Origin of the sequence: Phenylobacterium sp., assembly GCF_031984885.1 — a bacterium.
Classification (GTDB): Bacteria; Pseudomonadota; Alphaproteobacteria; order Caulobacterales; family Caulobacteraceae; genus Phenylobacterium.
On sequence record NZ_DAMABV010000011.1, the window covers coordinates 1 to 55,263 of the forward strand.

56 protein-coding genes (1 of these 56 only partly in view) are annotated in these 55,263 nt (G+C 70.4%); 39 read left to right on the forward strand and 17 right to left on the reverse strand.

All coding sequences use genetic code 11. The features are described 5' to 3' along the window. Positions 1–89 precede the first annotated feature (89 nt). The 4 genes from RTL41_RS15615 to RTL41_RS15630 are packed head-to-tail and all read left to right on the forward strand — an operon-like array spanning position 90 to position 5,209. Entirely contained in the window at positions 90–884 is a 795-nt protein-coding gene (locus RTL41_RS15615; RefSeq protein ID WP_312165985.1) for an acyl-CoA thioesterase domain-containing protein, read from the forward strand. A 35-nt stretch (positions 885–919) separates the two neighbouring features. Further along, positions 920–1,600, forward strand: a complete 681-nt coding sequence (locus RTL41_RS15620; RefSeq protein ID WP_312165986.1) for an ABC transporter ATP-binding protein — start codon at positions 920–922, stop codon at positions 1,598–1,600. 25 nt (positions 1,601–1,625) lie between these two features. Beyond that, the gene (locus tag RTL41_RS15625) at positions 1,626–4,139 is read left to right on the forward strand and encodes an ABC transporter permease (RefSeq protein WP_312165987.1); all 2,514 of its coding nucleotides are present in this window, start codon (positions 1,626–1,628) and stop codon (positions 4,137–4,139) included. Then, a complete protein-coding gene (locus RTL41_RS15630) occupies positions 4,139–5,209 on the forward strand; it encodes a carotenoid 1,2-hydratase (protein WP_312165988.1) in 1,071 nt (356 codons plus the stop codon). Before RTL41_RS15625 ends, RTL41_RS15630 begins: the two co-directional genes overlap by 1 nt. Here the strand turns inward: RTL41_RS15630 and RTL41_RS15635 are convergent. Further along, positions 5,206–6,282, reverse strand: a complete 1,077-nt coding sequence (locus RTL41_RS15635) for a zinc-binding dehydrogenase (protein WP_312165989.1) — start codon at positions 6,280–6,282, stop codon at positions 5,206–5,208. The genes RTL41_RS15630 and RTL41_RS15635 overlap by 4 nt on opposite strands. Before the next feature lie 93 nt (positions 6,283–6,375). Here RTL41_RS15635 and fabD point away from each other — a divergent pair, with 93 nt between their 5' ends. The 6 genes from fabD to RTL41_RS15665 all read left to right on the forward strand — a co-directional run bounded on the left by fabD (position 6,376) and on the right by RTL41_RS15665 (position 12,155). After that, positions 6,376–7,320, forward strand: coding sequence for an ACP S-malonyltransferase (gene fabD / locus RTL41_RS15640; protein WP_312165990.1), 945 nt, complete (start codon positions 6,376–6,378; stop codon positions 7,318–7,320). Position 7,321: 1 nt separating this feature from the next. Further along, positions 7,322–8,062 (forward strand): 3-oxoacyl-[acyl-carrier-protein] reductase, encoded by a 741-nt coding sequence (fabG, locus tag RTL41_RS15645; RefSeq protein WP_312165991.1) that lies wholly within the window; start codon positions 7,322–7,324, stop codon positions 8,060–8,062. A gap of 140 nt (positions 8,063–8,202) precedes the next feature. Beyond that, entirely contained in the window at positions 8,203–8,442 is a 240-nt protein-coding gene (locus tag RTL41_RS15650) for an acyl carrier protein (protein ID WP_056019455.1), read from the forward strand. Positions 8,443–8,525: 83 nt separating this feature from the next. After that, positions 8,526–9,809 carry a beta-ketoacyl-ACP synthase II gene (gene fabF / locus RTL41_RS15655; RefSeq protein ID WP_312165993.1) on the forward strand — a complete coding sequence of 428 codons (1,284 nt, stop codon included), beginning with the start codon at positions 8,526–8,528 and terminating at the stop codon, positions 9,807–9,809. Beyond that, complete coding sequence (gene mltG / locus RTL41_RS15660; protein WP_409418343.1) at positions 9,806–10,894, forward strand: endolytic transglycosylase MltG; 1,089 nt, start codon at positions 9,806–9,808, stop codon at positions 10,892–10,894. Before fabF ends, mltG begins: the two co-directional genes overlap by 4 nt. A 187-nt stretch (positions 10,895–11,081) precedes the next feature. Then, the gene (locus RTL41_RS15665; RefSeq protein ID WP_312165994.1) at positions 11,082–12,155 is read left to right on the forward strand and encodes a DUF2853 family protein; all 1,074 of its coding nucleotides are present in this window, start codon (positions 11,082–11,084) and stop codon (positions 12,153–12,155) included. Between the two features lie 34 nt (positions 12,156–12,189). Here RTL41_RS15665 and RTL41_RS15670 read toward each other — a convergent pair whose 3' ends face one another. After that, positions 12,190–12,603: a hypothetical protein gene (locus RTL41_RS15670; RefSeq protein ID WP_312165996.1), complete on the reverse strand. Its 414-nt coding sequence runs from the start codon at positions 12,601–12,603 to the stop codon at positions 12,190–12,192. A 221-nt stretch (positions 12,604–12,824) separates the two neighbouring features. On the opposite strand from RTL41_RS15670, the gene RTL41_RS15675 reads away from it, so the two are divergent. The 3 genes from RTL41_RS15675 (at position 12,825) to RTL41_RS15685 (ending at position 15,287) form a co-directional block, all read left to right on the forward strand. After that, positions 12,825–13,706 (forward strand): YicC/YloC family endoribonuclease, encoded by an 882-nt coding sequence (locus RTL41_RS15675; RefSeq protein WP_312165997.1) that lies wholly within the window; start codon positions 12,825–12,827, stop codon positions 13,704–13,706. A gap of 73 nt (positions 13,707–13,779) precedes the next feature. Further along, positions 13,780–14,436, forward strand: coding sequence for a guanylate kinase (gene gmk / locus RTL41_RS15680; RefSeq protein ID WP_312165998.1), 657 nt, complete (start codon positions 13,780–13,782; stop codon positions 14,434–14,436). Between the two features lie 542 nt (positions 14,437–14,978). Further along, on the forward strand, positions 14,979–15,287 hold the full coding sequence (locus tag RTL41_RS15685; protein ID WP_312166000.1) for a hypothetical protein: 309 nt from the start codon (positions 14,979–14,981) through the stop codon (positions 15,285–15,287). Positions 15,288–15,392: 105 nt separating this feature from the next. Here RTL41_RS15685 and RTL41_RS15690 read toward each other — a convergent pair whose 3' ends face one another. Continuing rightward, positions 15,393–15,728 (reverse strand): hypothetical protein, encoded by a 336-nt coding sequence (locus RTL41_RS15690; protein ID WP_312166001.1) that lies wholly within the window; start codon positions 15,726–15,728, stop codon positions 15,393–15,395. Positions 15,729–15,993: 265 nt separating this feature from the next. Here RTL41_RS15690 and RTL41_RS15695 point away from each other — a divergent pair, with 265 nt between their 5' ends. After that, positions 15,994–16,644 carry a hypothetical protein gene (locus RTL41_RS15695; RefSeq protein WP_312166002.1) on the forward strand — a complete coding sequence of 217 codons (651 nt, stop codon included), beginning with the start codon at positions 15,994–15,996 and terminating at the stop codon, positions 16,642–16,644. Position 16,645: 1 nt separating this feature from the next. Here RTL41_RS15695 and pncB read toward each other — a convergent pair whose 3' ends face one another. Beyond that, positions 16,646–17,950 (reverse strand): nicotinate phosphoribosyltransferase, encoded by a 1,305-nt coding sequence (pncB, locus tag RTL41_RS15700; RefSeq protein ID WP_312166003.1) that lies wholly within the window; start codon positions 17,948–17,950, stop codon positions 16,646–16,648. A gap of 47 nt (positions 17,951–17,997) precedes the next feature. On the opposite strand from pncB, the gene RTL41_RS15705 reads away from it, so the two are divergent. Then, positions 17,998–18,444: an SRPBCC domain-containing protein gene (locus RTL41_RS15705; RefSeq protein WP_312166005.1), complete on the forward strand. Its 447-nt coding sequence runs from the start codon at positions 17,998–18,000 to the stop codon at positions 18,442–18,444. A 43-nt stretch (positions 18,445–18,487) separates the two neighbouring features. Next, a complete protein-coding gene (locus tag RTL41_RS15710) occupies positions 18,488–18,853 on the forward strand; it encodes a YbaN family protein (protein WP_312166007.1) in 366 nt (121 codons plus the stop codon). A 1-nt stretch (position 18,854) separates the two neighbouring features. Here the strand turns inward: RTL41_RS15710 and RTL41_RS15715 are convergent, their stop codons facing one another. Both RTL41_RS15715 and RTL41_RS15720 read right to left on the reverse strand, forming a co-directional pair. Beyond that, positions 18,855–19,370, reverse strand: a complete 516-nt coding sequence (locus tag RTL41_RS15715) for a CinA family protein (RefSeq protein ID WP_312166008.1) — start codon at positions 19,368–19,370, stop codon at positions 18,855–18,857. A gap of 3 nt (positions 19,371–19,373) precedes the next feature. Beyond that, positions 19,374–19,502, reverse strand: coding sequence for a hypothetical protein (locus tag RTL41_RS15720; protein WP_312166009.1), 129 nt, complete (start codon positions 19,500–19,502; stop codon positions 19,374–19,376). Between the two features lie 117 nt (positions 19,503–19,619). Here RTL41_RS15720 and RTL41_RS15725 point away from each other — a divergent pair, with 117 nt between their 5' ends. From RTL41_RS15725 to RTL41_RS15750, 6 genes are all read left to right on the forward strand, one after another. Further along, positions 19,620–19,802, forward strand: a complete 183-nt coding sequence (locus tag RTL41_RS15725; protein WP_183769845.1) for a DUF3606 domain-containing protein — start codon at positions 19,620–19,622, stop codon at positions 19,800–19,802. A 7-nt stretch (positions 19,803–19,809) separates the two neighbouring features. Beyond that, positions 19,810–20,577: a sulfite exporter TauE/SafE family protein gene (locus RTL41_RS15730; protein ID WP_312166093.1), complete on the forward strand. Its 768-nt coding sequence runs from the start codon at positions 19,810–19,812 to the stop codon at positions 20,575–20,577. 60 nt (positions 20,578–20,637) lie between these two features. Continuing rightward, complete coding sequence (locus RTL41_RS15735; RefSeq protein WP_312166010.1) at positions 20,638–21,099, forward strand: hypothetical protein; 462 nt, start codon at positions 20,638–20,640, stop codon at positions 21,097–21,099. Between the two features lie 201 nt (positions 21,100–21,300). Beyond that, on the forward strand, positions 21,301–22,122 hold the full coding sequence (locus RTL41_RS15740; protein WP_312166012.1) for an alpha/beta hydrolase: 822 nt from the start codon (positions 21,301–21,303) through the stop codon (positions 22,120–22,122). Positions 22,123–22,220: 98 nt separating this feature from the next. Further along, positions 22,221–23,141 (forward strand): hypothetical protein, encoded by a 921-nt coding sequence (locus tag RTL41_RS15745; RefSeq protein ID WP_312166013.1) that lies wholly within the window; start codon positions 22,221–22,223, stop codon positions 23,139–23,141. Between the two features lie 18 nt (positions 23,142–23,159). Beyond that, positions 23,160–23,948 carry an SDR family oxidoreductase gene (locus tag RTL41_RS15750; protein ID WP_312166014.1) on the forward strand — a complete coding sequence of 263 codons (789 nt, stop codon included), beginning with the start codon at positions 23,160–23,162 and terminating at the stop codon, positions 23,946–23,948. Here RTL41_RS15750 and rsmA read toward each other — a convergent pair. Next, complete coding sequence (gene rsmA / locus RTL41_RS15755; protein WP_312166015.1) at positions 23,945–24,769, reverse strand: 16S rRNA (adenine(1518)-N(6)/adenine(1519)-N(6))-dimethyltransferase RsmA; 825 nt, start codon at positions 24,767–24,769, stop codon at positions 23,945–23,947. The two genes, RTL41_RS15750 and rsmA, sit on opposite strands and share 4 nt — an antisense overlap. Before the next feature lie 134 nt (positions 24,770–24,903). Here rsmA and RTL41_RS15760 point away from each other — a divergent pair, with 134 nt between their 5' ends. From RTL41_RS15760 to mtnN, 3 genes are read left to right on the forward strand one after another with little or no spacing between them, the layout of a single operon-like run. Then, the gene (locus RTL41_RS15760; protein ID WP_312166016.1) at positions 24,904–25,941 is read left to right on the forward strand and encodes a flagellar hook-length control protein FliK; all 1,038 of its coding nucleotides are present in this window, start codon (positions 24,904–24,906) and stop codon (positions 25,939–25,941) included. Then, the gene (locus RTL41_RS15765) at positions 25,938–26,210 is read left to right on the forward strand and encodes an EscU/YscU/HrcU family type III secretion system export apparatus switch protein (RefSeq protein WP_312166017.1); all 273 of its coding nucleotides are present in this window, start codon (positions 25,938–25,940) and stop codon (positions 26,208–26,210) included. Before RTL41_RS15760 ends, RTL41_RS15765 begins: the two co-directional genes overlap by 4 nt. A gap of 20 nt (positions 26,211–26,230) precedes the next feature. Then, on the forward strand, positions 26,231–26,956 hold the full coding sequence (gene mtnN, locus RTL41_RS15770) for a 5'-methylthioadenosine/S-adenosylhomocysteine nucleosidase (RefSeq protein ID WP_312166018.1): 726 nt from the start codon (positions 26,231–26,233) through the stop codon (positions 26,954–26,956). Here the strand turns inward: mtnN and greA are convergent. The 8 genes from greA to lptF all read right to left on the reverse strand — a co-directional run bounded on the left by greA (position 26,953) and on the right by lptF (position 36,984). Beyond that, entirely contained in the window at positions 26,953–27,432 is a 480-nt protein-coding gene (gene greA / locus RTL41_RS15775; RefSeq protein WP_312166019.1) for a transcription elongation factor GreA, read from the reverse strand. The genes mtnN and greA overlap by 4 nt on opposite strands. 12 nt (positions 27,433–27,444) lie before the next feature. Beyond that, positions 27,445–28,059 (reverse strand): class I SAM-dependent methyltransferase, encoded by a 615-nt coding sequence (locus RTL41_RS15780; RefSeq protein ID WP_312166020.1) that lies wholly within the window; start codon positions 28,057–28,059, stop codon positions 27,445–27,447. Further along, positions 28,059–29,882: a DUF885 family protein gene (locus RTL41_RS15785; protein WP_312166022.1), complete on the reverse strand. Its 1,824-nt coding sequence runs from the start codon at positions 29,880–29,882 to the stop codon at positions 28,059–28,061. The genes RTL41_RS15780 and RTL41_RS15785 overlap by 1 nt, the downstream gene beginning before the upstream one ends. A 76-nt stretch (positions 29,883–29,958) precedes the next feature. Beyond that, positions 29,959–30,969 (reverse strand): 4-hydroxythreonine-4-phosphate dehydrogenase PdxA, encoded by a 1,011-nt coding sequence (gene pdxA / locus RTL41_RS15790; protein ID WP_312166094.1) that lies wholly within the window; start codon positions 30,967–30,969, stop codon positions 29,959–29,961. Next, positions 30,969–32,312, reverse strand: coding sequence for a peptidylprolyl isomerase (locus tag RTL41_RS15795; protein WP_312166023.1), 1,344 nt, complete (start codon positions 32,310–32,312; stop codon positions 30,969–30,971). Before RTL41_RS15795 ends, pdxA begins: the two co-directional genes overlap by 1 nt. Before the next feature lie 58 nt (positions 32,313–32,370). Continuing rightward, positions 32,371–34,683: an LPS-assembly protein LptD gene (locus RTL41_RS15800; RefSeq protein WP_312166024.1), complete on the reverse strand. Its 2,313-nt coding sequence runs from the start codon at positions 34,681–34,683 to the stop codon at positions 32,371–32,373. A 55-nt stretch (positions 34,684–34,738) separates the two neighbouring features. Continuing rightward, positions 34,739–35,842, reverse strand: coding sequence for an LptF/LptG family permease (locus RTL41_RS15805; RefSeq protein WP_312166025.1), 1,104 nt, complete (start codon positions 35,840–35,842; stop codon positions 34,739–34,741). Further along, a complete protein-coding gene (gene lptF, locus RTL41_RS15810) occupies positions 35,839–36,984 on the reverse strand; it encodes an LPS export ABC transporter permease LptF (RefSeq protein WP_312166026.1) in 1,146 nt (381 codons plus the stop codon). The genes RTL41_RS15805 and lptF overlap by 4 nt, the downstream gene beginning before the upstream one ends. A 154-nt stretch (positions 36,985–37,138) precedes the next feature. Here lptF and RTL41_RS15815 point away from each other — a divergent pair, with 154 nt between their 5' ends. From RTL41_RS15815 to RTL41_RS15880, 14 genes are all read left to right on the forward strand, one after another. Beyond that, positions 37,139–38,614, forward strand: coding sequence for a leucyl aminopeptidase (locus RTL41_RS15815; RefSeq protein ID WP_312166027.1), 1,476 nt, complete (start codon positions 37,139–37,141; stop codon positions 38,612–38,614). 165 nt (positions 38,615–38,779) lie between these two features. Next, the gene (locus RTL41_RS15820; RefSeq protein ID WP_312166028.1) at positions 38,780–39,484 is read left to right on the forward strand and encodes a hypothetical protein; all 705 of its coding nucleotides are present in this window, start codon (positions 38,780–38,782) and stop codon (positions 39,482–39,484) included. Next, a complete protein-coding gene (locus RTL41_RS15825) occupies positions 39,481–39,939 on the forward strand; it encodes a DNA polymerase III subunit chi (RefSeq protein ID WP_312166029.1) in 459 nt (152 codons plus the stop codon). The genes RTL41_RS15820 and RTL41_RS15825 overlap by 4 nt, the downstream gene beginning before the upstream one ends. Then, positions 39,936–40,265 carry a peptidase inhibitor I78 gene (locus RTL41_RS15830; RefSeq protein WP_312166030.1) on the forward strand — a complete coding sequence of 110 codons (330 nt, stop codon included), beginning with the start codon at positions 39,936–39,938 and terminating at the stop codon, positions 40,263–40,265. Before RTL41_RS15825 ends, RTL41_RS15830 begins: the two co-directional genes overlap by 4 nt. Before the next feature lie 16 nt (positions 40,266–40,281). Further along, positions 40,282–40,857, forward strand: coding sequence for an NTP transferase domain-containing protein (locus RTL41_RS15835; protein WP_312166031.1), 576 nt, complete (start codon positions 40,282–40,284; stop codon positions 40,855–40,857). An 87-nt stretch (positions 40,858–40,944) separates the two neighbouring features. Then, positions 40,945–41,523: an ANTAR domain-containing protein gene (locus tag RTL41_RS15840; RefSeq protein ID WP_312166032.1), complete on the forward strand. Its 579-nt coding sequence runs from the start codon at positions 40,945–40,947 to the stop codon at positions 41,521–41,523. After that, positions 41,520–42,497, forward strand: coding sequence for a CmpA/NrtA family ABC transporter substrate-binding protein (locus tag RTL41_RS15845; RefSeq protein WP_312166034.1), 978 nt, complete (start codon positions 41,520–41,522; stop codon positions 42,495–42,497). The genes RTL41_RS15840 and RTL41_RS15845 overlap by 4 nt, the downstream gene beginning before the upstream one ends. Positions 42,498–42,718: 221 nt before the next feature. Beyond that, complete coding sequence (locus tag RTL41_RS15850) at positions 42,719–43,936, forward strand: nitrate/nitrite transporter (RefSeq protein WP_312166035.1); 1,218 nt, start codon at positions 42,719–42,721, stop codon at positions 43,934–43,936. Between the two features lie 13 nt (positions 43,937–43,949). After that, complete coding sequence (gene nirB, locus RTL41_RS15855) at positions 43,950–46,406, forward strand: nitrite reductase large subunit NirB (RefSeq protein WP_312166036.1); 2,457 nt, start codon at positions 43,950–43,952, stop codon at positions 46,404–46,406. After that, positions 46,403–46,741, forward strand: a complete 339-nt coding sequence (nirD, locus tag RTL41_RS15860; protein WP_312166037.1) for a nitrite reductase small subunit NirD — start codon at positions 46,403–46,405, stop codon at positions 46,739–46,741. The genes nirB and nirD overlap by 4 nt, the downstream gene beginning before the upstream one ends. Before the next feature lie 4 nt (positions 46,742–46,745). Then, a complete protein-coding gene (locus RTL41_RS15865) occupies positions 46,746–49,400 on the forward strand; it encodes a molybdopterin-dependent oxidoreductase (protein WP_312166038.1) in 2,655 nt (884 codons plus the stop codon). Beyond that, positions 49,390–50,157: a uroporphyrinogen-III C-methyltransferase gene (cobA, locus tag RTL41_RS15870; RefSeq protein WP_312166039.1), complete on the forward strand. Its 768-nt coding sequence runs from the start codon at positions 49,390–49,392 to the stop codon at positions 50,155–50,157. The genes RTL41_RS15865 and cobA overlap by 11 nt, the downstream gene beginning before the upstream one ends. Positions 50,158–50,224: 67 nt before the next feature. Further along, positions 50,225–51,193, forward strand: coding sequence for a magnesium/cobalt transporter CorA (gene corA, locus RTL41_RS15875; RefSeq protein ID WP_312166040.1), 969 nt, complete (start codon positions 50,225–50,227; stop codon positions 51,191–51,193). 2 nt (positions 51,194–51,195) lie between these two features. Then, the gene (locus RTL41_RS15880) at positions 51,196–51,858 is read left to right on the forward strand and encodes an alpha/beta family hydrolase (RefSeq protein ID WP_312166042.1); all 663 of its coding nucleotides are present in this window, start codon (positions 51,196–51,198) and stop codon (positions 51,856–51,858) included. Here the strand turns inward: RTL41_RS15880 and RTL41_RS15885 are convergent. Further along, the gene (locus tag RTL41_RS15885; protein WP_312166043.1) at positions 51,855–53,720 is read right to left on the reverse strand and encodes a sulfatase-like hydrolase/transferase; all 1,866 of its coding nucleotides are present in this window, start codon (positions 53,718–53,720) and stop codon (positions 51,855–51,857) included. The genes RTL41_RS15880 and RTL41_RS15885 overlap by 4 nt on opposite strands. Positions 53,721–53,774: 54 nt before the next feature. Then, positions 53,775–55,263: the 3' portion of a sulfatase gene (locus tag RTL41_RS15890; RefSeq protein WP_312166044.1), read on the reverse strand. It continues 53 nt past the right edge of the window; 1,489 of the gene's 1,542 nt are visible here — the last part of the coding sequence; its start codon lies off the right edge, out of view; its stop codon occupies positions 53,775–53,777.

Consider the following 55,263-nt stretch of genomic DNA (forward strand, 5'->3'; position numbering starts at 1 on the left):
CGTCCTCCTCGGATCAACCCGCATCTGGCTCCAGGCTTATGAGTCCACGCCCTAGGCCGTGCAAAGGGAATCCGTCATGGTCCCGCGCCATGACGAACGAACCCTTTTTCAAACGGGACGGTCAATACTTCGTCCCAACTCCCGCCGGCCGCGGTCCCTGGAACCCTCAATCGCTCCACGGACGGGTCATCATTGGTCTTCTCGGCTTTGTGCTTGAGCAGAAGCACGGCGACGCGGACTTCATCCCTGCGCGCCTGACGGTCGACATGTACCGCCTGCCGGGCTTTGACCCGATCGAGGTGACGACCACGGTCGTCCGCGAGGGCGGCCGCATCCGCGTGGTCGACGCCGAGTTCATTTCGGGCGGCGTCAGCATGGCGCGGGCCTCCTGCCAGTTCCTCAAGCGCACCGAGAACTCGGAAGGCAATGTCTGGAAGCCAGGCACGTGGAACGTGCCGTCGCCGACCGATATCCCCGAACCGGAGAACCGCGGCGGCATGGGCGGCATGTGGGCCTCGCGTCCGATCAGCGGCGGCTTCGCCACGGCCGAGCAGCGCCGCACCTGGATGAGCGAGGTGCGCGACATCGTCGAGGGCGAGGCGTTGACGCCGTTCCAGCGTGTGGCCGTGGCCTGCGATTTCGTCAGCCCGCTGACCCATGTCGGCGACCATGGCCTGGGCTACATCAACTCGGACGTGACGCTCTATCTGCACAAGCTGCCGGACACCGAGTGGGTCGGCTTCGAGAGCATCTATCACGGCGCCGACGACGGCGTGGCGGTGGGCGACGCCCGGGTCTATGACGAGAGCGGCCCGATCGGCGTCGCGTCCTGCACGGCCCTGGCCCAGCGCCGTCTGGCGCCGCCTTCGCCGAAACCGTCCTAGCTTCGTCAGGGCGCGGTTCAGGCTAGGATGAGCCGATGACCGCGCCCGTTTTGCAGATTTCGGACCTCGCCAAGTCGGTTCCCGGCGGCCGCATCCTGTTTGCGGGATTGAATCTGCGCCTGGCGCCCGGCGAGTTCGTCGCCATCATGGGGGAGTCGGGTGTCGGGAAGTCGACCCTGCTCAACCTGATCGCCGGTCTGGACCGGGCCGACGACGGCGCCATCGCCATCGACGGCGTCGATCTGTCCGGCCTGGACGATGACGCCAGGACCCTGCTGCGCCGCGACCGGGTGGGGTTCGTCTTCCAGGCCTTCCACATCCTGCCGCACCTGACGCTCGGCCAGAACGTCGCCCTGCCCATGGTGCTGCAGGGCGCCAGGGGCGACGAGGCCCTGGCGCGGGCGCAGGACATGCTCGAAGCGGTCGGCCTTGGGGGGAGGGCCGGCGACTATCCGCGCCAGCTCTCGGGCGGCGAGATGCAGCGCGTGGCCATCGCGCGGGCGCTGATCCACCGGCCGCGCCTGCTGCTGGCCGACGAGCCGACCGGCAATCTTGATCCGGAGACCGCCAGGCGGGTGCTGGAGGTGTTCGCCGGCGAGGTTCGGCGCTCCGGCGCGGCCGTGGTGCTGGTGACCCACTCGGAGGTCGCGGCCGCCGCCGCCGACCGGACCCTGATCCTTGGGCGGGACGGCCTTGTCGAACGCATCCCAGCCTAGGCGGCGAGGGCTCGCGGCCCGCTGGATGATCCTGGGCGAATGGCGCGCGCATCCGATGCGGGTGCTGACCGCCGCGGCCGCCATCGCCATCGGCGTGGCGCTGGGCCTGGCGGTGCATCTGGTCAACGCCTCGGCGCTCAGCGAATTCTCCAAGGCGGTGAGCGCGGTGAACGGGGATGCGGAGCTGCAGGTCCGCTCCACGACCTCGTTCGGCTTCGACGAGGCGCTGTACCCCCGGCTCGCGCGGCTGCCGGGCGTCGCCGCCGTCAGCCCGGTAGTGGAGCTGGAGGCCGGAACCGACCGCACGGGGGAAACGGTGACGGTTCTGGGCCTGGACGTCCTGCGCGCCGCGGTCGTGACGCCCAGCCTGATCGGGCGGCCGCTGTCGGCCGACGGCGAGGCTCGGGGCCCGACCATGGACGCCGCCTTCGATGAGCAGGCCGTGTTCCTGTCGCCGGCGGCGCTGGCGGGGCGAATGGTCGGCCAGGAGATCGAGCTGACGGCCGGCGGGCGCAAGGCGCAGTTCAAGATCGCCGGCGTGCTGCCGGGCGCGGGCGAAGAGCGCCGGCTGGCGGTGCTGGACATCGCCTCGGCCCAGTGGCGGCTGGGCCGGATCGGACGGCTCCAGCGCCTGGACCTGAAGCTGGACAAGGGCGCGGACGTCCAGCGGGTGGCCGCGGCCCTGGCCGGCCAGTTGCCGGCCGACGCGCAACTGGTCAGCCGCGAGAGCGAGGCGCGACGGAGCGACAGCCTGAGCCGGGCCTACCGGGTCAATCTCGACATGCTGGCCCTGATGGCGCTGCTGACCGGCGGGTTCCTGGTCTATTCGGCGCAGTCGCTGTCGGTGGCGCGGCGCAGGCCGCAGTTCGCGCTGCTGCGGGTGCTGGGCGTGCGCCGCCGCGCGCTGCTGGCGCAGGTTCTGGCGGAGGGGATCTGCGTCGGGCTGGCGGGAGGCGTCGTCGGGATCGCCCTGGGCTTTGGCCTGGCTGACGTGGCCTTGCGGGTGCTCGGCGGCGATCTGGGCGGCGGCTATTTCGGCGAGGCGAGGCCGCAGTTGGTGCTGACGCCCGGCCCGGCGCTGGTGTTCCTGGCCCTGGGCCTGATGACGGCGATCGTCGGCAGCCTGGCGCCGGCGCGCGAAGCGGCCAGGGCGCAGCCGGCCGTGGCGCTGAAGAACGCCGGCGACGCCGTCGACCCGCGGGTGACGCCGCCGATCTGGCCCTCGCTCGTCCTGCTGGCGGCCGGCGGGCTGGCGGCCTTCGCTCCGGCCGTGCGAGGCGTGCCTCTGTTCGGCTACGCCGCGATGGCGCTGCTGCTGGCGGGGGGCGTGGCGGCGATGCCCCGGCTGGCGCGAGTGCTGCTGGCCGGGCTGCAGCGTCGCCCGCTCGGCCATGTGGCGGCCGACCTGGCGGTGAAGCGGCTTTGGGGCGCGCCTTCGCAGGCCGCCGTGGCGCTGTGCGGCGTGGTCGCCAGCACCAGCCTGATGGTGGCGATGGCGGTGATGGTGTCGAGCTTCCGCGGCTCGGTCGAGGACTGGCTGACCCAGGTGCTGCCGGCCGACCTCTATGTCCGCATCGAGGCGGTGGGCACGGGCGGCGGGTTCGACCCGGCCGAGCAGGCGAGGCTGGCGGCCACCCCCGGCGTCGCGCACATCGCCTTCATGCGCACGACGATGCTGCGGATGAGCGCCGATGCGCCGCCGCTGGCCCTGATCGCGCGCCCGGAAGGCGGCCTCGATCAGGGGGGCCCGCCGATGATCGGTCGCACCGCGCCCGCGCCGGCGGGCGCGATCCCGGTCTATGTGTCGGAACCCGCGGCCTGGCTCTACGGGTGGAAGGCGGGGCAGGAGATCGCGCTGCCGATCAGCGGCGCCGACCGACCGTTCTTCGTGACCGGCGTCTGGCGGGATTACGCGCGCCAGCACGGCGCGGTGACCCTGGAGAGCCACGACTATACGGCCCTGACCGGCGATCGTTCGCGTAGCGAGGCCTCGGTGACCCTGGCGCCCGGCGCGGACCGCGAGCAGGTCGCCCGGGCGCTCGAAGCCAATGTCCCGGCCAGGCTGGCCGGGCGGGTGACGGTGGCCGAGCCGCGGGCCATCCGGGACATGGCTCTGCGGCTGTTCGACCGCAGCTTCGCGGTGACCTACGGCCTGGAGGCGATCGCCATCGTCGTCGGGCTGGCCGGCGTGGCGGCGACGATCTCGGCCCAGACCCTGGCGCGGACCAAGGAGTTCGGGATGTTGCGGCATCTGGGCGTCACGAAGGGGCAGATCGTGGGCATGCTGGCCGCCGAGGGCGCGCTGCTGGGCGCGGTCGGCGGGCTGGCCGGGATCGGCCTTGGGCTGGTGATGAGCCAGGTGCTGATCCATGTGGTCAATCCGCAGTCGTTCCACTGGACGATGGAGACCAGGCCGCCCTGGGGACTGCTGGCCAGCGTCGGCGCGGCGCTGGTCGCCTCGGCGGCGGGCACGGCGTTGCTGGCGGGCCGGCGCGCGGTCTCGTCGGACGCCGTGCGCGCCGTGCGGGAGGACTGGTGATGCGTTGGTTGCTGGCGCTGCTGACCCTGCTGGCCGTGTGCGTGGCGCCGGTCGTGGCGCAGACCCCGGCCTATCCCGAGGTTCGCCCCGGCGTGGCGCTGAGGTTCCCGGCCGATCATGGGGCGCACCCGGCCTTCCGGACCGAGTGGTGGTACGTCACCGGCTGGCTGAAGACGCCCGAGGGCGAGGAGCTGGGTTTCCAGGTGACCTTCTTCCGCTCGCGCCAGCCGGTGGATGAGGCCAATCCCAGCGCCTTTGCGCCCAAGCAGATCCTGTTCGCCCATGCGGCCCTGTCGGACCCGGCGGTCGGCAAGCTGCTGCACGGCCAGCGGATCGCGCGGGCCGGGTTCGGGCTGGCCGAGGCGGCGACGGGCGACGCCGACCTGATCATCGACGACTGGCGTCTGCGGCGCGAGCCCGACGGACGGTTCGTGACCAAGGCGGCGGGAGAGGGCTTCGTGCTCGACCTGGCCTTTGCGCCGACCCAGCCGGTGCTGCTGCAGGGCGAGGGCGGGTTCAGCCGCAAGGGGCCGCTGCCGAGCCAGGCCAGCCACTACTACAGCCTGCCGCAACTGAAGGTGACGGGATCGGTGTTGCGGAACGGCAAGGCGGTGAAGGTCGCCGGCACGGCCTGGCTGGACCGCGAATGGTCGTCGACCCTGCTGGACCCCGCCGCGGTCGGCTGGGACTGGGTCGGGCTGAACCTGGACGACGGCGGCGCGCTGATGGCCTTCCAGGTCCGCGATGCGGCGGGAAAGGCGTTGTGGGCCGGCGGCTCGCTGCGCGGGCGCGACGGTGCGGTGACCAGGTTCGCGCCGGCGCAGGTGACGTTCTCGACCCTGCGCAACTGGCGCTCGCCGCGGACCCAGGCGCTCTATCCGGTCGAGCGGCAAGTCACCGTGCGCACGCCCCAGGGCGAGCGGCGATGGACCCTGCGGCCGCTGTTCGACGATCAGGAGCTGGACAGCCGCGCCTCCGGCGGCCCCGTCTACTGGGAAGGGGCCGTGCGCACGCAGGGCGGGCGCGGCTATCTGGAGCTGACCGGCTATGTCAGCCCGATGAAGCTTTAGGGCTGGACCAGGATCTTCACGTGGGCCTCGGGATCGCCGAGGTCCTTGAAGGCCTGGGCGACGCCGTCGAGCCCGACCGTGCCGGTGACGACGTTGTTGACGTCGATCCTGCCCTCGGCGATGTCGTGCAGGGTCGCGGCGAACTCCTCGGGCGTGTAGCCGAACACGAAGGTCAGCTCGATCTCCTTGGTGATGGCGATGGCCGGCTCGATGCGGTCGCTCTCCATGCAGACCCCGGCGACGACGATCTGGGCGCCGGCCGGAGAGGCCTCGATCAGGCTCTGCAGCACGCCGGGCGAGCCGACGCATTCGAAGACGACAGGACGACCGAAGCTGCCGCCCATCATCCGCACCATGTTCTGGGCGGCGCGGGCGGTGGGGACGCCGAAGCCTTCCCAGCGGGCGTGAGGGCTCTCGACCGCCGGGTCGATGACGACGTCCGCGCCCAGCATCTCGGCGGCGGCGCGGCGGCGCGGCGAGAAGTCGGCGGCGATGACCGGGCCATGGCCGCGCGCCTTCAGGCCGGCGATGACGGCCAGGCCGACCGGGCCGCAGCCGACCACCAGGGCGACGCTATTGGGATCGAGGCGGGCCTTGGCGACGGCGTGCGCGCCGACGGCGAACGGCTCGGTCAGCGCCGCCTTGTCGGTCGGCAGGCCGTTCGGCACTTCCAGCAGCAGGGCCTCGGAGAGGATCATCCGCTCGGCGAATCCGCCGGGCAGGTTGTTCGAGAAGCCGAGCATCTCGACCCCGCCGGCCGGGGTGAGGGTGGCCGGAATCGAGACGACCCGGGCGCCCGCCTTGAGTGCGCCGGTCGTGCCGGGGCCGTGCTCCAGGATCTCGGCGCAGAACTCGTGGCCGAACACCGTGTCGGCGGTCGGATCGAAGCCATCGCCCATGCCGCCGGCGCGGCGGGTGAGGTCGATCATGTGCTCCATGTGATGCAGGGCGTGCAGGTCCGAGCCGCAGATTCCGCAGGCCAGGGTGCGCACCAGGACCTGCCCCTGATCGGGCTTCAGATCGGCGATCTCGTCGCAGACCAGTTGCTTGTTCCGCCGGATCACAGCGCGCATGACATCCTCCCGTTCTCGATCGCCGCCTTGCCGGGGCTTGGCTTATCCCCTAACCCTCCCGGCTCGGAATCGTAAGTGCGTGGGAGACGCGCAATGAGCCTCGCCTTCATTTTTCCTGGTCAGGGCAGCCAGGCTGTCGGCATGGGCGCCGACCTGGCCGAGGCCTTCGCCTCGGCGCGTGAGGTGTTCCAGGAAGTCGACGACGCCCTGGGCCAGAAGCTGTTCGCGCTGATGCGCGAGGGCCCGGAAGGCGACCTGACCCTGACCGAAAACGCCCAGCCGGCCCTGATGGCCGTGTCGCTGGCGGTGACCCGGACCCTGGAGAAGGAATTCGGCGTCGGCATCGAGAAAGCCGCCTTCGTGGCCGGTCACTCGCTGGGCGAATATTCGGCGCTGGCCGCCGCCGGCGCGATCAGCCTGGCCGACACGGCGCGGCTGCTGAAGCTGCGCGGCCAGGCCATGCAGCGGGCGGTTCCGGTCGGGGCTGGCGCGATGGCCTCGCTGATCGGCCCGAAGACCGACGTCGCCCTGGCGGAAGCTGCGGCGGAGGCCGGTTCGAAGGTCGGGGTCTGCGTCGTCGCCAACGACAACAACAACGGCAACGTGGTGATCTCGGGCGACAAGGCCGCGGTCGACGTGGCCATCGAGAAGGCCAAGGAACTGGGCGCGCGGGCGATCCCGCTGAACGTCTCGGCGCCCTTCCACTGTCCGCTGATGCAGCCGGCCGCCGATGAGATGGCCCAGGCGCTGGCGAGCGCTACGATCCTGGCGCCCCGCGCGCCGGTCGTGGCCAATGTGACGGCCCGGCCGACCCTGGACCCGGAAGAAATCCGCCGGCTGCTGGTCGAGCAGGTCACCGGCCGCGTGCGCTGGCGCGAGAGCATGATCTGGCTGGCCGGGGAGGGCGGGGTGACCCGCTTCGCCGAGGCCGGCGCGGGCAAGGTGCTGTCGGGCATGGCCAAGCGCATCGCCCCCGACGCCGAGGCGACGCCGCTCAACACGCCCGCCGACCTTGAAGCCTTCGCGAAGGGACTCTGAGATGTTCGACCTGACGGGAAAGACCGCCCTGGTCACCGGGGCGACCGGCGGCATCGGCGGCGAGATCGCCAAGGCGCTGCACGCGGCGGGCGCGCATGTGGTGCTGTCGGGCACCCGCGAGGCGGTGCTGCAGGACCTGGCCCAGCAACTGGGCGAGCGGACCTCGGCCGTGCCGGCCAACCTGTCCGACCCGGAATCGGTCGACAGCCTGATCAGCCGCGCCGAAGAGGCGGCGGGGAGCGGGATCGACATCCTGGTCGCCAACGCCGGAATCACCCGCGACGGCCTGCTGATGCGGATGAAGGACGAGGACTGGGACGCGGTCCTGAAGGTCAACTTGGAGAGCTATTTCCGGCTCAGCCGGGCGGCGATGCGCGGCATGATGAAGCGCCGCCATGGCCGAATCATCGGCATCACCTCGGTGGTCGGGGTGATGGGCAATCCGGGCCAGGCGAACTATGCGGCCTCGAAGGCCGGCATGATCGGCTTCTCCAAGGCCCTGGCCCAGGAGGTCGCGACCCGCGGCATCACAGTGAATTGCGTGGCGCCGGGCTTCATCGAAAGCCCGATGACCGACGCGCTGAACGAACAGCAGAAGGCCCAGATCATGGGCACGATTCCGGCCGGGCGGCTGGGAACCGGCGGTGAAGTGGCCGCCGCCTGCGTCTACCTCGCCAGCGATGAAGCCGGTTACATGACGGGCCAAACCCTGCATGTGAATGGCGGCATGGCCATGATCTGAGCCCGCTGGCGTGGCCGTGGCGAACATGCTACGTCGCCGCGCGAACCGGCGAGGCGAAGGTCTCTACCCGTATATCCGCAACGGTTGACATCCCGTCGGCCGTCGCGGATGGATTTAGCGAAACAAAGGGACTTAAGCGAATGTCCGACATCCTCGAGCGCGTGCGTAAGATCGTCATTGAACATCTGGACGCCGACCCCGAGAAGGTCACCGAAAAGGCGAGCTTCATCGACGACCTGGGCGCTGACAGCCTCGACAATGTCGAGCTGGTCATGGCCTTCGAAGAAGAGTTCGACATCGAGATCCCGGATGACGCCGCCGAGCACATCCAGACCGTCGGCGATGCGGTGAAGTTCATCGGTGAGCGCCTGGGCGCCTAAGGCGAACCCACGGAATTCATTGACTATTCGGCCGCCGCGAAGCTCTTCGGAGTTCGCGGCGGTCTGCGTTTGGAGGCCCGCTCATGCGTCGTGTCGTCGTCACCGGCATCGGTTTGCTGACCCCCCTCGGCCAAGGCGCCGAGATTACCTGGAAAGCCCTTCTTGAGGGCAAGTCCGGGGCGGGGCGCATCACCACCTTCGATCCCACCGACTATGCCTGCCAGGTGGCCTGTGAAGTGCCGCGGGTCGATGGGCGCGGCGGCGGCGGGGAAGGCGTGCCCGGGTCGTTCAATCCGGACGACACCCTGCCTCCCAAGGACCAGCGCCGGGTCGACGATTTCATCCTCTATGCGATCGCGGCGGCTGACGAAGCCGTGAAGGATTCGGGCTGGGCGCCTGAAACCGACGAGGACAAGGAACGCACCGGAGTCATCATCGGCTCGGGGATCGGCGGTCTGGCCACCATCGAAAAGACCAGCGTCGAGCTGTTCGAGAAGGGCCCGCGCCGCGTCAGCCCGTTCTTCATCCCCTCGGCCCTGATCAACCTGGCCTCGGGCCAGGTTTCGATCCGCCACGGGTTCAAGGGCCCGAACCATTCCGTCGTCACCGCCTGCGCCACCGGCGCCCACGCGATCGGCGACGCGGCCCGCCTGATCAAGTACGGCGACGCCGACGTGATGATCGCCGGCGGGGCCGAGGCGGCCATCTGCCCGGTGGGCGTCGCCGGCTTCATCGCTTGCCGCGCCATGTCGACCGGCTTCAACGACGATCCGCAGAAGGCCAGCCGTCCCTACGACAAGGACCGCGACGGCTTCGTGATGGGCGAAGGCGCGGGCGTGCTGGTGCTGGAAGAGTACGAGCACGCCAAGGCGCGCGGCGCGAAGATCTACGCCGAGGTCGCGGGCTACGGCCTGGCGGGCGACGCCTATCACATCACCGCCCCGGCCGAGGACGGCGACGGCGGGTTCCGCGCCATGAAGGCCGCGATCAAGGACGCCGGCATCGACGTCGCCGAGATCGACTACGTCAACGCCCACGGCACCTCGACGCCGCTCGGCGACGAGATCGAGCTGGGCGCGGTCACCAGGTTGCTGGGCGATGCGGCGAAAAACCTGACGATGTCGTCCACCAAGTCGGCGACCGGCCACCTGCTGGGCGCCGCCGGCGCCATCGAGTCGGCCTTCACGGTGCTGGCGATCCGCGACCAGATCGCGCCGCCGACCATCAACCTCGACAACCCCTCGGTGGAGACGCAGATCGACCTGGTCCCGAACAAGGCCAAGCCGATGAAGATCGACGTGGCGCTGTCCAACAGCTTCGGGTTCGGCGGCACCAACGCCTCCGTGGTGTTCAAGAAGGTCTCGTGAGCCGCCGACCGCGCAAGTCGGCCGGCAGGGGGCGGCGCAAGCCTGGCGGAGCCCTGCCGCCGCTTCGCCGCCTGGGGATCATCCTGGGCAGCGCGGCGGCGACGCTGGGCGTGGTGCTGGCCCTGGTCCTGGCCTGGGCGCTCTGGTCCTACCAGGGACCCGGCCCCTCCACCGACGGCGGCGAGACGCGGGTGGTCATGCTGCGCAAGGGCGCGGGCCTGACGGAGATCGCCTCGACGCTGGAACGCTCCGGGGCGATCCGGTCCAAGGCGCTGTTCGCGGCGGCCGCCCAGGTCACCGGCTCGGCCAAGTCGCTGAAGGCCGGGGAATACGAGTTCAAGAGCCGGGCCTCGCTCGCCTCGATCCTGCGCGACATCCGCGAGGGCAGGATCGTCATCCACCAGGTGACCATTCCCGAGGGCATGACCTCCGAGGCGGCGTTGGCGACGCTGATGGCGCGGCCCGACCTGACCGGCGTGGCGGCGGCGCCGCCCGAAGGTTCGATCCTGCCCGAGACCTACCAGTATGAACGCGGCGAGGACCGCTCGGCGGTGCTGAAGCGGATGATGGACGCCCGCGACGAGCTGCTCGCCCTGCTGTGGGAGAAGCGCCAGCCGGGCCTGCCGATCAAGACTCCAGACGAGGCGGTGATCCTGGCCTCCATCGTCGAGAAGGAGACCGGCATCGCCAGCGAGCGGCCGCAGGTGGCGGCGGTGTTCGTCAACCGGCTGCGCAAGGGCATGCGGCTGGAGAGCGATCCGACGATCATCTACGGCCTGAACGGCGGCAAGCCGCTGGGCCGGGGCCTGCGCGCCTCGGAACTGGCCAAGCCGAACCCCTACAACACCTATCAGATCGACGGCCTGCCGCCGACGCCGATCGCCAATCCCGGCCGGGCCGCCTTGGCCGCGGTGCTCGACCCGCCGGCCAGCGAGCATCTGTTCTTCGTCGCCGACGGCGGCGGCGGGCACGTCTTCGCCCCGACCTACGACGAGCATCTGAAGAACGTCGCCCGGTGGCGGGCGATCGAGAAGCAGCGTGCGGAGGCCGCCGCGCTTCAGGAAAAGGCGGCGGCTGCGCGCTAGGGAGCACGTGCTCGCCGGCTGCGGCGCGCGTGTTCCCTCCGGTGAATCCCCATGCCCGCTCAGCAAATCGCCCTAGCGCCGCGTCCTTGGCTTGGTCCTATCGGTTAACGGACAGGCGTCGAGCGCGCCCTCCGCTGGCGCTTCCTGCCCGACGCCACATCCATCGAACGGATTGGAGGACGGGCTTATGGCCGAAGATTGGTCCATCGACGTCAGGAAGTACGTCCCGAACGCCGATTCCAAGGTGATCGACGCGATCGTCCGGTATTGCGGGATCGCCTTGCAGAACCGGGATTCCTCGCTCGTGTCGTTCAGCGACCCGGCGGAGGTCGGTCGGGTCCGCGAGAACTATCTGAAGAAGAAGCTCGGGCTGACCCTCAGCGACGCCGACCTGGACGATGCGATCGCCGACGTCGGTGAGCGCATGAGGGGCGATCCGACCAAGAACCGGGTCACGGTCTACTACCTGCTGGCCGAGCGCTTCCGGAAGCTGTCGCTGTTCGGCGGCACGGACGTGGCCGGCGGGGTCGGGAAGGCGACATTGGCGGCAGGCGCGCTGGGCGCCGGGGCGGTGGCGGCCTCGGTCGCCAGCGCCGCCACCGACGCCTCGGCCACGGTCGCCGATTTCGCCGACCGGCCGCGCCGGGTCGAGGATCGCCCCCCGCCGGCCGCCCCGGTCTACGCCGCACGCTCGACCGCGGCCGCGGCCCCCGCCGCGAGCTCCGGCCTGGCGCGCTGGTTGCCGTGGCTGCTCGGGCTGGCGGCCCTGGCCTTGCTCGCCTGGTTCTTCCTGGGGCGCCAGACCGCCCCCACGACGGCGCCGGTCGCGCAGGTGAGGACGCCCCCGCCGGCGGCGGTCGATCCGATCGAGGCGGCCCCCGCGACCGTCGCGCCGGTCATCGCCAGCACGCCAGCGCCCGCCACGGCGCCGGCGGCGATCGTCGGATTGCCGGCCCGGGTGCACTTCGCCCTCGGCTCGGCGATGATCGGCGGCGACGAGGGCCGGGCCATCGACGAGGCCGCCGCCGCGATCAGGCAGGACAGCCTGAAGGTCGCCGTCACCGGCTATACGGACCGGACCGGCAATCTGGCGATCAACGCGCCGCTGGCCCAGCAACGCGCCAACGCGGTGCGTGACCGGCTGATCGCCGCGGGAGTGCCGGCGGGCGATATCGAGATGGTGGCGCCGGCCGCCGTCGAGAACGGGCCGGCCGGGGTCGCCGATGGAGAGGCTCGCCGCGTCGAGATCACCCGCCGATAGGGCCGGGGGCTGCGCAGTCGCCGCGGCTTGCGCTCTAGGAGCGCGGGTCGCGGCGGTCGCGGAACAACGGCAGGATGGCGGCGAACAGCAGCAGGACCAGCGTGATGTAGTTGGCGACCTGGTCTGAAGGCCGGACGAGTTCGGTCTGGAAGAAGCGCCGGAAGAAGGTCAGTTCGATCACGGCCAGGGCGAACATCATCAGCACCGCCAGCACCCCGACCGACAGGCGCTGCGCCAGGCTGGGAGAGACGGCGAAGGTGCGGACCGCAAAGCCCGCCGCCGGCAGCAGGATGAAGGCGACGATCAGGGCGCCGGCGACCTGGCCGAACAGCGGTTCGACCCCGACCAGCTCGACGAGGTCGCGAATGAGCTTGGCGACGCCGAACGAGGTGAAGAGCGCGCAGAAATAGATGAAGGCCGCGCCGGCGATACGTCGAACCACGGCCATGTCGACCTCCTCCGTGACAAGCTGCGCATCGAAATCGTTACTGCACACGGCGGGCGTCGGCTGGCGATCATCCACGCGACGGCGACTAGACGACGCCAAGGCGCGGGAGTCGACTAGAGACGTGACGGGGCGTGGCGTAGCCAGGCCGTTTCCGCGGCGTGTAAGCTGCGTCGGCTGAATGGTGCGGTTTTCGAGGGGCGTGGGTCCCGGGGGTGCTTCCAATGCCACTATCTGGGATGACGGGCTTTGGCCGGGCCGAGGGCTCGGCGGGCGACTGGAGTTGGGCGGTCGAAGCGCGCTCGGTGAACGGCCGCAATCTGGAGATCCGGTTCCGCGGCCCGCCGGGCTTCGACCAGTTGGACCGGGCCGCGCGCGAGGGAGCCCAGGCGCGGTTCGCCCGCGGCCAGGTCAATGTCGGGGTGCAGGCCAAGCGGACCGACAGCGGCGTCGAGATCAAGATCAACGAAAACGTCCTCGCCCGCTATCTGGCCATGGGCGCGCCGCTGATCGAGGCCGGCAAGGCCGGTCCGCCCAGCCTGGACGGGCTGCTGGCCCTGCGGGGCGTGGTCGAGGCGACCGAGGGCGATGACGATCCCGAGGCGCAGGCGGCGCTGCAGGCGGCGATCGCGCTGTCGATCGGGGCGGCGCTGGAGGCCCTGGCGGCTTCGCGTCGGGAAGAAGGCCTGGCGCTGACCGCGGTGCTGATCGGGCTGGTCGACAAGATCGAGGTCCTGGTCGGGGAGGCGCAGGGCCTGGCCGAGAGCCAGCCGGCGGCGATCAAGGAGCGCTTCGCCAGGCGGATGGCCGAGCTGGTGGGCGAGGCTGTTGGCGCGGACAAGATCGTCACCGAAGCCGCGGCCATGGCGGTGAAGGCGGACGTGCGCGAGGAGCTTGACCGCCTGCGTGCGCATGTGGAGGCGGCGCGGGCGCATATCGTGGCCGAAGGGCCGCAGGGGCGGCGGCTGGACTTCCTGACCCAGGAGTTCATGCGCGAGGCCAACACCCTGTGTTCGAAATCGGCGCTGGGGGCTTTGACCACGGTCGGCCTTGAGCTTAAGGCGACGATCGAACAGTTCCGCGAGCAGGTTCAGAACGTGGAATAGGAGTACGCCCTTCCTCATAGGCAGGGCGGATCGACGCGAGGCGACCGGATGGCCGGCGTCGCAAGGAAAGAGAATGACTGACGGACACGACCATCCCAGGCCCTGGGAAACCAACCGCCGGGGAATGATGCTGCTGGTGTCCTCGCCGTCTGGGGCGGGCAAGACCTCGCTGTCGCGGCGGCTGGTGGCCGACCACAGCGACCTGATGCTGTCGATCTCGTGCACCACGCGCGCGCCGCGGCCGGGCGAGGAGGAGGGGCGCGAGTATTATTTCGTCGATCGTCCAACCTTCGACGCGATGATCGCGCGCGGCGAGTTCCTGGAGTGGGCCGACGTCCACGACAACCGCTACGGCACGCCCAAGGCCCCGGTGATGGCGGCGCTGGAAGCGGGCAAGGACGTGCTGTTCGACATCGACTGGCAGGGCGCCAAGCAGGTCGCCGACGCCGCGCCCGCCGATAGCGTGCGGGTGTTCATCCTGCCGCCGTCCTGGGAGGACCTGTCGCGGCGGCTGCATGCGCGGGCCCAGGACAGCGAGGAGGTCATCCAGAAGCGCCTGGTGAAGGGCAAGGACGAGATCGAGCACTGGCGGCTCTACGACTATGTCATCGTCAACAAGAACTTCGACCGGGCCTATGCCGACCTCGGCCACATATACCGCTCCGAGCGGATGAAGCCGGGCCGGAACCCCTGGCTGCCGCAGTTCGTCGAAGGGCTGCTGGACGAATAGCGGCCGCCTGAGCAAGCTGCGCCATAGTTACAGTATAGCTTCATCATATTGAGTGCTCGTCATGCGATTAATCCCGTGTGACGAGTATTTTGTTGTGCTAATCGTGCATTTGATTGACCGTGGGTGGAGATTTGGTCGCCCCATCGGGAGCTCGGACCGGTCAAGCCTAGGGGCGCCGTGGGGAACTACGCCTGGCGGCGGCAAGACGACAGGAGGGCCAGTATGAAGTTGCTTTCAGTCATCAGTGCTGCGGCCGTTGTCACCATGTGCGCGCCGCCCGCCGCGGCGGCGACCGCCGTTTCGAGTTCCTGGCCGCCGGAGCCGGGGCTGGCGACATGGGCCGTCGCCGGGGCGGGGCTGGCGGGGGCCGTGCTGTGGCGGCTAGGCCGACGGGCCCTCCACGCCTGAGCAGGCGTTCACAGGATTTCGGGCTCGAGGGCGCCTCTCCTGTTTGGGGACGCGGCGACTCTTCGGATGGTGCCGGACGGCGGGTCCCGAACGTCGGGCTGGCCGACCGACGAACAGCCCGAACGGAGTCGCGCATGTCTGCTTTTGTTCTGCCCATCGAGGCGGGCGTGAACGAGAAGATCTGGGTCGAGATGCAGCGCAAGCCGCTGCTGGCCTGTGTGGGCGAGGATCGGCACCTGGTGGCGCGCTGCGCTTCGCCGGGGTGTGAGCGGGTCGCCCCTTGCGACCCCGCCCATTGGGTCGCCCAAGGCCTGGGCGGGCTGCCGTTGCGGGCGTTCACCGACCGGATGCGCTGTGTCTGCGGCGGGCGTCGGGCGGAGCTGAGCATCGCCGCGGGGCCGCTGCCCGAGCGGGCGGGCGGCGAGGTGTACGTCTTTCGCTGAGCGGCGCTGTGGCGAGGTGAGCCCAGGTCCATGGCCGGGCGACGTCGAGCAGCGAAAAAAGAAAGCGCGCCCCGTCCGGAGAGCGGGGCGCGCCTGGCGTGAGCCTTATTTCTTGAGCATGGCCTGCAGTTCGTCGGCCGTGGCGTTGATCGTCGCCGAGCCGTCATCGATCGCCAGCTTGCTGGTTTCCACGGCGAAGGTGTCGTCGCCCATCTTGATGGTGGCGACTTCATTGCCGGTGGCGTCAGGCTTGACTTCCGTAACCGTGCCGATGTTGGCGCCGGTCTTGTCCTTTACAGCAGCGCCCACGGCCAGGGTGGCGGCGGTGGCGCTGGCGTCAGTCGCCGCCGGAGCCGGCTCGGACGCGGCGTCCTGAGCGAAGGCCGGAGCAGCGATGGCGAGGGCGAGGGCCGCAGCCCCGTAGGTGAGGATGGAACGCATGAAGTCTCCCGTGGATCTGTGAAGCCTCCCCCGAGGCGTCCCCAAGCTCGCGGCTGATTTTGGCGATCGAAAGACCTGGATAAGGCAAAATAAAGGCATCGGTATGCCAGAATTTCCATATAGAAATGGACTTTGATAAACATATTCGAGCATGGAGTATGGTCCGCGGACCTTGGTCCGCGGTGCGCCGGCGCATCAACGCCAAGCTTGACCTTGCAGTCTGCGCGCGCAGGAATGCGCACGGGGAACAACCGGAGGCAGGGGAATGAAGCGGGTTTGGCTCGGTTTGGTTGCAGCGCTGACCTGGGGCGAATTGGCGCAGGCTGCACCGATCAAGATCGAGCCGGTCCAGACGCTGGGATCTCCCGTGCAATACCGAGACGGCATGGCGGGCGCGCGCTCGACCCTGGCGAAGAGCGAGGCGGCGATCGTCGTGGTGCGCGAGACGCTGGACGAGAAGGACTCGCCGGTCATCGCCCTGGCGGTGAAGAACTACGGACAGACGGCCTTCAATCTCACGCGGCGGAACGTCGAGGTCCGGGTCGATGGGCAGTTGCAGCAGGTGCTTACCCGCGACGAGGTGACCGCCGCGACGCTTGATCGGGCCCGCAAGCGCGAGCGGTGGGCGCGGATCGCTGCGGGCCTCGATGGCATGGGCTCGGCCTTGCGCGACGAGCCGACGCGGCCGAACCCGAAATTCCAGCGCAACATCGAAACCGCGCAGATCGAGGGCGCGGCGGAGGTCGAAGCCGCGCGTGACTATGGTTTCGTCGCCCAGACCCTGGAGCCCGGCGAGAGCCACTGGACCGAGCTTGGTCTGGGCCCGCTGCCCAAGGGCGCCCAGGACGTGACGATCGTCGTGACGATCAACGAGGAGACGCATACCTTCCCGCTGAAGGTGGCGCGCTACCGCTAGTTCAGACGCTGACCGGCTGGGCGATGCGGCCGGCCTCGCCGAACACCCGGATGTAGCGGGCGATCTCGGCAGGATCGCCGGTGGCCTTCTCGGGATTGTCGGAGAGCTTCACGGCCGGGCGGCCGTTGGCCTGCGTGACCTTGCAGACCAGGGAGATCGGGTCGAGGGCGTCGCCGCCGCCCGGCAGGCAGCCCTTGAAGTCGTTGGTCAGGTTGGTGCCCCAGCCGAAGCTCATGCGCACGCGGCCGGCGAAATGGCGGTGGGCTTCCTCGATCGAGTCGATGTCCATGCCGTCGGAGAAGACCAGCAGCTTCTCGCGCGGGTCGCGGCCCTTGGCCTTCCACCATGCGATGATCTCCTCGCCGCCGGCGATGGGCGGAGCGCTGTCGGGGCGGAACCCGGTCCAGTCGGCGACCCAGTCGGGGGCGTCGGCCAGGAAGGCGCGGGTGCCGAAGGCGTCGGGCAGGGCGACCAGCAGGTTGCCGCCATAGGTGCGCCGCCATTCGTCCAGCACCTGATAGGGCGCGGCGCGCAACTGCTCGTCGGTGTCGGCCAGGGCGGCGGCGACCATGGGCAGTTCGTGGGCGTTGGTGCCGATGGCCTCGAGGTCGCCGTCCATGGCCAGCAGCACGTTGGACGTGCCGAGCACGGCCCGGCCCAGCCCCTCCTTCAACGCCTCGACGCACCAGCGCTGCCAGAGGAACGAGTGCCGGCGACGGGTTCCGAAGTCGGAGATCAGCAGGCCGTCCAATCTACGCAGGCGCTCGACCTTCTCCCAGAGCTTGGCCTTGGCGCGGGCGTAGAGCACGTCGAGCGCGAAGCGACCCTGGCCGCGCAGCACGGCGCGGGTGCGCAGCTCGTTGATGATCGCCAGGGCCGGGATCTCCCACATGCTGGCGTGGGTCCAGGGGCCGTGGAAACTGAGCTCGTACTGGCCGTCGTGTTTCGTCAGTTCGTAGGGCGGCAGGCGGAAGTCGGCGAGCCAGGCGATGAAGCCCGGTTTGAACATCTGGGTCTCGCCATAGAAGGTGTTGCCGGCCAGCCAGATCAATTCCTTCCTGGAGAACGACAGGGTGCGGGCGTGGTCGAGCTGGGCGCGCAGCTCGCCCTCGTCGACGACGTCGGCCAGGCGCACCTGGCGTGTGCGGTTGATCAGCGAGAAGGTGGCGTTGACGTCCGGGTGCAGGCTCCAGATCAACTGGAGCATCAGCAGCTTGTAGAAATCGGTGTCGAGCAGGCTGCGGATGATCGGGTCCAGCCGCCAGCCGTGATTGTAGGTCCGCGTCGCGAGGTCGGTGATCGCCATGAGCGGACAATGGCAGTCCGCGCGTGGTTTCGGAATATGGTCGCGCCATGCATCAGATTCGCACCGAAGCGATCATTCCGGCGGCGCCAGACCAGGTGTGGGACGTGCTGGCCGACTTCGCGCGCTATGGCGAATGGAACCCGCTGAACCTGGAGGTGCGCGGGCAGGCGCGGGTGGGGACCAGGGCCAGGATGGTGTTCCGCAATCTGGCCGCCGCGCGGGGCGAAGGCGTCATCCGGCAGACCGTGCGGATCGTCGCCGCCGAGCCGGGGCGGGAGTTGGCGTGGTCGGGCCACGTGCCGCTGCTGTTCGCCGGCCGCCACGGCTTCCTGCTGTCGCCGCACGGGGAGGGAACGCATGTGCTGCACACCGAACTGCTGGGCGGGCTGCTGCCGATGACCTGGAGCCGGGAGAGGATCGCCCGCGATTTCACGCCGGCCTATGAGGCGGTGAATGTGGCGCTGGCGGCGCGGGTTGCAGAATTGGCGCTCTGACCCCTATCGCTCTCTGGGTTTTTGAGAGAGACTCTCAATTGGCATGACGCGCGCGCTTTATCTGGTTCTGGGCTTGGGGTTCACGGCGTTGGGCGTGGCAGGCGCGTTCCTGCCGCTGCTGCCGACCACGGTGTTCCTGATCCTGGCGGCGGCCTGTTTCGCCAGGTCCTCGCCGCGGCTCGAGGGGTGGATCCTCAATCACAAGCAGTTCGGGCCGCTGGTCCGCGACTGGCGGGCCCATGGGGCGATCCCCAAGCGCGCCAAGGTGCTGGCCTGCACCGGCATGGCGGCGGGGTTCGCGATCTTCTTCCTGTCGGTGCATCCGGGCCTGTGGCTGGGCCTGGGCGTGGCGGCCGCGCTGGGCCTCTGCGCGGCGTTCGTGGTCTCGCGGCCGAGCGCGCCGCAGTAGCTCAGTGCGCCAGGACGGCGGCGTGCAGCATGTCGAGCCCCACCTGCAGGCACGCGAGCCTGACGCCGGCGCGGCCGATATTGCCGAACCGCTCCATCCGCACCTGAAGTGGCCGGCCGCGCGCCGCGACAGCGAACCAGACCAGTCCGGCCTGCTGACCAGGATCGGGGCCGGCCTCGCACCAGCCCGTCACGGCCAACACGATGTCCGCGCCGGAATTGGCCAGCGCCCCCATGGCCATTTGGCGAACGGCTTCCTCTGACACGGGGCCGTGGTCGCGCAGCGTCTCCCCGCGGATTCCGAGAAGCTGCTGCTTGGCGGCGTTGCTGTAGGTGACGAAAGCGCGTTCGAAGACATGCGAGCGACCGGGGACATCGGTGAGCAGCGAGGCGATCAGGCCGCCGGTGCAGCTTTCGGCGGTGGCGAGTTTCAGCTCCCGGTTGCTGGCCGCACGCAGCACCTCGTGGGTCAGGGCTTCGAGTTGCGGCGGCAGGATGGGGCTGAGCGCTTCGGCCATCGCTCAGAGGTCCGTGTGGGCGTGCAGCGCGGCCTGCTGGTCGAGATAGGCGAACCAGCCGAAGGCCCAATGGCCGATGATGGAAATGAGGAAGAAGGCTAGGGTCAGCCAACCATAGGCATAGCGTTTCAACGGAACCTCCCTGAGGTGCTGGCGCTAGCAACGGGCCGGTACGGTCGGGGTTCCTGCTGCGGCGGGTAGGCGCCGGGCAGGGGACTTGATAGGCCAGGGCCGACGACGGAGAGGACGATGGCCGAACCCAAGGGCAAGCGGGATTTCCGCGACAACGTGCGGCTGGACGTGCGCGAGCGCCACGAGGTGGCGTTCTGGGCCAAGCGATGGGGCGTGAAGCCCGAGCAGGTGATCGCCGCGCACCGCAAGGTCGGCCACAACGTCAAGGACATCGCCGCCGAGCTCGGCAAGCGGAAGTGACGTTCCGCTGCTGACCGACCCCTTCTTCTACGCCGTGGCGATTCCGGCCGTGGTCCTGCTGGGCATGGCCAAGGGCGGGTTCTCGGGCATCGGGGTGATCGCCGTGCCGATGATGGCGCTGGCGGTCTCGCCGGTGCTGGCCGCCTCGATCACCCTGCCGATCCTGATCGTGCAGGACGTGGTCAGCGTCTGGGCGTTCCGCAGAACCTGGGACAAGGGCGTGCTGGCGGTGATGCTGCCGAGCGCGGCGGGCGGCATCGCCCTGGGCTATTCGCTGGCGGCGTTCGTCAAGCCCGGCGCGGTGGAGCTGGCGGTCGGCGCGGTGTCGATCGTCTTTGCGCTGATGCGGCTGTGGGCCGAGCGCGGATCGGCGCCGCCGAAGCCGGCGAAGGCCGAGAAGCTGCCCTGGCGCGGGGTGCTGGCCGGCGTGGTCGCCGGCTTCACCAGCCAGATCGCCCATGCCGGCGGCCCGCCGTTCCAGATCTATGTGATGCCCAAGAACCTGCCGCGGGACGTGTTCATCGGCACCAGCGCGATCTTCTTCGCCGTGGTGAACTGGATGAAGGTCCCGGCCTACTGGGCGCTGGGGCAGTTCACCCGCGAGGCGATGATGACGGCCCTGGTGCTGCTGCCGCTGGCCATCGCCTCGACCTGGGCCGGGGTGTGGCTGGTGCGGCGCGTGCCGGCGGGGAACTTCTACCGGATCATCTACGTGCTGCTGATCGCGGTCGGCGGCAAACTGGCGTGGGACGGGGCGGCCGCGCTGCTTGGCTGACGCCATACGAGCGCCCATATCGGTTGCTTAAGCTGCAGCGCGCTTGGAGGCGCCTTGAGCATGCGTACGCGTTCGATTTTGGCGGTCACGGCCGCGCTGGCCCTCTCGGCGGGCGCCGTCCAGGCTCAGGAGGCCATGAGCACCGCCGGCGCGACGGGCCTCGCTCCCTCCGAGATCGACATCGCCGCCGCCGAGCCGGTCGCTGCGGCCGCGCCGCCGGCCGAGCAACTGGACACCGCCCAGCAGATCCAGCGCTGGCTGGCGGAATCGCCCGCCGCGGCGTCGGAGGAGGCCTTTGCCGAAGGCGTGCGCTTGCCGCGCGATCGTCAGATCCACGGCGAGGTAGGGATCGCGGTCGGCACCGGCGGCTATCGCAGCGGCTACATCACCAGCGTGATGCCGCTGGGAGAAAACGGAACCCTGGCCCTGACCCTCGGCCAGGAGAAGAACGGCTATCGCCAGTACTGGGGCGGGCGGTCTCCCTATGGCCAATTCCCCTACGACCCCGCGTTTCCCTATTGATCTGCGACTGCTGAAGCGTCTCGGCACGAGATCACGCTTCATGCGTTAGGCCAGCGGCGATGATCGTCATCTTCGCCGCCTAGCATCGCGTCCGCGTTGTTTTGCGTTTGTCGCACCTCGCCCATGAGCGGTCATGCGGCCGCCCGGACGGGCGCCCGAGCCTGCGCCCGCTCGGGTCCAGCAGCACCAAGGGAGACGAGCATGGCCTTCATCACCACCAAGGACGGCACGAAGATCTTCTACAAGGACTGGGGCAAGGGGCAGTCGGTGCTGTTCTCCCATGGCTGGCCGCTGACCGGCGACGCCTGGGATGGGCAGATGCAGTTCCTCGGATCCCAGGGCTATCGCGTGATCGCCCATGACCGCCGCAGCCACGGCCGTTCCGACCAGACCTGGGACGGCAACAACATGGACCAGTACGCCGACGACCTGGCCGAACTGATCGAGTTCCTGGACCTGAAGGATCTGGTGATGGTCGGCCATTCCACCGGCGGCGGCGAGGTGGCGCACTATCTGGGCCGTCACGGGACCGGACGCGTCGCCAAGGTGGTGCTGCTGGGCGCCGTGCCGCCGCTGATGCTGAAGACCGCGGCCAACCCCGAAGGCACGCCGATCGAGGCGTTCGACGGCATCCGCAAGGGCGTGTTCGACGACCGCAGCCAATTCTACAAGGACCTGACCCTGCCGTTCTACGGCTACAATCGGCCGGGCGCGAAGATCTCGGAAGGCGTGCGCGAGAGCTTCTGGCTGCAGGGCATGATGGGCGGGATCAAGGGGCAGTACGACTGCATCCACGAGTTCTCCGAGGTCGACTACACCGAGGACCTGAAGAAGATCGACAAGCCGACCCTGATCGCCCATGGCGACGACGACCAGATCGTGCCGATCGGCGCGGCGGGGCTGAAGTCGGCGAAGATCGTCCCGGGCGCTCAGCTCAAGGTCTATCCGGGCGCGCCGCATGGCCTGGCGACGACCCACCAGGACCAGTTCAACGCCGACCTGCTGGCGTTCATCAAGGGGTGATCGGCGCCGCCGATTCAAACGATTGTTCGAGTCTCGCGGGCGTGCGTCTATAGAAGGCGACGCGCCCTTGCCGGCGCATGCCCGCACAGGAGACGCCCATGAGCTTCGAGACGCCCCTCAGCCTCGCCGGTCCGCTGCGCAAGCCGCAGCAGATGCTGGCCGACCAGGAGTATGGCGGCCATTCGTCGATCCACGACGACGCCATGGCCGAGAAGCTGGGCTTCCGGGCAGGTCCGATCGAGGGGCCGACGCACTTCAGCCAGTTCCAGCCGCTGCTGGCCAGGATCTGGGGACAGCGCTGGTACGAGAGCGGCTGCATCTCGTCCCACTTCCTGAACATGGTCGTGGAGGGTGAAGAGGTTCGCGCCTTCGCCGAGATTCCGGCGGAAGGGGCGACCTCCACCCGCGTGTGGGCCGAGAAGGCCGACGGCACGCCGGTGCTGGAGGCCAGCGCCAGCGTCGGCCCGCAGACGACGCCGAGCCTGCTGGAGGCGCGCATGGCGGCGCTGCGTCCGCCGGGCAAGCTGCTGATCCTCGAGGACCTGAAGGTCGGCATGACCGGCGCCAGGGACGAGCGGGTGCGGATGGACGCGGACCAGAACATGGGCGCGCTCTATCCCTTCAGCCTCAATCAGAAGCTGGCCAAGATCACCGAGAACTCGCCGTGGTATTCGGACGCCTCGGCCTCGCCCTGGGGGCGGGCGATCATCCCCTTCGAGATGCTGAGCGTGCTGTTCGAATATTCCAGCCGCGAGGCGGCCTTCCCGGTGAAGGGCCCGGCCGTGGGCCTGTTCGCCGACCAGGAGATCAAGCTCATCGACGGGCCGCTGTTCGTCGGCGAGGAATACGTCCTGCGCCGCGAGGTCGTCGCCCTGGCCGAGAGCAAGCGCACCGAATCCTACTGGGTGCGGACGCGGGTGTTCGACGCCAAGGGCGAGAAGCAGGTCGCGCAGATGCTGCTCAACCACGCCAGCCTGAAACACTCCTACGCCGGCTATGCCGACGCGGCCGACGCCTGACCAAAAGGACGCTTTTCGATGGAAGTTAAGGACAAGGTCGTCGTCGTCACCGGCGGCGCCGACGGGATCGGCGCGGCGCTGGCCCGCCGCTTCGCGCGCGAGGGCGCCAAGGCGGTGATCGTGGCCGACCGCAACGGCGAGGGCGCCGCGGCGGTGGCGCGCGAGATCGGCGGCGAGGCGGTGACGCTGGACGTCAGCGACGGCGCGGCGATGGCCGCGATGGTGGCGGATGTCGAGGCGCGGCACGGCGGCATCGACCTCTTCTGCTCCAACGCCGGGGTCGGCGGCGGCGATCCGGACAAGCAGAACGCGGCCTCGTCGCCCGACGAGGTCTGGAACCGGGCCTGGAACGTCAACGTCATGGCCCACGTCCATGCGGCGCGGGCCGTCATCCCGGGCATGCAGGCGCGCGGCGGCGGCTATCTGCTGAACACCATCTCGGCGGCGGGGCTGCTCTCGCAGATCGGCGGGGCGGTCTACTCGACCACCAAGCATGCGGCGGTGGGCTTTGCGGAGTCGCTGGCGATCACCCACGGCGACCAGGGGATCAAGGTCTCGATCCTGTGCCCGCAGGGCGTGGACACCGCCATGCTGCGCCAGGGCGATGCGGCGTCGCAGCCGCAGAACCTGGACGGGGTGCTCAGCCCGGACGACGTCGCAGAAAGCGTGGTCCAGGGCCTGGCGGCCGAGAGCTTTCTGATCCTGCCGCATCCGGTCGTGCTGACCTACATGCAGCGCAAGACCGGCGATTACGACCGCTGGCTGGGCGGCATGCGCCGGCTGCGGGCCAGGATGGTTGGCGGCTAGGCCCGGCGCAGGACGTCGGCGAGCGTCAGGAAGCCCGCAACGTCGATGGTCTCGGCGCGGGCCTCCGGCGCGATGCCGGCCGTCTCGCAGAGCTCGGCGCCGCCGAGGACCTTGAGGCTGGAGCGCAGCATCTTGCGCCGCTGGCCGAAGGCGGCGGCGGTGACGCGCTGCAGGGCGTCGAGGCGTTCGGGCGCGGGACGGTCGGCGCGCGGGGTCAGCCGGGCCACCGCCGAGGCGACCTTCGGCGGCGGGGTGAAGGCGCGGGCCGGGACGTCCATGACCACGGCCGTGTGGCTGGTCGCTTGGGCGATCACCGAGAGGCGGCCATAGGCGTCCGAACCGGGTTCGGCGGCGATGCGGTCGGCGACTTCCTTCTGGAACATCAAGGTCATGGAGGCGGGCGTGAAGGCCCCCGTCAGCCACTTGATCAGCAACGGCGTGCCGACGTTGTAGGGCAGGTTGGAGACGATATGGGCCGGCGCGCCGGCGGCGACCTCGGCCTCGTTGGTCTTCAGGGCGTCCTCCAGGCGCAGGGTCAACGCGCCGCCCGACGCGATGGAGAGTTCCTCCAACAGCGGCGCGAAGCGCGGGTCGGCTTCGACGGCGGTGACCCTGGCGCCGGTCTCCAGCAGGGCGCGGGTGAGGCCGCCGGGCCCAGGGCCGACCTCGATCACGTGATCGCCTTCGCCGACCTCGGCCAGCCTCGCGATCTTCCGCGTGATGTTCAGGTCGAGCAGGAAGTGCTGGCCGAAGCTCTTCTTGGCGAGCAGGCCGTGCTCGGCGAGGGTTTCACGCAGGGGCGGCAGTTGGTCGAGGGTCATCCCAGCCGCAATAGCAGGCGCGGGCCGGCAAGGGCAGGGGCGTGCGGGGCGTCCGCCGGCCCAAAGCTGTGTCTTAAGCCCGCCTTCACTCCCTGGCGGTAAGATGTCGGCAACTTTTGGCAGGTGACTGGCTCGTGTCGATCACGCCGATACAAGGCCCGCTGACGCCCCAGGTGGCGATACCGGTGACCCCGGTGCGGCCGGTGATTCCGGTGACGCCCCCGGCTGCCCCGTCCATCGACATCGATCCTGGCCATGTTCAGGCGCAGATGCTGGCGCAGACCGCGCAGCGGGCCGCGGGTCGCCAGGGCGGACTGGCCCCGCTGATGGCGGACCTGACCCAGGCGGCGCGCAATCCGGCGCTGCCGGCGCCGGTGCGCTCGGCCGCGGCGCAGGTGCTGGCCCAGGCGACGCCGTCCGATGCGCGGCTCGGCGGCGGCGAGGTCGCCAAGGCGCTGTCACAGTCGGGACTGTTCCTGGAGGCCAGGCTGGCGGCTGCTCCGCAGGTCTCGCCCATGGGCCAGGACATGAAGGCGGGACTGCTGGTCCTGCGCCAGGCCCTGGCCGCATGGCTGGCGGGCGCGCCGCGTTCGCCGGACGCGCGGTCCCTGGCGCGCACGCCGCCGCCGCCCTATCGCGCGGGCGGGCCGCGGGCCCAGCCCTCCGCCACGCCGAGCCTGGCGCTGGACGCCTCGCCCAGCAAGGTCGGGCAGAGGCTGCTGGCCGAGACGGAAAGCGCGGTGGCGCGACAGGAACTGTTGCAGATCGCCTCGCTGCCGGCCGGGGCGGACGAGCCGGTCGAGGCGCAGATGACGCGCTGGATGTTCGAGATGCCGTTCACCACGCCGCAGGGCGCGGCGGTGGCGCAGTTCGAGATCAGCCGCGACGGGCGCGGCAAGGGCGGCGAGACGCAGCCGACCTGGCGCGCGGCGTTCTCACTGGACATCGAACCGCTGGGGCCGGTCCATGCGAGGGTCTCGCTGGTCGGCGGCCAGGCGATCGTCGGTCTCTGGGCCGAGCGCGAGAGCGGCCTGACGAGGCTGGAAGAAGGGCGCGAACTGCTGGGCGCAGCGCTGGCGCGAGCCAGTTTCCAGGCCGAGATCGCCCTGCATCGCGGCGCGCCGCGCGTCGCCGAGCCGGAGGCGGGCCAGTTGGTGGACCAGACCTCATGAGCGAAAGCGGCCGCAGGACCTTGGCTGTCGCCCTGACCTACGACGCGCCCCATGCGCCGCGCGTGGTGGCGAGCGGCCGCGGCCTGATCGGGCAGAAGATCATCGAGGCGGCCCAGGCTCATGGCGTGCCGATCCAGCAGAACGCGCCGCTGGCCGAGGCGCTGTCGACCATCGAGCTGGAGACCGAGATCCCAGAGCGACTCTATGTGGCGGTGGCCGAGATCCTGGCCTTCGTGCTGAGCGCGGCCGAGGAGGGGCGGCGGCGCTGAGAGCGTGCTAAGCGGGGCCTATGCACGCGATCCTCTGCGCCACGCCTGAAGAGATGGACGCCCTGCGCGGCGTCCTGCACGCCGATCCGCAGCCAGAGATCCATGGGCCGACCAGGGTCTGGCGCGCGCGGTTCGCCGGCGAGGCGGTCGTGCTGGCCCAGGCCGGCATCGGCAAGGTCAATGCGGCGGCCGCGGCGACGCTGCTGCTCTCGGCGTTCGGCGCGCGCACGCTGATCTTCTCGGGCGTGGCCGGAGGGCTCAATCCGGCGCTCGGGGTCGGGTCGGTGCTGCTGGCCGACCGGCTGGCGGTGCACGACTACGGCATCATTTCGGCGGGCGCCTTCACGCCGACGGCCTATGGGGTGATCCCGGTCGGCGCGCCGCCGCTGAGCGGTCCAGAGCCGGTGGAGGAGGCGGTGCGCGCAGTCCTGGCGCGGCTGGCGCTGGCGATGAGCGGCCGGCTCGATGCGCGGCTGGGCGGAGTGGTGACGGCCGACTATTTCCTGAACTGCGCGACTACGCGCGACGAACTGCATGCCCGGCTGGGCGCCGACGCCATCGACATGGAGTCCGGCGCTGTGGCGGTCGTGGCGCGGGCCTGGGGCGTGCCGCTCTATGTCATCCGCACGCTGTCGGACCTGGCCGGCGGCGACAGTCACCTGACCTATGACGAGATGGTCGAGGCCGCCGCGCGGAACTCCGCCGCCTGCGTGGAGGCGTTGCTGGACCTGCTGTCGAAGACCTAGACGATCGACATGACCTCGACCTCGGCGCCGTTGACGTCGGCGAGGTCGCCGACGCGCTTGCCGAGCAGGGCGCGGGCCAGGGGCGAGATGTAGGACACCGAGCCGCCGGCCGGATCGGCCTCGTCCTCGCCGACGATGGCGTAGGTCTGGCGGCGGCCGTCCTCGCGCTCGAAGGTCACGGCGCGGCCGAACTGGACGGTGTCGAGGGCGGGGTCGGGCTCGACCAACTGGGCGCTGGCGCGGCGAGCCCCGTAGTAGCGCAGGTCGCGAGTGGCCCTGGCCATGGCGGTGCGGTCGGCGTTGACGTCGCCGCTGGCCTGGGCGGCGCTATAGGCGGCGCGCGCCTTGGCGAGTTCGTCGTCCAACTGGGCCAGGCCCTTGGCGGTGACGAGATTGGGGTGCGGGGAGATCGGACGATCAGGCAGGTCCGCCGCGGCGGACTCGCTGTCCTCCTCCTTGGTGAAGGCGACGCTCATGGGCGCATTGTCTCAGGAAGCGGCCGTCATGAAAACGTCGTAGCGCAGGGTCTTGCCGACGATCTGGTGAGAGGGCGGGCGCAGGCCAGGCATCGGCGGGCCCTTGCGGGGCCACTTCAGCACCACGCGCTTGCGGGCGCAGGCCAGCGCCGCCTGCATCAGCTCGAGCTGGTCGGGGTCGGTCCCGACGAGGTCGCGCAGCAGGCGCATGTCCTTCTTCACCAGGGCGGTGGAGGTGCGCTCCGGGTGCATGGGGTCGACGATGACCACGTCGGCCGACAGGGTCGGCAGGATCAGGCGCGCGTCGCCGTGCAGCAGGGTCATGCGGGCCACGACCTCGGCGGTCTGCGGGGTTGCAGCAGCAGCCTCCAGACCAGCGGCGAGGCGGGCGTGGACGTGGGGCGAGCGCTCGATCAGCGTCACCTGCGCCCCCAGCGAGGCCAGCAGGAAGGCGTCGCGGCCGAGCCCGGCCGTGGCGTCCACGACGCTGGGCGTAAACCCCTTCACGAAGCCGGCGGCGCGGGGCAGGTCCTGGCCGCGTCCGCCGCCGAAGCGATGGCGATGGCCGACCGCGCCGCCGACGAAGTCGATGGTCAGTTCGCGGGCGAGATCGGCCGGGTCGCTCATCAGCGTTGGGACACGGTCCACTGGTCGACCACGCGCTCCAGCACCGCCAGCGGCAGCGAGCCGCCGAGCAGGACCGCGTCATGGAAGCCCTTGATGTCGAACTTCGGGCCGAGCGCGGCCCTGGCCTTGGAGCGCAGGCGGTCGATCTCGGTGTGGCCGATCTTGTAGCCACAGGCCTGGCCCGGCCAGACGACGTAGCGGTCGATCTCGTTCTCGGCCGCGCCCAGCGGCAGGCCGACGGTCTCGCGCATATAGGCGATGGCCTGCTCACGGCTCCAGCCCTTGCCGTGGATGCCGGTGTCCAGGACGATCCGGGCGGCGCGGTAGAGGAACGACTGCAGCCAGCCGATGCGCCCGGCCGGATAGGCGTCGTACATGCCGAGCTCGTCGCCGAGCTGCTCGGCATAGAGGCCCCAGCCCTCGCCATAGGCCGTGAAGCCGATGTTCTTGAACAGCATCGGCGAGGCGCCCGCTTCCTGCACCAGCGCGCCGTGGAACAGGTGGCCGGGGACCGCCTCATGATAGGTGAGGGTCGGCAGGGCCCACTTGGCCCACTCGGTCGTGTCGCGCAGGTTGATGTAGTAGGTCCCGGGCCGCGAGCCGTCGAGCGAACCGCTTTCGGCATAGCCGCGCGGCGCGCCGATCTCGATGGCCGGCGGCACGCGGCGGATCTCCATGCCGCCCTTGGGGATGGTGTTGAACACCTTGGGCGCGGCGGCCTTCACCGCGGCCATCTGGCGGTTCAGCTCGGCGAGCAGCGCCTGCCGGCCCGCGTCGGTGTTCGGATAGAACTGGGCGGGGTCCTTGGCGAAGGCGTCGAGGCGCGCGGCCACCGAACCCTGGGTCAGGCCCTGGGCCTTCAGCAGCGGATCGAGACGGGCGGTGAGGTCGGCGACCTGCTCCAGGCCGATCTGGTGGGCCACGTCGGGCGTCAGGTCGGTCGTGGTGTGGAAGCGCAGCGCGTACTCGTAATAGGCGGCGGTGATCTGCTGACGCGAGACGGTGGCGTCGTGGACGGCGGTCCGGCGCTGGGCGGTCAGCAGCTCGATCTGGCCGGCCAGGGCCTGGGCGACCGGGCCGTCGACGATGGCGGCGGCCCTGGCGGCCCAATCGCTCCCCAGACCCTTGGCGGCCGCGCGGCGTCCCAGCGAGGCGGCCAGGCCCGAGGTCTCGCCCTTCTGGGCGGCCAGGGCGTTCATCTGGGCCAGGGCCTTGTCGAGGATGAAGTCCGGCGGGGCGAGGCCCTGGGCGGCGCTCTCCCTGGCGCGGGCCGTCTCGTCGTTCATCGCCTGGGCGAAATCGGCGAGGCGCGCGAGGTAGGCTTCGGCGTCGGCCTTGGTCTCGATCACATGCTTGGTGTCGAGGGCGTCGGGGACCTTCTGGTAGCAGCCGGTGAGCTGGCTGAGCACATAGGGCACGGGGTAGTCGTAGGAATCGACGCCGACGAAGGCGAAGCGCGCGCCCTCGGCGCAGCGGTCGGCGAACCAGGTGATGGTGTCGTACTCGGTGACGCTGCGGCCGCTCAGCGCCGAGCGGTCGATGGCCTTCAGCGCGTCGCGGGCGTCGATCAGCGGCTGGAACGCGCCCATGCGGCCGGCGGTGGAACGATCGCCGACGCGCGACTTCAGCGGCGCGCGGGCGTCCTGGTCGAGGCCCAGGCCCGAGGCGTTCAGCGGATCGGCCGCCAGCATGCCCTCGAAGATCTGGTCATAGACCTTGAGCGCCTGGGCCTGGGCGTCGGCGGGCCCCGCACGGGCGGGGGCGAAGGCTCCGAGGCTCGCGGCGCCGGCGGAGGCGGCGAGCAGGCGGCGGCGATTGAGCATGGTCAGGAACTCCCCCGGTCGGAACTCGGCAAGAGGCCATGCGAGGACGGAGTCGGCAAGCCGCGGGCGACCGGAGCTAGGCGCGCCGCGCGGCGATGTCGGCGGCCATGCGGATGGCGGCGACCAGGCTGTCGGGACGGGCGAGGCCGCGGCCGGCGATGTCGAAGGCGGTGCCGTGGTCGGGCGAGGTGCGGACGATCGGCAGGCCGAGGGTGACGTTCACCCCGCCCCAGAAGTCGAGCATCTTGACCGGGATCAGCGCCTGGTCGTGATACATACAGATGGCGGCGTCGTACTTCGCCCGGGCGGCTTCGTGGAACAGGCTGTCGGCCGGCGTGGGGCCGTTGGCGATGACGCCCTGAGCGCGCAGCGCCGCCACGGCCGGAGCGATGATCTCAATGTCCTCGCGGCCGATGGTCCCGTCCTCGCCGGCATGGGGATTGAAGCCGGCGACGGCGAGGCGGGGCTCGGCGACGCCGAAGTCCCGGCGCAGGGCCTGGGCGGTGACGAGGCCGGCATTGACGATCTTCTCGACGCTGAGCGAGGCGCCGACCTTGGCGAGCGGCTCGTGGACGGTCACCAGGGTGGTGCGCAGGCCTTCGACCGCCAGCATCATGATCGGGCCACGGGCGCCCTGGTAGCTGGCGGCGGCGGTCAGCTCGCCGAGGAACTCGGTGTGGCCGGGAAAGCCGAAGCCGGCCTCGTAGAGCGGCGCCTTGGCGATCGGGGCGGTGACCAGGCCGCTGACCGCGCCCGAAAGCGCCAGGCCGACGCCGGTCTCGATCCAGCGGATGATCGCGGAGGCCGCGGTCGACGAGGGCTGGCCGGCGATCACCGGGCTGCGCAGCGGGATGTCGAGGACCGGCAGCGCCTCCGGGAAGACCGCGACGGCTTCCTTGGGCGTGGTCACCCGCCGCACCGTGCGCATGCTGGAACCGGAGGCCGAGGCCACCGACTGGAAGTCGCCGACGACCACGAAGGCCGGCCCGCCGACGCGCAGCAGGTTCCAGGCCTTGACGATGATTTCAGGCCCGACCCCGGCGGGGTCGCCGAGGGTGAGGGCGAGCGGCGGCTGGTCGGGCGCGATCACCGGGTCTCGATCGTCGCCGAGGTCCGGAGGTCACGCATGTAGCGACGGGCGATCATGCTGAGCTGCTGGCCGTAGAGACGGCTTTCGATCTGCTCGGCGGTCAGGCTGTCGGCCCCGCCGGCGCGCTTGTCGCAGACCGCCAGGATGTGGAGGCCGGCGTTGGTGCGGATCGGCGCCGACACCTGTCCGGGCTGCAGGGACTCGACCGCCTGGCGGAAGGCCGGGGCCAGGTCGTTGATCTCGGCCTCGCCGAGGTCGCCGGCGACGACGCCGTTGACCCTGGAGGCCTTGGCTTCGATGTCGCTGCAACTGGTGACCTGGCTGCGGACGGTCTCCAGGGTGGCGGTCGCGGCGGCGACCTGGGCTTCGCTCGCCGTCTGCGGCAGGGCGATGGCGGCCTGCTTCAGGTGGACGACCGAGGCGCTGGCGCCCGAGCGCTTGTCGCGCAGGAAGATGATGTAGACGCCGTCGCGGACGGGGATCGGCTGCGAGAGCTGGCCCGGGCGCATCTGCTCCAGGGCGGTGTCGATCTCGGGAGCCATTTCGCCCGCGGTGATCCAGCCGGCGTCGCCGCCGTTGGCCGCGGTGGCCGAGGCCGAGAACTGGCGGGCGACGGCCGGGAAGGGCGCGCCCTGCTGCATCTGGGCGACGAGCTGGGTGGCGCCGTTGACCGCGGTGTCCATGCCGCCGACGCGGTTGGCGTCGATGAAGACTTCGCTGATCTGATACTGCGGCTTGGCGGCGGCCGCTTCCATGCGCTGGCGCACGGCCTTGACCTGGTCCTCGCCGACCCGCAGGCGCGAGCCGTAGCGTCCGCGGATCCAGCGCTGCCAGCTAATCTGGGCGCGGACCTGGTCGCGCAGGGTGCTGACGCTGATGCCCTGGCCGGCGAGCGAGTTGGTGAACTGCTCGAGCGACATGTTGTTGTTGCGCGCCATGTCGGTCAGCTCCTCGTCGATCTCGGACGAGTCGGCGATCAGCGAGATCTTCTGTTCCTTCTCCTGGCGACGGAGCTCCTGGATCTGCAGGCGCTCGTCGACCAGGGAGATGAGCGCCTCGCGCTGGAACTGGGCGATGTTCTGCTGGGTCGGCTGGATGCCCGAGGTGGCGATCAGCAGCCGCATCCGTTGGGCGAGGTCGTAGGTCGAGATGATGTCGTCATTGACCACGGCCGCGACGGATTCCGACAGGCCGCGGGGCGCGGCGGGCGCAGGCGCGGAGGCCGGAGCGGCGGCGGGCGCTTGGGCGAACGCGTACTGCGGGGCGGCGGCGGCGGCGAAGGCGGCGGCCAAGGCGACGCCGCGCGCCGCAAGGCCCGTGACTTTACGCGCGCGGATCATGGATGAGGTCTTCCTTAGCGTAGCCGTAGCGGGCGGCGCCCCGGGGCGGCCGCGGTTGTCAGTTGCCATATATCGGTTCGCCCAATGTGGCGAGGGTTAGGCGGAACCCGATGGACTCGGTCGCACCCAGGCGGTTGGCGATGGCGTCTTCGCGACGGAAGAAGACGTCCAGGCGCAGGCACTCATCGCGATAGGCCACGCCGATGTCGCGCAGGACCCAGGCGTCCGAGGCGAGATCCCGTTGGCCGTAGGCGGTGAGCGACCAGTTCTTGGTGACGAAGACTTCTCCGCCCAGGTCGAGGTTCTCGACCCTGCCGTTCGTGTCGAGGGAGATGGGGTTCGAGCGGTCGCGCAGATAGCGGACATAGCCGAAGCCCCACTTGGAGGAGACGTTGGCGCCGGCCTCGGCGCGGGCGATGTCGAAGTCCTCGGAATCGAGACGCGCCCGGGTGAACAGCGACACCCCGCGGATGGGCTCGGCCGAAGCCGCGACGATCCAGTCCGACGACTTGGGCCGCAGGCCGCTGGCGGCCGAGAACACGTCGTTGGTTTCGGTGCGCAGCGAGCGTCCGAACAGCAGGCTGGCCCGGCGGCCGTCGTCCCAGAGGATCGAGGCGCGGCCCCCGACGTTGGCGCGCAGCCCGTCCTCGTAGAGGTCGTAGCCCGGGAATTTGTTGGGCCGGAAGAGGTTGGTCTCGTCGAACTCGAAGGCGAGGCTGTCCTCGTTCAGGTAGATCGGGGCTCCGGCGGCGTCGCGACCCAGGACCACCTGCTTGACGTCCGGCGACAGGGCGATCTGGACGATGGGCTCAAGAACCGCCGTGAAGTTCTTGTAACGCTTGAAGAATGGGTAGCTGACATCAGCTCCGGCGACGCCGAGGCCGCGGATCAGGTCGTCGGAGCGCGAGCCGCCCGACAGTACGCCCTGGAGGTTGTCGTCGATCGAGTAGGCGTCGATGCGGGCCTGGACATAGGGCGAGACCACGATCCCGGCCTTGCTGACGAACGTCGTGCGCCAATCGATCTCGCCGGTGGCGCGGCGGCTGTCGAGGCCGGCCAGCCGCAAGGGCGGAGCGCCCATGGGCGACTGGTCGCGGGTCAGGGCGACGGCGCTGGCGCGAAGGCGCAGGCGGCCGCCGAGGATGGAGGGCTCGGCCTCCCAGCGCGACTCGATCAGCGGGGCGACGATCGGGAAGGTCCGGTCGTTGTCGTCCGGGCGCAGGCCCTGGACGGTGAAGGCGGCGGCCGAGAAGTACGACCGTTGGCCCTCGCGGATCGTATAGACCTGACTGATCAGGCGGCGGTCGTCGGCCACATAGGGGCCGCGGGCCTCGTAGACGCCGCCGATGTCGTACTTGTCGAACAGCAGGTCGTCGGACGTGCGCTCGGCGGTGAAGCCCCAGCGCCAGTTCTCGTTGATCGCGAAGGCGCCCGAAGCCAGGATGTAGCTGTGCGAAGTCTCGTCGCCGCTCTGGCCCGGAGGCGCGGCGATGTCGTCGTCATAGGTGTAGCCGAAACGCGCCTCGACGCCGCCCGAATAGAACCGCTTGCGCAGCTTTCCATTAAGAAGCGGGTTAACTTTCGTGTTGATTTGGGGGCTTAGCGTCAAATCCGTAGAGGGCGAGAGCGCGAACAGATAGGGCTGCTCATAGGACACGCCGCGGCGGTCGGAGAACGAGATCTCGGGCGGCAGCAGGCCGGACTTGCGCTGCGCCTGCGGGTCCGGGTGCCAGAACACCGGCAGGTAGATCAGCGGCACGCCCATCACCTGGATGACGGCGTTGCGGTAGTAGACGATCTGGCGGTCCTTATCCTGGACCACCTTGTCGGCTTTGATCGACCAGGTCGGCGACTTGGCGGTCTGGCCGTCGGGCGCGCAGATATCGCACGGCGTATAGATCGCGCGATTGAGCTCGTTGATCGTATCCGAGCGGCGCACCGCGCTGGCCGAGGCCATCTTGACGTTCTGCTGCAGGCGGGCGGAGAAGCCGGTGGCGACCCCGGCCTTCATCTCGTCGTCCAGGACGATCTCGTCGGCGTACTGCACCGAGCCGTCGGCGTTGATGATCGAGGTGCGGCCGCGGGCGCGCATCAGGCCCTTGGCCTCGTCGTAGACGAGTTCCTCGGCGCGCAGGGTGCGGCCCTGATAGCGGACCTCGACCTCGCCCTTGGCCGTGGTGATCTTGTTCTTGTCGTCGCGGATGACGAGGTCGGCTTCCATATAGAGCTGGCCGGGCGCCAGGCCGTCGGGTGAAGCGGCGGCGGCCGGGCGCGCAGCTTCCTGCGCCTGGGCTGCGCCGCAGAACACCATCAGCGCCACGCCCGCAAGCAGGCCGCGCTTGGCGGAGGCTGAACGCCTGCCGAGACTCATGAACTCCCCTCGCGCGGACCCTAGAGCGTGATGCATAGCCGGTAAGCCCGGCGATTCAACCGTCTTCGGTGTAGCAGAGCAGCGCAAGGCCTGACAGCAGGGCTACGACCGGCGGCGCCCAGGCCGCCGCGAAGAGCGGGATGATGTCCGCGCCTGCGAGCGCGCCCGAGAACTCGTTGAAGAAAAACACGATGAAGCCGAGCCCGACCCCGGCCCCGGCCAGGCCCGCCAGGCCGCCCAGCCGCGCCAGTCGCAGCGAGAAGGCGGCGGCCAGGATGGACATGGCGGCGAACAGCACGGGCGTGGCCAGGAGCTGCTGGAAGCGCAGGCGATAGCCGCTGGCCGAGAAGCCGGCCTGTTCGGTGAGGCGGATGGCGGAGGGCAGGCGCCAGAACGCCACGGACTGGGGCGCGGCGAACCGTTCCATGGCCGATTCCGCGTCGAGCGTGGAGCGGATCGACAGCGAGTCGGAACGCACCGAGCTCTCGCCGGCGCTGGCCTCGCGGACGTTCCAGAGCTTCCAGTAGCCCGGATAGAGCTGGGCCTCGGCGGCCTCCAGCCGGCGCTTGAACTCGGGGCCGCCGCCGCGGTCCTTCTGATAGACGAAGACGGAGACGGCCTTCAGGCGCACGCGGCCCTGTTCGGTGTCGCGCTGCTTGGCGTGGATGACCATCTGGGTCCGCCCGTCGCCCTGGCGCAGCCAGACCTCCTTGGGCGCGTCGGTGAGATAGTTCTCCATCAGGTTGGCGCGGTCGGATTCGTACCGGGCGCTGAAGGCGGCGGCCAGGGGATTGAAGACCAGCACCACGGCCACGCCGATCAGGAAGGCGGCCCCGGCGGAGGGCAGGATGAAGCGCCAGGCCGACACGCCGGCGGCGCGCATGGCCACCAGTTCGGATCGGCGGTTCAGCCCGACGAAAGCGGCGATGCCGCCGAACAGGAATACGAACGGCAGCAGCAGCAACACCACCGACGGCGTCTGCAGCAGGGTGAGGCCGAACAGTTGGGCGACGCCGACGTCGGCGCGCACCGCCACCTCGCGCGAGAGATTGACGAAGGAGACCAGGATGATGACCGCCGAGATCACCGCCAGGGCGGCGCCGACGCCGGCCATGGTGCGCCCCATCACATAGCGTTCGAGCTTGCCCGCGCCGATCATGCGCTGGCCTCCGCATGACGGCTGATCCGGTGAGGTTTCAGGCGCATGTCGATGAAACGCGACACCTTTTCGCGGAATACGCCGCGCAGGCCCACATAGATCGCGGCGATGGGGACGACATACTGCAGGACGTTGAGCCAGGCGGCTTCCTCGGACGCCGCCTGGACGACGAAGCCGAGGATGCGGAAGCCGACGGCGACCGCGCTCATGATCGCGATGCGGCGGCCATAGCCCATGCGGCTGAACCCGCCGCCGATGATCGCGGCGAAGGCCAGCGCCATCAGCGCGATGTTGTAGAGCGGACTGGCGATGCGGTTATGGCCCTCGGCCAGCAGCTTCAGTTCGTTGCGCTTTTCCCAGTCCTGGGTGAGGTCGGGGAACAGCAGTTCGTGCAGGTAGCGGTCCGACGGCTTGAAGTGAATCATCTCGTCGGTGCGCATGAACGGCGACAGATCGTAGGGATAGTCGTCGAAGGTCAGGTAGTTGAGGACGTCGGCCTTGTCGAACTCCTGCATCGAGCCGCGGTGCATGGCCAGGACCGGCTTGCCGTTGCGCTTCTCCAGGCGGCCCTCGTCGGCGGTGTAGGTGGTGGCGCCGCCGGCGTTCTTCTCCTGGTGGATGAAGAGGTTGTGGATCAGGCCGGTGGCGTCCACCGACTGGGCGTAGACCGTCAGTCCCGGGGCCGGATTGGTGAACTCGCCCTCGCGGATCAGGGTGGAGGCCAGGTCGGTGCGCACCTCGAACAGGGTCTCGCGCATCTCGCGCGCGGCCAACGGCTGCAGCCACAGGTTCATGACCAGGGCCAGGATGGCGATCATCGAGGCCAGGCGCAGGGCGGGGGCGATCACGCGCCAACGGCTCATGCCGCCGGCGAAGCAGACGACGATCTCCTGCTCGGTGTGCAGCCGGTTCAGCGACACCAGGGCCGCGACGAACACGGCGATCGGCATCACCATGTTCAGTAGCTGCGGCATCGCCAGCAGGGTGACCTTGGCGAAGACGAGCGCGCTCTGCCGCTGTCCGACGATGAGATCGAGCGCCGAAAGGCTTTGCGAAAGCAGCGCGACAGCGGTCAGCGCGGCCGTGGCGAGCACGGTCGGTCCGAGGAGCTGGCGGAGCAGATAACGGTCGATCAGCAGCATGACAGAAAAGTAAGGTTCGACCGGGGATTTTGCGCGCCCTGGACGTGAACCTGCTCTAAATCATGCGTCGCCGCGTCATACAACCGCCGCAAGAGCGGCCAAGCTTGTTGTCACGATGGACGCGGGTCCAATTTCTATCTGGAGTTCGAGACTTATGGAGATCGAGTTCATCGCGGCCGGCGCCGCGCTTTCCGAGAAAAGCGCCCTGGCCTTGGTGGTGTTCGAGGACGCCGTTCTGGACGGCGCCGCCGGGCAGGCGGACGCCCAGGCGGACGGAGCCCTGGCGCGCGCCGCGACGGCCCAGCGCTTCACCGGCGCCAAGGGCCAGGTCCTGGACGTGCTGGGCGCCGCGGGCCCGGCCGCGCGCATCCTGCTGATCGGCGCCGGCAAGAAGGACGCCTTCGACGATCTGGCCGCCGAGCATGCGGCCGCCAGCGCCTACAACGCGGTGAAGAACTCCGGCCTGACCTCGCTGCGGATCGTGTTGCCGCAAGGCGGCTCGGCTCCGCGCGCCGCGCTGGGCGTGCGGCTGGCCTCGTATCGTTTCGATCGCTACCGGACCAAGGAGCCGGCCGACAAGAAGCCGTCGGTCGTCAAGACCCAGGTCGTGGCCGGCGACGCGGACCAGGCGCTCGCCGACTTCGCCCCGCTGGCCGATCTGGCCGATGCGATCGCCTTCGCCCGCGACCTGGTCTCCGAGCCGCCGAACGTCCTCTATCCGGAAGAGTTCGCGAGCCGCGTCAAGGCGCTGGAGAGCCTGGGCCTTGAGGTCGAGATCCTCGGCGAGGCCGAGATGGCCAAGCTCGGCATGGGTTCGCTGCTCGGCGTCGGCCAGGGCAGCGTCCGCGAGAGCCAGTTGGCGATCATCAAGTGGAACGGCGCGGCCGATCCCAAGGCCCAGCCCATCGCCTTCGTCGGCAAGGGCGTCTGCTTCGACACCGGCGGCATCTCGATCAAGCCGGCCGACGGCATGGAAGACATGAAGTGGGACATGGGCGGCGCCGGCGCCGTCGCCGGCCTCATGCACGTGCTGGCCGGGCGCAAGGCCAAGGTGAACGCTGTCGGCATTCTCGGCCTGGTCGAGAACATGCCCGACGGCAACGCCCAGCGTCCGGGCGACGTGGTCACCTCGATGTCGGGCCAGACCATCGAGATCATCAACACCGACGCCGAAGGCCGCCTCGTGCTGGCCGACGCCATCTGGTACTGCCAGGACCGCTTCAAGCCGAAGTTCATGGTCGACCTGGCGACGCTGACCGGGGCGATCATCATCAGCCTGGGCAACGACTATGCCGGCCTGTTCTCCAACAACGACGAGCTGTCGGGCAACCTGCTGGCGGCCTCGGGCGTCGAGGGCGAGCCGCTGTGGCGCATGCCGCTGCCGGCGCAGTACGACAAGAACATCGACTCGATGATCGCCGACATGAAGAACACCGGCGGGCGTCCGGGCGGGTCGATCACCGCGGCGCTGTTCATCCAGCGCTTCGTGAACAACGTGCCGTGGGCGCACCTCGACATCGCCTCGACCGCCTGGAAGAAGCCGTCCACCGTCCCGACCATCCCGGACGGCGCGACGGGCTTTGGCGTGCGCCTGCTGAACCGCATGGTCCAGGACAAGTACGAGGGCTGAGGGCGGCTTCGCGCCGATTGAGACGAGGTGTTCGCCGTATTCTGCGGGATCCGGCGTTCATGGGTCCCGGTCTTCGGCTGCGCCGAAACCGGGATGACATGGTTGCGCGTCCGGCACGGCTCAACGAACCCGCACGCGATCGACCATCTGAGCTAGAACACCTTCATGCGATTCATCCTGCTTCATAGCCCGCTGACGGGGCCGGCCGCCTGGGGACCGGTGGCGGCCGAGCTGGCGGCCCGCGGGATCGAGGCGACGCGACCGGTGCTTCCGCCCATGGCGGCGCTGGCCCGGCCCTACTACGAGAGCGCCGCGCAGGCGGTCGCCGCGCAGGTGCTGAGCCAGGGCGGCCCGTTCGTCCTGGCCGTCCACTCGGCGGCGGGCGGCCTGGCGCCGTCCGTCGTCGCGGCGGCCAGGGGGCAGGTGAGGGGCGTGCTGTACGTGGACGCGATCCCGCCGCATCCCGGCCGCTGCTGGTTCGAGACCGCGGGCGACGGCCTGGTCGCCAGCCTGAAGTCCAAGGCCCGGGACGGCATGATCCCGGCCTGGGACCAGTGGTTCCCCGCCGGCGCGCTGGAGAGCCTGCTGCCCGAAGGCCCGCTGCGCGATCGCTTCGTCGGCGAACTCGCGCCTACTCCGCTGGACTGGTTCGAGGAGGCCGCGCCGCTGACGGACTTGCCCAAGGATGTCGGCTGGGGCTTCCTGCGATTGTCGAAGGCCTACGAACGTGAGGCGGGCGAGGCGCGGCGGCTCGGGTGGCCGACCCTGCGACGAGACCTGCACCACCTGTCGATGGCCGCCCATCCGGTGGAGGTGGCGAGCGCCATGCTGGCCTTGACGCGGCTGTTGGGTTTGAAGGTGGGCGCTTGAGCGACGCACCCTGCGAGGTCTGGTTCTACCACCTGGAGCGGTCCGGGCTGGACCAGGTGCTGCCCGACCTGCTGGAGCGGACCCTGGGCCGCGGCTGGAAGGCGATCGTGCGGAGCCGCGAGCCCGAACGGATCGAGCACATGGATGGCTGGCTGTGGGCCTATCGGGACGACAGCTTCCTGCCGCACGGGACGGCGGACGAGCCGCAGAAGGCGCGCCAGCCGATCCTGCTGACCACCGCGATGGACAACCCGAACGCAGCCGACGTGCTGTTCGTCGTCGACGGCGCCGAGCCGGGGGACCTTGCCGGATACGCCCGATGCATGATCGTGTTCGACGGTCGCGACGAGGCTCAGCTCGCCGTGGCGCGCAGCCAGTGGAAGGCCGTGAAGGCCAAGGGCCATCCCGCCGTCTACTGGAAGCAGCAGGAGAGGGGTTGGGAGAAACAGGCATGAAGAAGATCATGGTTGTGGGCGCCGCGCTGATCGCGCTGTCGGCCTGCGCCGACAATCCGCCGGTTCCGCCGCCCGCCCCGCCGAATCCCGCGCCAACTCCGCCGCCGCCACCGCCCCCACCGCCGCGCGAACCCGACCAGTGCGGGGCCGCCGACGCGCAGAAGTATGTCGGGGGTCCGCGGACGGAAATCCCGGTGCCGGTGCTGCCCAACCTGCAGCGTGTGGCCTGCACGACCTGCCCGATGACGATGGATTTCAATCCGCGTCGGCTGAACTTCCTCTACGACGCCGCCACCGGCGTGGTGAAGGAGGTCAAGTGCGGCTGACGCCGCCCGCCGTGCGATGAGTTCGCGCCTGGGCGCCATGATCCTTGCCGGCGGCGCCTCGTCGCGCATGGGCGTCGACAAGGCCACGGTGCTCTGGCGCGGTCGCACGGCGGTCGAGCGGGTGGCGGCGCTGGCGACCGCGATCGGCGCCGAACCGGTGATCACGGTAGGCGCCGGCGACTATGGGCTGCCCCTGGTCCTGGACGAGCAGCCCCTGGGCGGGCCGGTCGGCGGCGTGCTGGCCGGCGCTACGGCCCTGCGGGCGGCGGGGTGCGCGCGGGCGCTGGTGCTGGCGGTCGACGCGCCGACGCTGCAGGCCGCCGACCTGGCGCCGCTGCTGGCGGCGGCGGGGCCCGGCGCGGCCTATGAAGGACTGCACCTCCCGATGGTCGTCGAGTTGGCCGCGATCCCCGCGGACGCCGCCGCGGGTTGGCCGTTGGGGCGGCTGGTCGAACGGGCGGGACTGTCGCGTCCCGCGTGCCCGCCGGAGGTCGCGACGCGAATCCGCGGCGCCAACACGCCAGGCGAGCGTGATGCGCTGCTGGCGAGCATGCCGCCCGACGATAATGCGGAAAATTCGGGCGCCGACTGACCGATCGTCGGGCGTTTCGAAGCCGTGAGCGCGGGCAGGGCGACTGGCGCCTGCGCAATGGGGCCGGCGCCCCCTTAGTCGGGCGGCATGCGCGTCCTCGTCATCGATCCTGATCCGGCCCGGGCCGCCCTCGTCGCCGAGGGCCTGGCCGGCGTCGAGCCGTTGGAGGTCCGGCACGCGACGGTGTTCGACGAGGCCGAGGCGGCGCGCTTCGAGCCTGACGTCGTGGTCGTCGCCGCCGACAGCCCCGACCGGGACACGCTGGAGAGCCTGCGCGAGACCAGCCTGGCCAATCCGCGGCCCGTGGTGATGTTCGTCGACCGCTCCGAACCTGGCCTGGCCGAGGAGGCGGTCCGCGCGGGCGTCGCGGCCTACATCGTCGATGGACTGGCGGTCGGGCGAGTGCGCGCCATCCTGGAGGTGGCCATGACCCGCTTCCAGTTGATGAACCAACTGCGGCAGGACCTGGAGCGGGCCAAGGCGGACCTGGCCTCGCGCAAGAGCGTCGAGCGGGCCAAGGCCTTGTTGATGAAGGAGCGCGGCCTCGAAGAGGACGCGGCCTACAAGCTGCTGCGAAAGCTCTCGATGGACACCGGCCGCCCCCTGGGGGCGGTGGCGGCGGACCTGCTGGCCTTTGCGGGCGTGCTGAAGGGAGACGGCTCATGAGCGAGGTCCTGCGGCTGGGCTTCGTGCCCCTGACCGACAGCGCGCCCCTGGTCGTGGCCAGGGAGCGGGGGTTCTTCGAGGCCCAGGGGCTGCAGGTGGAGCTCAGCCGCGAAGTGTCGTGGGCGACGATCCGCGACAAGGTCGCCGTGGGCGCTCTGGACGGCGCCCACATGCTGGCGCCGCTGGCCCTGGCCGCGACCCTGGGCGTGGGCAGCGAACCTACGGCGATGGTCGCGCCCGTGGCGCTGAATCTGAACGGGGCGGCGGTGACGCTGTCGGCGCGTCTCAGCGCTGCGACCGGCGAGGGGCAGGCGCTGGCCAAGCTGATCGCGCGGCGCCGGAAGGAGGGGGCGAGCCCGCTGACCTTCGCGGTCGTCTATCCGTACTCGGTGCACAATTACCTGCTGCGCGACTGGCTGGCGGCGGCGGGGGTCGATCCGGACCGGGACATCCGGCTGACCGTGGCCGCGCCCTCCCGCATGGCCGGGCTGCTGGCCGACGGGGTCATCGAGGGCTTCTGCGCCGGCGAGCCCTGGAACAGCGTCGCCGTATCTTCGGGCGCGGGGCGAGTGGCGGTGCGTGCGTCGCAGCTATGGGGGCGGGCCCCGGACAAGGTCCTGGGCGTGACCCAGGACTGGGCCGAGGCGAACGGCGAGGCGTTGGCCGGCCTGGTTCGCGCGCTGATCGGCGCGGCGGCGTGGTGCGACGCGCCCGAGCACCGCGCAGAGCTGGCCGGACTGCTGGCCGGGCGGCAGTATGTGGACGCGCCGCGGGCGGCCATCGCCGCCAGCCTGGACGACGTCATCTTTCACCGTGACGGGGCCAACGCGCCTCGACCGGCGCAGGCGGCCTGGCTGCTCGGCCAGATGGCGCGCTGGGGCCAGGTCGCGGCGGACGCCGAAACCTCGGGGGTGGCCGCGCAGGTCTATCGACTGGACCTCTATGAGGCCGCGCGGGCGGGCGAGAACGCCTAAAAAGCGGTCATGGCGCTTTTTGAGGCGCCAAGATTTTGCGCTGCAGCAATCGCGATCTGATCGCCTCTCGATTTGCAGGTGACGCAGCCGTCGGCCGGGTTTCTCCTGGTCTCGGCCTCAGGACAACGGCGTTCGCGGCCCTGGAACATGCCCGATGACGGGCTGATCCGCCTTCGGCGACGCCGCCGCTTCCGTTCATCCTGCACGGGGCCAATCCTGCCATGCTGAGCCGTTCGTTCCTCAAGTCGGGCCACACGCCGACCCTGCTCTCGGCCTTCCTCTATTTCGACCTCAGCTTCATGGTCTGGGTGATCCTGGGTCCGCTGGGGGTCGCCATCTCCAAGACCCTGCAACTCGACGCCGGCCAGAAAGGCCTGATGGTCGCCGTCCCGGTGCTGTCGGGCGCGATCCTGCGGCTGGTGGCCGGGGTGATGGTCGATCATATCGGTCCCAAGCGCACCGGCCTGATCGGCCAGGTGATCGTGATGGCGGGGCTGGCGCTCGCCTGGTTCCTGGGGATCAACAACTACAGCCAGGTGCTGATGCTGGGCGTGGTGCTGGGCGTCGCGGGCGCCTCGTTCGCCGTGGCCCTGCCGCTCGCCTCGCGCTGGTATCCGCCGGAGCACCAGGGCCTGGCCCTGGGTATCGCCGGGGCCGGCAATTCCGGCACCGCCCTGGCCGCGCTGTTCGCGCCGGGCCTGGCCCAGACCTTCGGCTGGACCAACGTCATCGGCCTGGCGGTGCTGCCGCTGGCGCTGGCCTTCGTCGTCTACCTGATCTTCGCCAAGGACGCGCCGAACCGTCCGGCGCCCAAGCCGCTGTCGGAATATCTGGGCGTGCTGCGCACCGCCGACGCCTGGTGGCTGATGCTGCTCTACAGCGTCACCTTCGGCGGCTTCGTCGGGCTGTCGTCGTCGCTGACCATCTACTTCAACTCGGAATACGGCCTGCCTGCGGTCACCGCCGGCTTCTTCACCGCCGCCTGCGTGTTCGCCGGATCGTTCGTCCGGCCGGTGGGCGGGGCGCTGGCCGACCGCTTTGGCGGGGTCCGCACCCTGACGATCGTCTACATGCTGGCCGCGGTCGGCCTGACCCTGGCCAGCTTCGAGGCCGCCAACCCCTACATCGCGCTGGGCGTGCTGATGTTCAGCATGATGGCGCTGGGGGCCGGCAACGGCGCGGTGTTCCAGTTGGCGCCGCAGCGGTTCGGCAAGGAGATCGGCGTGGTCACCGGCCTGGTCGGCATGACCGGCGGGATCGGCGGCTTCTACCTCGCCGCCAGCCTCGGCTGGGCCAAGCAGGCGACCGGCAGCTACCAGGCCGGCCTGCTGGCCTTCGCAGGCCTCGCCCTGCTGGCCCTGGCCTGCCTGACCGGGGTCAAGGCGCGCTGGCGCCAGACCTGGGGCGCGCAGGCCGCCGGCGCCCAGCTTCGCCTCTGATCGGGAGCTCAAGATGTCCAAGGAAAAGCTCGTCGTCATCGGCAACGGCATGGCCGGCTGCCGGGCGGTGCAGGAAGTGCTGAAGCGCGACCCGGACCGCTACGAGATCACCATCTTCGGCGCCGAGCCGCGGGTGAACTACGACCGGATCATGCTCTCGCCGGTGCTGGCCGGAGAGAAGACGTTCGCCGACATCGTCCTCAACGACGAGGCCTGGTACCGCGACAACGGCATCGCCCTGCACGCCGGCCATGCGGTGACGCAGATCGACCGCGAGGCGAAGGTCGTGCGCACCGCCTCCGGCCTGGCCGAGCCCTATGACCGGCTGCTGCTGGCCATGGGGTCGGACCCCGTGCGGCTGCCGCTGCCGGGGGCCGACCTGGAAGGCGTGGTCACCTTCCGCGACCTGGACGACGTCGAGGCGATGGTCGCCGCGGCGGCCAGGCCGGGCGCGCGGGCCGTGGTGATCGGCGGCGGGCTGCTGGGCATCGAGGCCGCCTATGGCCTGGTCCGGCGCGGGATGGCCGCCACGGTCATCCACCTGATGGACGTGCTGATGGAGCGCCAACTGGACGCCTCCGCCGGCTTCCTGCTGGTCGAGGCGATGGCACAGCGCGGCGTCGAGACCGTGCTGGGCGCCCAGTCCGAGGAGATCGTCGGCGAGGGCGGCAAGGTCGCGGGCCTGAAGCTGAAGGACGGCCGGGTGCTGCCTTGCGACATCCTGGTGATGGCGGTCGGCATTCGCCCGAACGTCGCCCTGGCGCGCGACTGCGGCCTGGAGATCGGCCGCGGCGTGGTCGTCGACGACGCCATGCGCACCTCCGATCCCGCGATCCTGGCGGTGGGCGAATGCGCCGAGCACCGGGGCCAGTGCTACGGCCTGGTCGCGCCGATCTGGGAGATGTGCAAGGCGCTGGGCGAGACCCTGACCCAGGGCGAGGGGGCTTACGAGGGCTCGGTGCTCTCGACCCGCCTGAAGGTGTCGGGCGTGGACGTGTTCTCGGCCGGGAAGTTCGGCGGCGGCGCGGACTGCGAGGACATCGTATTCCGCGACGCCGGCCGCGGGGTCTACAAGCGCGTGGTGCTGGAAAACGGCAAGGTCGCCGGCGCGGTGCTGTTCGGCGACGCCGTGGACGGGCCCTGGTACTTCGACCTGATGCGGTCGGGCGCCGAGGTGGCCGACATCCGCGAGACGCTGATCTTCGGCCAGACCGTCACGGAGGGCCTTCGAGGCCTGGACCCTAGCGCCGCCGTTGCGGCCATGGCCGACGAGGCCGAGGTCTGCGGCTGCAACGGCGTCTGCAAGGGGGAGATCACCGGCGCGATCACCGGGCAGGGGCTCTCGACCCTGGATTCGGTGCGGGCGGTCACCAAGGCCTCGGCCTCGTGCGGGTCCTGCACGCCGCTGGTCGAAAAGCTGCTGAAGCTCACCCTGGGCGACGGGTTCCAGGCGCAGACCGGTCCCAAGCCGGTGTGCGGCTGCACGCCCAAGGGCCACGACGAGGTGCGCCGGCGCATCGTCGCCGAGGGCCTGAAGTCGATCCCCGCCGCCATGCAGGGGTTGGAATGGACGACGCCGGACGGCTGCGCCGCCTGCCGGCCGGCGCTGAACTACTACCTGCTGTGCGCCTGGCCGGGGGAATACCGCGACGACAAGCAGTCGCGGTTCATCAACGAGCGCGCCCACGCCAACATCCAGAAGGACGGGACCTATTCGGTCGTGCCGCGGATGTGGGGCGGCATGACCAGCGCCGCCGAACTGCGCGCCATCGCCGACGTGGTCGAGAAGTTCGACGTGCCGGCGGTGAAGGTCACCGGCGGCCAGCGCATCGACCTGCTGGGGGTGAAGAAGGACGACCTGCCGGCGGTGTGGGCGGACCTGAACGCGGCGGGGATGGTCAGCGGCCACGCCTACGCCAAGGGCCTGCGCACCGTGAAGACCTGCGTCGGGTCGGAGTGGTGCCGGTTCGGGACCCAGGATTCCACCGGCCTGGGCGTGCGGCTGGAGAAGTTCATGTGGGGTTCGTGGGCGCCGGCCAAGGTCAAGCTGGGCGTCTCGGGCTGTCCGCGCAACTGCGCCGAGGCCACCTGCAAGGACATCGGCGTGATCTGCGTCGACAGCGGCTACGAGATCCATGTCGGCGGCGCCGCGGGCCTGCACATCCAGGGCACGGAGATCCTCACCAAGGTCGCCACCGAGGACGAGGCGGTCTGGGCGATCTGCGCGGTGACCCAGCTCTATCGCGAGAACGGCTGGTACCTCGAGCGGATCTACAAGTGGATGGCCCGCGTCGGCCTGGAGAGCATCAGGGCCCAGGTCGAGGACCCGGAGACCCGCAGGGCGCTCTACGACCGCTTCTCCTACTCGCAGCGTTTCTCGCGCATCGACCCCTGGGCCGAGCGCGTCGCCGGGCGCCACGCCGAAGAGTTCAACCCGCTTAGCCGCCGTATGGAGTTCGCGCCGTCATGAACGCGCTGGTGAAAGACCCGATCGCCTGGACCGACGTCGGGGCGGTGACCGACATCCCGCTGCGCGGCGCCCGCCGGGTTCCGACCTCGGACGGCGACATCGCCATCTTCCGGACCGGGGACGGCAAGGTGTTCGCGCTGAAGGACGCCTGCCCGCACAAGGGCGGGCCGCTCAGCCAGGGCATCGTCCACGGTCATGCGGTGGCCTGTCCACTGCACAACTGGTCGATCGACCTGGCCAGCGGCGAGCCGATGGGCGCCGACCGCGGCAAGGGCTGCACGCCGGTCGTGCCGCTGGAAGTGCGCGACGGGCGCCTGCTGCTGGGACGGAGCTGAAGCCATGACCGGGGGCGCGGTTCGCACGGCTTGCCCCTATTGCGGCGTCGGCTGCGGCGTCGCCGGCCGGCCCGAGGGGCGGGCGCTGGAGGTCGCGGGCGACCCGGCGCACCCGTCGAACTTCGGGCGGCTGTGCTCCAAGGGCTCGGCCCTGGGCGCGACGGTCGGGCTGGAGGGGCGCCTGCTGACGCCGATGATCGGCCGGCGGGCGGCGAGCTGGAGCGAGGCCACGGCCCTGGTCGCCAGGCGCTTTCGCGAGACGATCGCGCGGCATGGGCCGGACTCGGTGGCCTTCTACGTCTCGGGCCAGTTGCTGACCGAGGACTACTACGTCGCCAACAAGCTGATGAAGGGCTTCATCGGCTCAGGCAACATCGACACCAATTCGCGGCTCTGCATGGCCTCTGCGGTCGTGGCTCACAAGCAGGCGTTCGGCGCCGACCTGGTGCCCGGCTGCTATGAGGACCTCGACCTGGCCGACCTGGTGGTGTTCTCGGGGCACAACGCGGCCTGGACCCATCCGGTGCTGTTCCGGCGGATGGAGCAGGCGCGGGCGCGCGGCCAGCGGCACGTGGTCATCGACCCGCGCCGCACCGACACGGCCGAGGTCGCGGACCTGCACCTGGCGCTGGCGCCGCAGACCGACGTGCGGCTGTGGAACGGGCTGCTGGCCGACCTCGACCGGCGCGGGGCGCTGGATGCGGACTATGTCGCCGCCCACGTCTCCGGCTTCGCCGAGGTGAAGGCGGCGCTGGCGCGGCACGACCAGTCACCGGCCGCGGTGGCCGCCGACTGCGGCCTGGCCGTGGCCGACCTGGAGCGGTTCTTCGACTGGTTCGCGCAGACCGCGCGCACGGTCAGCCTGTTCTCGATGGGCGCCAACCAGTCGGTCCAGGGCGTGGCCAAGGGGCTGTCGATCATCAACGCCCATCTGGCCACCGGCCGCATCGGCAAGCCCGGCGCCTGCCCGTTCTCGATCACCGGCCAGCCGAACGCCATGGGCGGGCGCGAGACCGGCGGCATGGCCACGACCCTGGCCGGCCATATGGACTTCGACGACGTCTCGCGCGCCCGCGTGGCGCGGTTCTGGGGCGCGCAGGACGTCGCCCCGCGCCCGGGCCTGAAGGCGATCGAGATGTTCGACGCCGTCGCCGAGGGCAGGATCAAGGCGCTGTGGGTGATGGCGACCAATCCGGCGGTCAGCCTGCCCGATGCGGACAAGGTGCGCGCGGCGCTGGCGGCGTGCCCGTTCGTGGTGGTCTCCGACTGCATGGCGCAGACCGACACCGCCGCCTTCGCCCACGTGAAGCTGCCGGCACTGGCCTGGGGCGAGAAGGACGGCACGGTCACCAATTCGGAGCGCCGCATCTCGCGCCAGCGGCGGCTGTTCGACCCGCCGGGCGAGGCGCGGGCCGACTGGCGGATCATCGCCGACGTGGCCGGCGCCATGGGCTGGCGCGAGGCCTTCGACTGGCGCGCGCCCGCCCAGGTGTTCCGCGAATGGGCGCGGCTGACCAATTACGAGAACCAGGACCGGATGCTCTCGCTGGGGCCGCTGGCGGGGCTGACGCCGGAGGCCTACGAGGCCCTGGAGCCGGTGCAATGGCCGGTGACGGCGGCCGGCGGCACGGCGCGGCTGTTCGAGGACGGCGTCTTCCAGACCCCGGACGGACGGGCGCGGATGGTGGTCGCCGAAGCCAAGGGGCCGGCCCAGGCCGCCGACCCGTCGTTTCCGCTGGCGCTCAACACCGGCCGTGTGCGCGACCACTGGCACACCCTGACGCGCACGGGCCTGGCGCCCGACCTCTGCCGCCACGCGCCCGAGCCCTATGTCGAGGTGCATCCGGCCGACGCCGAGCATCTGGGCGTGGTCGACGGCGCGCTGGCCCGCGTCCGCACCGCCCAGGGCGAGGCCGTCGCCCTGGCCAAGGTCACCGACCGTCAGCGGCCCGGCGCGATCTTCATGCCGATGCACTGGACGCAGGCGTTCGCCCCCAGCGGCCGGGCCAACCGGCTGGTCGCCGCGCGCGTGGACCCGCAGTCGGGACAGCCGGAGTTCAAGCACACCCCCGCGCGGCTGCGGCCCTATCGCGAGACCTGGCGCGGCTTCTTCATCGCGCGCGAGGCGTGGTCCGCGCCCAGCGGCCTGGACCTGGTCTGGCGGCGCATCCCGCAGCACGGCTGCCACCTGCACGAATTCGCCGGCCGTGGCGACGAGGCCGAGCGCGAGGCCCTGCGCCGGGCGCTTTGCAAGGGCGCCGCCGGAGAGCCGCTGCGGTTCGAGGACGCCGCCGCCGGCAGCCTGCGCGAAGCCTATCTGGCCGGCGAGGCGCTGGACCGGGTGCTGTTCACCGCCACGCGCGGCGCGCTGCCGCCGCGGGACTGGCTGGCGGAGCTGTTTGCGCGAGACGCCTTGGGCGCTCTCGACCGCGCCGCCCTGCTGATCGGCCGGGCGCCGGGCCGCGTCGTGGAAAGCGCGCCGCTGGTCTGCGCCTGCCGCGGGGTGCGGGCCGACAGGATCGGGGCTGCGATAGCGGCCGGCGCCGCCACCGTCGACGCCGTCAGCGACGCCACGGGCGCGGGCTCGTCCTGCGGCTCCTGCCGCCCGGAAATCGCGCGGATCATCGCCCAAACCAAGGAGGTGCGGCATGCTGCCTGAAGTTCGACCTGGCCGGGTGCTTCTGGTCGGCGCCGGCCCCGGCGCCGCCGACCTGCTGACCCTCCGCGCCGCCCGCGCGGTGGGCGAGGCCCAAGCGCTGCTCTACGACGCCCTGGTCCCGCAGGAAATCCTGGACATGGCGCCGGCCCATTGCCTGAAGATCCAGACCGGCAAGCGGGCCGGGCGGACCAGCATGGCCCAGGCGACGATCAACCGGCTGATGGTGCGCCTGGCGCGGCGCGGCCTGGATGTGGTGCGGCTGAAGGGCGGCGATCCGTCGGTGTTCGGCCGGGTCGGCGAGGAGATGGATGCGCTGCGGGCGGCGGGGATCGAAGCGCAGGTGATCCCCGGCGTCACCGCCGCCGCCGCGGCCGCCGCCCAGTTCGGCTTTCCGCTGACCCACCGCGGCCAGGCCCGGCGCGTGGTGCTGACCACGGCGCGGCTGGACCAGGGCGGCCTGGCGCAGGACTGGCGGGCGGCGGCCGATCCGGAGGCCACCCTGGCGATCTATATGGGCGGGGCGGCGGCCGGGGCGATCCGCGACCAACTGCTGGCGGCCGGACGGCCAGCGACGACGCCGGTCCTGGCGGTCGAGAACGCCGGGCGCGCCGACGCGCGGCTGTTCACCGGAACCTTGGACGGGCTGGCCGAGACCGTTCCGAGCGATCTCGACGGCCCGGTGCTGATCGTCGTGGGCGAGGTCGCCGCGCGGGCTGCGGTGCGGGCGCCGGCCCTGCTGACCGAGCTCGCCAGCTAGCCGGCTTGGCCCGAGCGGCGGAGCAGGCGCACACTGGCGCCGATTCCCGTTGTTCGTGGTGAGCCCGATGAGCGTCATTGCCGCCTATGTGTATGGCGAGGGCCGCCGGGTGCGGGGGATCGACCTGCACGATCCCGGCAGCCTGTATATCGAGCCGGGACAGTTCGCCTGGATCGGCCTGTTCGAGCCGACCGAGGACGAGCTCGACATCCTGAAGCGGCGCTTCGACCTGCATCCCCTGGCGGTCGAGGACGCCCTGAAGTCGAACCAGTTGCCGAAGGTCGACGTCTATGGCGACCAGTTGTTCGTGGTGGCGCGCACCGCGCACCTGGAGGGCGAGAAGATCGGCTATGGCGAAACCGACATCTTCGTCGGCGCGAACCACATCATCACGGTCCGCCACGGATCGGCGCGGGCGCACCTGGAACTGCGCGAACACCTGGAAGCCGCCCCCGCCCAGTTGAAGCACGGCGTCGACTACATCCTGCACGCGGTGCTCGACTTCATCGTCGACGGCTACTTCCCCATCGTCGATGCGATCGAGGAAGAGGTGCTGGCCATGGAGCGCTACGCCCTCGACGCCTTTCTCAGCCGCGCGGAGGTGCTGCGGATCTTCGGGCTGCGCCGCGAGCTGATGCGCTTCAAGCGGGTGCTGGGGCCGATGGAGGAGGTCGCCAGCCGGCTGGAGCACCATGAGATGCCCTGCGTCGACCTGGAGGTGCGGCCGTACTTCCGCGACGTCTACGATCATGTCCGGCGGGTGGCCTCGCTGGTGGAGTCGCTGCGCGACGTGCTGTCGTCGGTGTTCGAAGCCAGCAGCCTGATGGAGCAGCAGCGGCAGGGGGCGATCACCCGGCGCCTGGCCGCCTGGGCCGCGATCCTGGCCGTGCCGACCGCGATCGCCGGAATCTACGGCATGAACTTCGAGGTCATGCCCGAACTGAAGTGGCGCTACGGCTATCTGATGGTCATGGTCGTCATCCTGGCGATCTGCCTGTTCCTCTACACCCGCTTCAAGCGGTCCAAGTGGCTGTAGCCATGGATTCCGTCGTCGTTCCGCTGGACGCCGGGCGCAGCGTCTCCGGGCTCTGGATCCGGCCGGAGGGCGCGAGCGCGGCGCTTGTCCTGGCTCACGGCGCCGGCGCCGGCATGGGGCACAGGTCGATGACCGCCATCGCCGAGGGCCTGGCCGCCCGCGGCGTCGCCACCTTGCGCTACAACTTCCTCTACATGGAGCGCGGCTCGAAGCGTCCCGACGGCCCGGCCTTGGCCCACGAGGTCGTCAGGGCCGCCGTGGCGACGGCCGGGAGGCTGGCGGCGGATCTGCCCCTGTTCGCGGGCGGCCGCTCGTTCGGCGGACGCATGACCTCGCAGGCGCAGGCGGCGCAGGCTCTGCCGGGCGTGCGCGGGCTGGTGTTCTTCGCCTTTCCCCTGCACCCGCCGGGCAAGCCCGGCGTCGAGCGGGCCGAGCACTTGGCGCAGGTCGAGGTTCCGATGCTGTTCCTGCAGGGGACGAACGACGAATTCGCCCGGCTGGACCTGCTGCGCGAGACGGTTACGGGGCTGGGCCCGCGGGCCAGCCTGAGGCTCGCGGAATTCGCCGACCATTCGTTCCACGCTCCGGCCAGGAGCGGCCGCAAGGACCCCGAAGTGCTGGCCGAGATCCTGGACGACTGCACGGCCTGGATGGCCGCGAACTAGGTTCGGCCGGGCATCGGAAAGACCGGATAGGCCGGGGTGTATTCGCCCTTGAGGACCGCGCTCATATAGCGACCGGCGTTGCGCAGGTACTCCTGCTGGCCGGCGGCCGCGCGCTCGAAGGTGGGCAGGGCGGGGCGCGCGGCTTCGCCCAGGGCGGTGAGGGCGTTGAGCGCCTGGAGCTTCACCTGCCAGGGCTGGTCGCCGTCGGCGAGGTCCGTCAGGACGGCCAGTGCGTCATCGACGTCGCCCAGCCCGGCGACCGTCTCGGCCGCGACGACGCGAACCTGGGGCGAGGCGTCATCCGTCATCGCCTTGCGCAGCGCCGCCTTGGCCGGAGCGGCGTGGGAGCCCAGGATCAGCAGCCCTGTCGTGGCCCAGTAGCGGGCGACCGCGTACGGATCTCCCAGCGCGGCCTGAAGGGCGGCCAGGTTGGCCGGGCGGCCTTTGGCGGCGGCTTCGGCCAGGGCCATGATCCTTGGCAGGGCGTAGGCGCCCGAGCGGCTGGCCTCGTAGCCTTCGAGGGCCGCCCCTTCGGGGATGAAGCCGTTGTCGACGACGGCCAGCATGTGGCGGTCGAGCGCGGTTCGCAGCGCGCCCAGCGCCTGCTGCGCCGCCGGATCGTCGATCAGGTTGCGGACCTGGTCGCGATCGCTGGCGAGGTCGTAGAGCTCCTCATACGGCTTGGTCTCGAAGAAGCGCCGCTGGTCGGCGTTGAGCGTTCCGGCCCGCCAGGCGCTTTCCCAGTCCTGATACCCCTTGGCCAGCCATTCGAAGGCGCCGTGCATGCCCCAGGGGCGATGGGGCATGTAGTTGCGGATGTAGCGCCAGCGGCCGTCGGTGACCGTGCGCACGAAGTCGTAGCGCTCGTCCATGCGGCCGCGCATGCCGAAGGCGTAGGTCTTGGCGGGCCTGGCCCTGGTCCCCAGGAAGGCGGCCCCCTGCATGTGGGACGCGGCCGGCAGGCCCGCGAGCGAGAGCAGGGTAGGGGCGAGGTCGATGAAGCTGACCGGCGCCTGGACCTGCGTCCCCGGCTTGTGGGGGCAAAGGTGCGCCCACTTGGGCGGCAGGCGGACGACCAGGGCGCAGCGCAGGCCCTCGTCGTAGCAGTAGCGCTTGCTGCGCGGCAGCGAGCCGCCGTTGTCGGAATAGTAGAAGACGATGGTGTCGTCGGCGAGGCCGTCGGCCTCCAGTTCGGCCAGGCGTTCGGCGAGCTGGCCGTCCATCTTCTCGATCAGATTGTAGTAGTTGGCGATGTCGCCGCGGACGCCCGGGGTGTCGGGCAGGTAGGCCGGAACCCGCACTTGGTCGGGCCGAACCCGCCCGGGCGGCGGGGCGAGGAACAGCCGCGACTCGTGGGTGGTCTCGTAGTTGAAGACGGCCATGAACGGCTTGCCGGCCGGGCGGCTGCGCCAGTGCGCCTTGGTGCCCGACTCGTCCCAGATCCTGGCCGGGTCGACGTCGGAATTGTAGTCGGTCTTGGCGTTGTTGATGCAGTGGTAGCCGGCCGCGCGCAGGAGCTCGGGATAGGTCTTCACCTGGCTGGGCAGGGCGGCGCGGGCGCGCATGTGCTCGGCCGGGGCGCAGGATTCCGGATAGACGCCGGTCAGGATCCCGAAGCGCGACGGCGCGCAGACCGGAGCATTGGAATAGGCGTTGCGATAGAGCACGCCCGTGGCGGCCAGGGCGTCGATGGTCGGGGTGTGGGCCAGCGGGTCGCCATAGGCTCCGATCAGCGGATTGTTGTCCTCGCTGACCAGCCACAGGATGTTGGGCAGGCCGGGCGGAGCCTTGGCCTGGGCGGTTCCAGCGGCGGCGGTCGCGGCGACGGCGGCCACGGCGCTGCGTCTGGTGATGGCGGCCATATGCTCCTCCACGAATCCCTGTGAACGTTGTCTAGGCTGCGGCGGCTCGCGCGCCTACTGGGCGGCGGGTTCGGCCAGGGCCTTGCCGTAGGATTCGAACCGCGCGGTGCGATTGTCGCGGTCGTAGAGGATGAAGGCCGGGCCGCGGGGCTCGACGGTTTCGGCCGGCAGCAGCGCCCGCATCCTGGCGACGACGGCGGCGTGCCTGGGATCCCCGGCCAGGTTCCGCAACTCCTTGGGATCGGCGGCCATGTCGTAGAGCGAGACGCCAAGGCGCCCGTTCTCCCATTCGGTATAGCGCCAGCGATCGGTCCGCACGGTGCGGCCGCCCTGCACCTGGGAGTAGGCCGGGCGGTTCCAGGCCCTGCGCGGCGCATCCAGCAGGGGCCGTAGGCTGGCGCCCTCCAGGTCGCGCTTGGCCGGCAGGCCGGTCAGGTCGACCAGGGTCGGGTAGAGGTCGAGCAGTTCCACCGGGCGCGGCGAGGCCTTTCCGCCGCCGCGCGTTCCGGGCGCGCGGATGATCAGCGGCGTGCGGAGCGACTGCTCCCAAAGCGTGTTCTTCTGCCACTGGCCGTGTTCGCCGAGCTGGTAGCCGTGATCGCTCATGAACACGACGACGGTGTTGTCCTTCAGGCCGAGCCGGTCCAGCGCGTCGAGGATCTGGCCGACCTGGGCGTCCATGAACGTGGTCGAGGCGTAGTAGGCCTGCATCATCTTGCGGCGCTCGGCCTCGGGCGCGCCGAGGTTGGCGGGCCAGATGTTGGAGGTGACCAGCGGCCGCACGGGATCGTGCTCCGGCGGGGTCGGCTCCAGGCGGATCTTGTCCAGCGGGTAGAGATCGAAATAGGCCTTGGGCGCCACGTCCGGGACGTGCGGGCGATAGAAGCCGGCCGCGATGAAGAACGGGCCGTCCTTGTGCTGCTCCAGCAGCTTCACGGTCTCGGCGGCGGTGATGCCGTCGGTCTGCTCGGAGTCGGGGCCCTCGTCCTCCAGATAGGCCCAGGCTGCGCCATAGGGGATGCCCGGGCTCATGTTCACCAGGCGGCCCTCGAGCTCGGCCGCCTTGTCGCGGCCGCGCGGATTGACGACCTGGGTCCACGAGACCGTGTCGTCCGGGCCGCTGGTCCCGATGTCGTTGGGGACGCCCTGGTGGAAGATCTTTCCGACGCGGCCGGCGAAGTAGCCCTGCTGGCGGAAGTACTGGGGCAGGGTGACGACGTCGGGCAGGGCGACCCGGAAATTGGTCTTCAGGTCGAAGACGCGGGTTTCGTTGGGCCGGCGGCTGGTGAGGAACGAAGCCCGGCTTTGGGCGCATTGCGGGAACTGGGTGTAGGCGCGCTCGAACAGCACGCCCTCGCTGGCCAGCCGATCGAGATTGGGCGTCTTCACCTCGGGAAAGCCATAGCCGCCGAACCGCGCGCCCAGGTCGTCGCTCATGATCAGCAGCACGTTCATCGGACGCTCGGCGCTCGGGGCCCCGCGGGCGGCCGGCGCCGAGGGCTGGGCGGCGAGCGCGGCTGATCCCGCGCCCAGGGAGAAGGCG

Coding starts and splice junctions, on each gene's coding strand:
- RTL41_RS15835 (WP_312166031.1), top strand. CDS start 40,282: ATGAGTTCGCGCCTGGGCGCCATGATCCTTGCCGGCGGCGCCTCGTCG.
- RTL41_RS15735 (WP_312166010.1), top strand. CDS start 20,638: ATGCGTACGCGTTCGATTTTGGCGGTCACGGCCGCGCTGGCCCTCTCG.
- nirB (WP_312166036.1), top strand. CDS start 43,950: ATGTCCAAGGAAAAGCTCGTCGTCATCGGCAACGGCATGGCCGGCTGC.
- RTL41_RS15880 (WP_312166042.1), top strand. CDS start 51,196: ATGGATTCCGTCGTCGTTCCGCTGGACGCCGGGCGCAGCGTCTCCGGG.
- RTL41_RS15865 (WP_312166038.1), top strand. CDS start 46,746: ATGACCGGGGGCGCGGTTCGCACGGCTTGCCCCTATTGCGGCGTCGGC.
- fabD (WP_312165990.1), top strand. CDS start 6,376: ATGAGCCTCGCCTTCATTTTTCCTGGTCAGGGCAGCCAGGCTGTCGGC.
- RTL41_RS15815 (WP_312166027.1), top strand. CDS start 37,139: ATGGAGATCGAGTTCATCGCGGCCGGCGCCGCGCTTTCCGAGAAAAGC.
- RTL41_RS15785 (WP_312166022.1), bottom strand. CDS start 29,882: ATGCTCAATCGCCGCCGCCTGCTCGCCGCCTCCGCCGGCGCCGCGAGC.
- RTL41_RS15715 (WP_312166008.1), bottom strand. CDS start 19,370: ATGGCCGAAGCGCTCAGCCCCATCCTGCCGCCGCAACTCGAAGCCCTG.
- RTL41_RS15705 (WP_312166005.1), top strand. CDS start 17,998: ATGCATCAGATTCGCACCGAAGCGATCATTCCGGCGGCGCCAGACCAG.
- RTL41_RS15885 (WP_312166043.1), bottom strand. CDS start 53,720: ATGGCCGCCATCACCAGACGCAGCGCCGTGGCCGCCGTCGCCGCGACC.
- corA (WP_312166040.1), top strand. CDS start 50,225: ATGAGCGTCATTGCCGCCTATGTGTATGGCGAGGGCCGCCGGGTGCGG.
- RTL41_RS15800 (WP_312166024.1), bottom strand. CDS start 34,683: ATGAGTCTCGGCAGGCGTTCAGCCTCCGCCAAGCGCGGCCTGCTTGCG.
- RTL41_RS15820 (WP_312166028.1), top strand. CDS start 38,780: ATGCGATTCATCCTGCTTCATAGCCCGCTGACGGGGCCGGCCGCCTGG.
- mtnN (WP_312166018.1), top strand. CDS start 26,231: ATGCACGCGATCCTCTGCGCCACGCCTGAAGAGATGGACGCCCTGCGC.
- RTL41_RS15850 (WP_312166035.1), top strand. CDS start 42,719: ATGCTGAGCCGTTCGTTCCTCAAGTCGGGCCACACGCCGACCCTGCTC.
- RTL41_RS15805 (WP_312166025.1), bottom strand. CDS start 35,842: ATGATCGGCGCGGGCAAGCTCGAACGCTATGTGATGGGGCGCACCATG.
- rsmA (WP_312166015.1), bottom strand. CDS start 24,769: ATGACCCTCGACCAACTGCCGCCCCTGCGTGAAACCCTCGCCGAGCAC.
- greA (WP_312166019.1), bottom strand. CDS start 27,432: ATGAGCGTCGCCTTCACCAAGGAGGAGGACAGCGAGTCCGCCGCGGCG.
- RTL41_RS15695 (WP_312166002.1), top strand. CDS start 15,994: ATGAAGCGGGTTTGGCTCGGTTTGGTTGCAGCGCTGACCTGGGGCGAA.
- RTL41_RS15750 (WP_312166014.1), top strand. CDS start 23,160: ATGGAAGTTAAGGACAAGGTCGTCGTCGTCACCGGCGGCGCCGACGGG.
- RTL41_RS15765 (WP_312166017.1), top strand. CDS start 25,938: ATGAGCGAAAGCGGCCGCAGGACCTTGGCTGTCGCCCTGACCTACGAC.
- RTL41_RS15740 (WP_312166012.1), top strand. CDS start 21,301: ATGGCCTTCATCACCACCAAGGACGGCACGAAGATCTTCTACAAGGAC.
- RTL41_RS15690 (WP_312166001.1), bottom strand. CDS start 15,728: ATGCGTTCCATCCTCACCTACGGGGCTGCGGCCCTCGCCCTCGCCATC.
- RTL41_RS15630 (WP_312165988.1), top strand. CDS start 4,139: ATGCGTTGGTTGCTGGCGCTGCTGACCCTGCTGGCCGTGTGCGTGGCG.
- RTL41_RS15665 (WP_312165994.1), top strand. CDS start 11,082: ATGGCCGAAGATTGGTCCATCGACGTCAGGAAGTACGTCCCGAACGCC.
- fabF (WP_312165993.1), top strand. CDS start 8,526: ATGCGTCGTGTCGTCGTCACCGGCATCGGTTTGCTGACCCCCCTCGGC.
- RTL41_RS15625 (WP_312165987.1), top strand. CDS start 1,626: ATGATCCTGGGCGAATGGCGCGCGCATCCGATGCGGGTGCTGACCGCC.
- gmk (WP_312165998.1), top strand. CDS start 13,780: ATGACTGACGGACACGACCATCCCAGGCCCTGGGAAACCAACCGCCGG.
- RTL41_RS15830 (WP_312166030.1), top strand. CDS start 39,936: ATGAAGAAGATCATGGTTGTGGGCGCCGCGCTGATCGCGCTGTCGGCC.
- RTL41_RS15650 (WP_056019455.1), top strand. CDS start 8,203: ATGTCCGACATCCTCGAGCGCGTGCGTAAGATCGTCATTGAACATCTG.
- RTL41_RS15725 (WP_183769845.1), top strand. CDS start 19,620: ATGGCCGAACCCAAGGGCAAGCGGGATTTCCGCGACAACGTGCGGCTG.
- RTL41_RS15840 (WP_312166032.1), top strand. CDS start 40,945: ATGCGCGTCCTCGTCATCGATCCTGATCCGGCCCGGGCCGCCCTCGTC.
- RTL41_RS15675 (WP_312165997.1), top strand. CDS start 12,825: ATGCCACTATCTGGGATGACGGGCTTTGGCCGGGCCGAGGGCTCGGCG.
- RTL41_RS15845 (WP_312166034.1), top strand. CDS start 41,520: ATGAGCGAGGTCCTGCGGCTGGGCTTCGTGCCCCTGACCGACAGCGCG.
- RTL41_RS15710 (WP_312166007.1), top strand. CDS start 18,488: ATGACGCGCGCGCTTTATCTGGTTCTGGGCTTGGGGTTCACGGCGTTG.
- pncB (WP_312166003.1), bottom strand. CDS start 17,950: ATGGCGATCACCGACCTCGCGACGCGGACCTACAATCACGGCTGGCGG.
- RTL41_RS15670 (WP_312165996.1), bottom strand. CDS start 12,603: ATGGCCGTGGTTCGACGTATCGCCGGCGCGGCCTTCATCTATTTCTGC.
- RTL41_RS15615 (WP_312165985.1), top strand. CDS start 90: ATGACGAACGAACCCTTTTTCAAACGGGACGGTCAATACTTCGTCCCA.
- lptF (WP_312166026.1), bottom strand. CDS start 36,984: ATGCTGCTGATCGACCGTTATCTGCTCCGCCAGCTCCTCGGACCGACC.
- RTL41_RS15620 (WP_312165986.1), top strand. CDS start 920: ATGACCGCGCCCGTTTTGCAGATTTCGGACCTCGCCAAGTCGGTTCCC.
- RTL41_RS15795 (WP_312166023.1), bottom strand. CDS start 32,312: ATGATCCGCGCGCGTAAAGTCACGGGCCTTGCGGCGCGCGGCGTCGCC.
- RTL41_RS15635 (WP_312165989.1), bottom strand. CDS start 6,282: ATGCGCGCTGTGATCCGGCGGAACAAGCAACTGGTCTGCGACGAGATC.
- nirD (WP_312166037.1), top strand. CDS start 46,403: ATGAACGCGCTGGTGAAAGACCCGATCGCCTGGACCGACGTCGGGGCG.
- RTL41_RS15745 (WP_312166013.1), top strand. CDS start 22,221: ATGAGCTTCGAGACGCCCCTCAGCCTCGCCGGTCCGCTGCGCAAGCCG.
- cobA (WP_312166039.1), top strand. CDS start 49,390: ATGCTGCCTGAAGTTCGACCTGGCCGGGTGCTTCTGGTCGGCGCCGGC.
- RTL41_RS15780 (WP_312166020.1), bottom strand. CDS start 28,059: ATGAGCGACCCGGCCGATCTCGCCCGCGAACTGACCATCGACTTCGTC.
- RTL41_RS15685 (WP_312166000.1), top strand. CDS start 14,979: ATGTCTGCTTTTGTTCTGCCCATCGAGGCGGGCGTGAACGAGAAGATC.
- fabG (WP_312165991.1), top strand. CDS start 7,322: ATGTTCGACCTGACGGGAAAGACCGCCCTGGTCACCGGGGCGACCGGC.